The sequence below is a fragment of the Zoogloea dura genome (genome assembly GCF_012927165.1).
Lineage (GTDB): Bacteria > Pseudomonadota > Gammaproteobacteria > Burkholderiales > Rhodocyclaceae > Zoogloea > Zoogloea dura.
The window spans coordinates 1-57,671 of sequence record NZ_JABBGA010000015.1; the positions used below are offsets into that span (position 1 = coordinate 1).

General features: G+C 64.8%; 49 protein-coding genes and 3 pseudogenes (1 of these 52 running past the window's edge). 27 read left to right on the forward strand and 25 right to left on the reverse strand.

Going from position 1 to position 57,671, the window contains the following annotated elements; translation table 11 throughout:
* From dmpG to HHL15_RS16820, 4 genes and pseudogenes are all read left to right on the forward strand, one after another.
* Positions 1-747: 4-hydroxy-2-oxovalerate aldolase (gene dmpG, locus HHL15_RS16805; RefSeq protein ID WP_169146958.1), on the forward strand; the 747-nt coding region annotated here is incomplete at its 5' end.
* Positions 744-1,532, forward strand: coding sequence for a 2-oxo-3-hexenedioate decarboxylase (gene dmpH / locus HHL15_RS16810; protein ID WP_169146959.1), 789 nt, complete (start codon positions 744-746; stop codon positions 1,530-1,532). The genes dmpG and dmpH, both read left to right, overlap by 4 nt.
* 22 nt (positions 1,533-1,554) lie before the next feature.
* Positions 1,555-1,752, forward strand: a pseudogene (locus HHL15_RS16815) (2-hydroxymuconate tautomerase); the annotation flags it as partial.
* Between the two features lie 151 nt (positions 1,753-1,903).
* Positions 1,904-3,061, forward strand: coding sequence for an MFS transporter (locus tag HHL15_RS16820; protein WP_206198829.1), 1,158 nt, complete (start codon positions 1,904-1,906; stop codon positions 3,059-3,061).
* Between the two features lie 10 nt (positions 3,062-3,071).
* On the opposite strand, the gene HHL15_RS16825 is transcribed toward HHL15_RS16820, so the two are convergent.
* From HHL15_RS16825 to HHL15_RS16835, 3 genes are all read right to left on the reverse strand, one after another.
* On the reverse strand, positions 3,072-5,183 hold the full coding sequence (locus HHL15_RS16825) for a TonB-dependent receptor (RefSeq protein ID WP_169146961.1): 2,112 nt from the start codon (positions 5,181-5,183) through the stop codon (positions 3,072-3,074).
* Between the two features lie 71 nt (positions 5,184-5,254).
* Positions 5,255-8,611: a PAS domain S-box protein gene (locus HHL15_RS16830; RefSeq protein WP_169146962.1), complete on the reverse strand. Its 3,357-nt coding sequence runs from the start codon at positions 8,609-8,611 to the stop codon at positions 5,255-5,257.
* Positions 8,612-8,672: 61 nt separating this feature from the next.
* Complete coding sequence (locus HHL15_RS16835; RefSeq protein ID WP_169146963.1) at positions 8,673-10,925, reverse strand: hybrid sensor histidine kinase/response regulator; 2,253 nt, start codon at positions 10,923-10,925, stop codon at positions 8,673-8,675.
* Between the two features lie 488 nt (positions 10,926-11,413).
* Between HHL15_RS16835 and HHL15_RS16840 the strand changes: the two genes are divergently transcribed.
* Positions 11,414-12,655, forward strand: a complete 1,242-nt coding sequence (locus HHL15_RS16840; RefSeq protein WP_169146964.1) for an HD-GYP domain-containing protein — start codon at positions 11,414-11,416, stop codon at positions 12,653-12,655.
* A gap of 42 nt (positions 12,656-12,697) precedes the next feature.
* Here HHL15_RS16840 and HHL15_RS16845 read toward each other — a convergent pair whose 3' ends face one another.
* From HHL15_RS16845 to HHL15_RS16865, 5 genes are all read right to left on the reverse strand, one after another.
* Entirely contained in the window at positions 12,698-14,626 is a 1,929-nt protein-coding gene (locus HHL15_RS16845; RefSeq protein WP_169146965.1) for a sigma-54-dependent Fis family transcriptional regulator, read from the reverse strand.
* Positions 14,627-14,805: 179 nt separating this feature from the next.
* The gene (locus HHL15_RS16850) at positions 14,806-16,269 is read right to left on the reverse strand and encodes a benzaldehyde dehydrogenase (RefSeq protein WP_169146966.1); all 1,464 of its coding nucleotides are present in this window, start codon (positions 16,267-16,269) and stop codon (positions 14,806-14,808) included.
* An 11-nt stretch (positions 16,270-16,280) separates the two neighbouring features.
* Positions 16,281-17,843 carry an FAD-dependent oxidoreductase gene (locus HHL15_RS16855; protein WP_169146967.1) on the reverse strand — a complete coding sequence of 521 codons (1,563 nt, stop codon included), beginning with the start codon at positions 17,841-17,843 and terminating at the stop codon, positions 16,281-16,283.
* Positions 17,844-17,856: 13 nt separating this feature from the next.
* The gene (locus HHL15_RS16860; RefSeq protein ID WP_169146968.1) at positions 17,857-18,465 is read right to left on the reverse strand and encodes a gluconate 2-dehydrogenase subunit 3 family protein; all 609 of its coding nucleotides are present in this window, start codon (positions 18,463-18,465) and stop codon (positions 17,857-17,859) included.
* Positions 18,466-18,508: 43 nt separating this feature from the next.
* Entirely contained in the window at positions 18,509-19,402 is an 894-nt protein-coding gene (locus tag HHL15_RS16865) for a transporter (protein WP_206198830.1), read from the reverse strand.
* A 395-nt stretch (positions 19,403-19,797) separates the two neighbouring features.
* Between HHL15_RS16865 and HHL15_RS16870 the strand changes: the two genes are divergently transcribed.
* From HHL15_RS16870 to HHL15_RS16880, 3 genes are all read left to right on the forward strand, one after another.
* A complete protein-coding gene (locus tag HHL15_RS16870; RefSeq protein WP_235943455.1) occupies positions 19,798-20,679 on the forward strand; it encodes a methyl-accepting chemotaxis protein in 882 nt (293 codons plus the stop codon).
* 189 nt (positions 20,680-20,868) lie between these two features.
* Positions 20,869-21,072, forward strand: a complete 204-nt coding sequence (locus HHL15_RS16875) for a CsbD family protein (RefSeq protein WP_169146970.1) — start codon at positions 20,869-20,871, stop codon at positions 21,070-21,072.
* 46 nt (positions 21,073-21,118) lie between these two features.
* Entirely contained in the window at positions 21,119-21,286 is a 168-nt protein-coding gene (locus tag HHL15_RS16880) for a DUF1328 domain-containing protein (protein ID WP_169146971.1), read from the forward strand.
* A gap of 93 nt (positions 21,287-21,379) precedes the next feature.
* Here the strand turns inward: HHL15_RS16880 and HHL15_RS16885 are convergent, their stop codons facing one another.
* A complete protein-coding gene (locus HHL15_RS16885; protein WP_169146972.1) occupies positions 21,380-23,299 on the reverse strand; it encodes an AsmA family protein in 1,920 nt (639 codons plus the stop codon).
* Between the two features lie 146 nt (positions 23,300-23,445).
* On the opposite strand from HHL15_RS16885, the gene HHL15_RS16890 reads away from it, so the two are divergent.
* Positions 23,446-24,840, forward strand: a complete 1,395-nt coding sequence (locus HHL15_RS16890) for a sensor histidine kinase (protein WP_169146973.1) — start codon at positions 23,446-23,448, stop codon at positions 24,838-24,840.
* A 23-nt stretch (positions 24,841-24,863) separates the two neighbouring features.
* On the opposite strand, the gene HHL15_RS16895 is transcribed toward HHL15_RS16890, so the two are convergent.
* On the reverse strand, positions 24,864-25,499 hold the full coding sequence (locus tag HHL15_RS16895; protein ID WP_169146974.1) for a response regulator: 636 nt from the start codon (positions 25,497-25,499) through the stop codon (positions 24,864-24,866).
* A 330-nt stretch (positions 25,500-25,829) separates the two neighbouring features.
* Between HHL15_RS16895 and HHL15_RS16900 the strand changes: the two genes are divergently transcribed.
* The gene (locus HHL15_RS16900) at positions 25,830-26,150 is read left to right on the forward strand and encodes a hypothetical protein (RefSeq protein ID WP_169146975.1); all 321 of its coding nucleotides are present in this window, start codon (positions 25,830-25,832) and stop codon (positions 26,148-26,150) included.
* A 90-nt stretch (positions 26,151-26,240) separates the two neighbouring features.
* Positions 26,241-26,654 carry a response regulator gene (locus HHL15_RS16905; protein WP_169146976.1) on the forward strand — a complete coding sequence of 138 codons (414 nt, stop codon included), beginning with the start codon at positions 26,241-26,243 and terminating at the stop codon, positions 26,652-26,654.
* Positions 26,655-26,771: 117 nt separating this feature from the next.
* Here HHL15_RS16905 and HHL15_RS16910 read toward each other — a convergent pair whose 3' ends face one another.
* The 7 genes from HHL15_RS16910 to HHL15_RS16940 all read right to left on the reverse strand — a co-directional run bounded on the left by HHL15_RS16910 (position 26,772) and on the right by HHL15_RS16940 (position 32,798).
* On the reverse strand, positions 26,772-27,083 hold the full coding sequence (locus HHL15_RS16910; RefSeq protein WP_169146977.1) for a BON domain-containing protein: 312 nt from the start codon (positions 27,081-27,083) through the stop codon (positions 26,772-26,774).
* A 158-nt stretch (positions 27,084-27,241) separates the two neighbouring features.
* On the reverse strand, positions 27,242-27,766 hold the full coding sequence (locus tag HHL15_RS16915) for a hypothetical protein (protein WP_169146978.1): 525 nt from the start codon (positions 27,764-27,766) through the stop codon (positions 27,242-27,244).
* Positions 27,767-27,794: 28 nt separating this feature from the next.
* Positions 27,795-28,865: an extracellular catalytic domain type 2 short-chain-length polyhydroxyalkanoate depolymerase gene (locus HHL15_RS16920; RefSeq protein WP_169146979.1), complete on the reverse strand. Its 1,071-nt coding sequence runs from the start codon at positions 28,863-28,865 to the stop codon at positions 27,795-27,797.
* Positions 28,866-29,041: 176 nt separating this feature from the next.
* Positions 29,042-30,328: a methyl-accepting chemotaxis protein gene (locus tag HHL15_RS16925; protein ID WP_169146980.1), complete on the reverse strand. Its 1,287-nt coding sequence runs from the start codon at positions 30,326-30,328 to the stop codon at positions 29,042-29,044.
* The gene (locus HHL15_RS16930; protein ID WP_328825059.1) at positions 30,303-30,821 is read right to left on the reverse strand and encodes a PAS domain-containing protein; all 519 of its coding nucleotides are present in this window, start codon (positions 30,819-30,821) and stop codon (positions 30,303-30,305) included. The genes HHL15_RS16925 and HHL15_RS16930 overlap by 26 nt, the downstream gene beginning before the upstream one ends.
* A gap of 128 nt (positions 30,822-30,949) precedes the next feature.
* The gene (locus HHL15_RS16935; protein ID WP_169146981.1) at positions 30,950-31,480 is read right to left on the reverse strand and encodes a cysteine peptidase family C39 domain-containing protein; all 531 of its coding nucleotides are present in this window, start codon (positions 31,478-31,480) and stop codon (positions 30,950-30,952) included.
* A gap of 106 nt (positions 31,481-31,586) precedes the next feature.
* Positions 31,587-32,798: an MFS transporter gene (locus HHL15_RS16940; RefSeq protein ID WP_169146982.1), complete on the reverse strand. Its 1,212-nt coding sequence runs from the start codon at positions 32,796-32,798 to the stop codon at positions 31,587-31,589.
* 172 nt (positions 32,799-32,970) lie between these two features.
* On the opposite strand from HHL15_RS16940, the gene HHL15_RS16945 reads away from it, so the two are divergent.
* On the forward strand, positions 32,971-33,546 hold the full coding sequence (locus HHL15_RS16945; RefSeq protein ID WP_169146983.1) for a hypothetical protein: 576 nt from the start codon (positions 32,971-32,973) through the stop codon (positions 33,544-33,546).
* Between the two features lie 196 nt (positions 33,547-33,742).
* Here the strand turns inward: HHL15_RS16945 and HHL15_RS27020 are convergent, their stop codons facing one another.
* On the reverse strand, positions 33,743-33,889 hold the full coding sequence (locus HHL15_RS27020; RefSeq protein WP_169146984.1) for a hypothetical protein: 147 nt from the start codon (positions 33,887-33,889) through the stop codon (positions 33,743-33,745).
* 158 nt (positions 33,890-34,047) lie between these two features.
* On the opposite strand from HHL15_RS27020, the gene HHL15_RS16955 reads away from it, so the two are divergent.
* The 9 genes from HHL15_RS16955 (at position 34,048) to HHL15_RS16995 (ending at position 42,478) form a co-directional block, all read left to right on the forward strand.
* Positions 34,048-34,809, forward strand: coding sequence for an NYN domain-containing protein (locus tag HHL15_RS16955; RefSeq protein WP_169146985.1), 762 nt, complete (start codon positions 34,048-34,050; stop codon positions 34,807-34,809).
* 289 nt (positions 34,810-35,098) lie between these two features.
* Complete coding sequence (locus HHL15_RS16960) at positions 35,099-35,569, forward strand: DUF6650 family protein (protein ID WP_169146957.1); 471 nt, start codon at positions 35,099-35,101, stop codon at positions 35,567-35,569.
* 967 nt (positions 35,570-36,536) lie between these two features.
* On the forward strand, positions 36,537-36,929 hold the full coding sequence (locus HHL15_RS16965; RefSeq protein WP_169146986.1) for a hypothetical protein: 393 nt from the start codon (positions 36,537-36,539) through the stop codon (positions 36,927-36,929).
* 205 nt (positions 36,930-37,134) lie between these two features.
* Positions 37,135-38,046: a polysaccharide deacetylase family protein gene (locus HHL15_RS16970; RefSeq protein ID WP_169146987.1), complete on the forward strand. Its 912-nt coding sequence runs from the start codon at positions 37,135-37,137 to the stop codon at positions 38,044-38,046.
* A 161-nt stretch (positions 38,047-38,207) separates the two neighbouring features.
* Positions 38,208-38,768, forward strand: coding sequence for a GNAT family N-acetyltransferase (locus tag HHL15_RS16975; RefSeq protein ID WP_169146988.1), 561 nt, complete (start codon positions 38,208-38,210; stop codon positions 38,766-38,768).
* A 315-nt stretch (positions 38,769-39,083) separates the two neighbouring features.
* Positions 39,084-39,839: an SAM-dependent methyltransferase gene (locus HHL15_RS16980; RefSeq protein ID WP_169146989.1), complete on the forward strand. Its 756-nt coding sequence runs from the start codon at positions 39,084-39,086 to the stop codon at positions 39,837-39,839.
* A gap of 190 nt (positions 39,840-40,029) precedes the next feature.
* Positions 40,030-40,383 (forward strand): MerR family transcriptional regulator, encoded by a 354-nt coding sequence (locus HHL15_RS16985; RefSeq protein ID WP_169146990.1) that lies wholly within the window; start codon positions 40,030-40,032, stop codon positions 40,381-40,383.
* Positions 40,384-40,471: 88 nt separating this feature from the next.
* Positions 40,472-40,795 (forward strand): EthD family reductase, encoded by a 324-nt coding sequence (locus tag HHL15_RS16990; RefSeq protein ID WP_169146991.1) that lies wholly within the window; start codon positions 40,472-40,474, stop codon positions 40,793-40,795.
* A gap of 174 nt (positions 40,796-40,969) precedes the next feature.
* Complete coding sequence (locus HHL15_RS16995; protein ID WP_169146992.1) at positions 40,970-42,478, forward strand: sensor histidine kinase; 1,509 nt, start codon at positions 40,970-40,972, stop codon at positions 42,476-42,478.
* A 33-nt stretch (positions 42,479-42,511) separates the two neighbouring features.
* On the opposite strand, the gene HHL15_RS17000 is transcribed toward HHL15_RS16995, so the two are convergent.
* The 3 genes from HHL15_RS17000 to pdxR all read right to left on the reverse strand — a co-directional run bounded on the left by HHL15_RS17000 (position 42,512) and on the right by pdxR (position 45,453).
* A complete protein-coding gene (locus tag HHL15_RS17000) occupies positions 42,512-43,183 on the reverse strand; it encodes a DUF998 domain-containing protein (protein ID WP_206198831.1) in 672 nt (223 codons plus the stop codon).
* Between the two features lie 222 nt (positions 43,184-43,405).
* Positions 43,406-43,864 (reverse strand): PaaI family thioesterase, encoded by a 459-nt coding sequence (locus tag HHL15_RS17005; protein ID WP_206198832.1) that lies wholly within the window; start codon positions 43,862-43,864, stop codon positions 43,406-43,408.
* A 131-nt stretch (positions 43,865-43,995) separates the two neighbouring features.
* Entirely contained in the window at positions 43,996-45,453 is a 1,458-nt protein-coding gene (pdxR, locus tag HHL15_RS17010) for a MocR-like pyridoxine biosynthesis transcription factor PdxR (RefSeq protein WP_169146995.1), read from the reverse strand.
* 94 nt (positions 45,454-45,547) lie between these two features.
* Here pdxR and HHL15_RS17015 point away from each other — a divergent pair, with 94 nt between their 5' ends.
* The 6 genes and pseudogenes from HHL15_RS17015 to mgtA all read left to right on the forward strand — a co-directional run bounded on the left by HHL15_RS17015 (position 45,548) and on the right by mgtA (position 53,405).
* Positions 45,548-46,228, forward strand: coding sequence for a pyridoxamine 5'-phosphate oxidase family protein (locus tag HHL15_RS17015; RefSeq protein ID WP_169146996.1), 681 nt, complete (start codon positions 45,548-45,550; stop codon positions 46,226-46,228).
* Between the two features lie 435 nt (positions 46,229-46,663).
* Positions 46,664-46,870, forward strand: a pseudogene (locus tag HHL15_RS26580) (Mu transposase domain-containing protein); the annotation flags it as partial.
* Positions 46,871-47,101: 231 nt separating this feature from the next.
* Positions 47,102-47,530: an RcnB family protein gene (locus HHL15_RS17020; protein ID WP_169146997.1), complete on the forward strand. Its 429-nt coding sequence runs from the start codon at positions 47,102-47,104 to the stop codon at positions 47,528-47,530.
* 264 nt (positions 47,531-47,794) lie between these two features.
* A pseudogene (locus tag HHL15_RS17025) lies at positions 47,795-50,176 on the forward strand (phosphoketolase family protein); the annotation flags it as partial.
* A 196-nt stretch (positions 50,177-50,372) separates the two neighbouring features.
* On the forward strand, positions 50,373-50,735 hold the full coding sequence (locus HHL15_RS26810) for a collagen-like protein (protein ID WP_169146999.1): 363 nt from the start codon (positions 50,373-50,375) through the stop codon (positions 50,733-50,735).
* Positions 50,736-50,837: 102 nt separating this feature from the next.
* Positions 50,838-53,405, forward strand: a complete 2,568-nt coding sequence (mgtA, locus tag HHL15_RS17035; protein WP_169147000.1) for a magnesium-translocating P-type ATPase — start codon at positions 50,838-50,840, stop codon at positions 53,403-53,405.
* A 41-nt stretch (positions 53,406-53,446) separates the two neighbouring features.
* Here the strand turns inward: mgtA and HHL15_RS17040 are convergent, their stop codons facing one another.
* From HHL15_RS17040 to HHL15_RS17055, 4 genes are all read right to left on the reverse strand, one after another.
* Positions 53,447-54,145, reverse strand: a complete 699-nt coding sequence (locus tag HHL15_RS17040) for a Crp/Fnr family transcriptional regulator (protein WP_169147001.1) — start codon at positions 54,143-54,145, stop codon at positions 53,447-53,449.
* Between the two features lie 271 nt (positions 54,146-54,416).
* Positions 54,417-56,000, reverse strand: coding sequence for a tannase/feruloyl esterase family alpha/beta hydrolase (locus HHL15_RS17045; protein ID WP_169147002.1), 1,584 nt, complete (start codon positions 55,998-56,000; stop codon positions 54,417-54,419).
* 635 nt (positions 56,001-56,635) lie between these two features.
* A complete protein-coding gene (locus tag HHL15_RS17050) occupies positions 56,636-57,472 on the reverse strand; it encodes an SDR family oxidoreductase (protein WP_169147003.1) in 837 nt (278 codons plus the stop codon).
* Positions 57,473-57,613: 141 nt separating this feature from the next.
* Positions 57,614-57,671: the final stretch of a hypothetical protein gene (locus HHL15_RS17055; protein ID WP_169147004.1), read on the reverse strand. The gene runs 281 nt beyond the window's last position; 58 of the gene's 339 nt are visible here — the last part of the coding sequence; its start codon lies beyond the right edge, outside the window; it ends in the stop codon at positions 57,614-57,616.

The following is a 57,671-nucleotide window of genomic DNA, read 5'->3' on the forward strand; positions in this document are numbered from 1 at the left end:
GATCACCTGCGCATGGCCAAGGACCTGGGGGTCAACACCATCCGCGTGGCCACCCACTGCACCGAGGCCGATGTGTCCGAACAGCACATCACCCTGGCCAGGAAGCTCGACATGGACACCGTCGGTTTCCTGATGATGAGCCACATGAACAGCCCCGAAGGGCTGGTCACCCAGGCCAAGCTGATGGAAAGCTACGGCGCCAACTGCATCTACGTCACCGACTCGGCCGGCCACCTGCTGCCCGACGGCGTGAAGGCGCGCCTGAGCGCGGTGCGCGCGGCCCTCAAGCCGGAGACCGAACTGGGCTTCCACGGCCACCACAACCTGGCCATGGGCGTGGCCAACAGCATCGCCGCCATCGAAGTGGGCGCCACGCGCATCGACGCGGCCGCCGCCGGCCTGGGCGCCGGGGCCGGCAACACCCCGATGGAGGTGCTGATCGCCGTGTGCAGCCTGATGGGCATCGAGACCGGGGTGGATGTGGCGAAGATCACCGACGTGGCCGAAGACCTGGTGATCCCGATCATGGACTTCCCGATCCGTATCGACCGCGATGCCCTCACGCTGGGCTACGCCGGCGTGTATGGCTCCTTCCTGCTCTTTGCCAAGCGCGCCTCGGTGAAGTACGGCATCCCGGCCCGCGACATCCTGGTCGAACTGGGCCGCCGCGGCATGGTGGGCGGCCAGGAGGACATGATCGAGGATACGGCCATCACCATGGCACGGGCGCGCGGGGTGGCAGCATGAAGCTCGATGCCAGGACCATTGCCGATCTGGCGGCGCGGCTCGACGACTGCCAGCGCGAGGCCCGCGACACCACCAAGATCACCGACGACCACCCGGATATGGACTGGGACGACGCCTACGCCATCCAGCATGGGATCCTGCACCGCAAGCTGGCCCGCGGCCGTCGCGTGGTGGGCCTCAAGGCAGGCCTCACCTCCCTGGCCAAGATGAAGCAGATGGGCGTGACCAGCCCGGTGTTCGGCTTCATGACCGACGACTACGCCGTGCCCGACTGCGGCGAGGTCCAGGTTGCCGGGCTGATCCACCCCAAGGTGGAGCCGGAGATCGCCTTCGTGCTGAAGAGCGCCCTGCGCGGCCCCGGCTGCCATGTGGGCGCGGTGCTGGCCGCCACCGAATACCTGCTGCCCGGCATCGAAGTCATCGACAGCCGCTACCGCGACTTCAAGTTCGACCTGAAGAGCGTCATCGCCGACAACACCTCGGCCAGCCGCTTCGTGGTCGGCGGCGTACCGACACAGGCCAGCGGGGTGGACCTGTCCACCCTCGGCGTCATCATGGAGAAGAACGGCGAGGCGGTGGCGATGGGCGTGGGGGCGGCGGTGCTCGGCAACCCTGCCTCCGCGGTGGCGATGCTCGCCAACCATCTGGCCAGCCGTGGCGAGGAGATCCCCGCCGGCGCCATCGTGCTGTCCGGCGGCATCACCGAAGCCGTCGCCGTGGCGGCCGGTGACACGGTGACCCTGCGGGTCCACGGCATGGGCTCCACGAGCCTGCGCTTCGTTTGATTCCACACCCACTGAAAGGAGAACAGCCATGCCATTCGCCCAGATCTACATGATCGAAGGCCGCAGCGAAGACCAGAAGCGCGCGGTGATCGAGAAAGTGAGCCAGGCCATCGTCGATTCGACCGGCGCCCCCAAGGACGCGGTCCGCGTCTGGATCCAGGAAGTCCCCAAGACCAACTGGGGCATCGCCGGCCAGACCGCCAAGGACCTGGGGCGCTGACCTGGGCCGACGCCCCCTGGACACCGGTCTGCCGCGTTGAACGCAAACGCGAGGCCGGTGTCACATCCCCCCTGCAGGCCCTGGAGGCCCTGCCCCCGCGGCGCAAGCCGGCCCGCCCGCCCTCCCCCCCACTTCTCCGCGTGCCCCCATCTTGCCCATTCCCATTCCGCTCCTCGTCCTCGCCCTGAGTGCCTTTGCCATCGGCACGACGGAATTCGTCATCATGGGCCTGCTGCCCGAGGTGTCTGCCGACCTGGGTGTTTCGGTGCCCGTGGCCGGCTGGTTGATCACCGCCTACGCGCTGGGCGTCGCCATCGGGGCGCCGCTGATGGCCCTGGCCACCTCGCGCCTGCCCAGGCGGACGGCGCTGATCCTGCTGATGGGCATCTTCATCGCCGGCAACCTGCTGTGTGCGCTGGCGGGTGACTACGCCTTCCTGCTGGTGGCCCGGGTGGTGACCTCCCTGTGCCATGGCGCCTTCTTCGGCATCAGCGCTGTGGCGGCCGCGGGGCTGGTGGCGCCGGAGCGCCGCGCCTCCGCCGTGGCCATGATGTTCACCGGGCTGACCCTGGCCAACGTGCTCGGTGTGCCCCTGGGCACCGCGCTGGGTCAGGCCCTGGGCTGGCGCTCGACCTTCTGGGCCGTCACCCTGATCGGCATCGCCGCCCTTGCCGGCCTGATCCGCGCCCTGCCCCGCGACGCCCACCAGGCGCCGCTGTCGATCCGCCAGGAGCTGGGCGGCCTGCTCAGGCCGGACCTGTGGCTGGCGCTGTCCACCACGGTGCTGTTCTCGGCCTCGATGTTCGCCCTGTTCACCTATGTCGCACCGCTGCTGCGGGACGTCACCGGCGTGTCGCCGCGGGGCGTCACCGGCAACCTGCTGCTGATCGGCATCGGCCTCACCGTCGGCAACGTGCTGGGCGGCCGCTATGGCGACAAGCATCTGCGCGCCACCCTGTCTGCCGCTTTCATGGCCCTGGCCCTGTGCTCGGCAACGCTGGCCTGGACCAGCCACAGCCCCGTGGCCGCCGCGATCAACCTGTTCCTGTGGGCGCTGGCCGCCTTCGCGCTGGTGCCGGCACTGCAGGTGAACGTGGTGAACCATGGGCAGACGGCCCCCAATCTGATCTCCACCCTCAACATCGGCGCCTTCAACGTCGGCAATGCCCTCGGCGCCTGGGCCGGCGGTGTGGTGCTGCTCACCACCGACGACCTGACCCTGATCCCCTTCGCCGCCGCGGCGCTGGCCCTCGTCGGCCTTGCCGCGGTGCGCCTGGCGGCACGCCGGTCGGCCGCCCTCATCACCTGAGCCGGCCTGCTCAGAAGCGAGTGCTCAGGCTCACCCTGAGCGTGCGCGGCTCCGCCGGGTGCGAGTGAATGCCGCTGATGCCGCCGGCGGGCTCGCCCGGCAGGCGGGAGGCGTAGTAGTAGTCGATGTCGCTGGCCTTGCGGTTGAGCAGGTTGAACACATCCAGCGCCAGCCGGGTGTCGGCGCTGATGCGGTAGCCGACGCGGGCATAGGCCAGTGTCGTGCCCTGAGAGCGCACGCTGTTGTCCTCGATCAGCGGGCGCGGCCCGAAGTGGCGCAGCTGGAGCTGGCCGGACCACGGCCCCAGATCCGCTACCGTGGCGCCGGCCGACACCACCTTCTGCACCGCCCCGGGCACATGGCGGCCGGCATTCGGCGCGTCTCCTTGCGCCTGGCGGAAGCGGGCCTGCGACAAGGCGATGTCGGCATCCAGGATCAGCCACGGCGTGGCACGGTAGTGATTGTTGAACTCCACGCCATGCCGCCGCGAGGCGCCGCTGGCCTCGGTCTCGCCGGCATCGCCGACGAATACCAGCTCGGAGGCCATTTCCAGCTGCCACACCGCCACCGAGCTCTGCAGGCCGGGTATCCACTCCGTGCGGAAACCGATCTCGCGGCCCTTGCTGCGCACCAGCGGGATCGCCGGGTCGATGGCCTCGCCGCTCCTGGCCTTCACCCTGGCGGTGATGCCGCGGGCGTCATTGCTGTGGAAGCCCTGGCCCCAGTTGAGGAAGAACTCGCTGCGCGCCCACGGCCCCAGGATCAGCGACAGCCTGGGGCTGTCGATCCAGGCGCTCCGCGCCCCGCTGTTGGCGTCGATGTTGCTGGTGACATCCACGTCCAGGTGGTCGGCGCGCAGGCCGGCGACGCTGCGCAGCCAGGGCAGCCAGCGGGTCTCGTTCCGGGCATAGATGCCTACACTGTCCTGACGCAGCCGGCTCTCCTGCGTCACGCCGGTCCGCTGCCCATCCCTGGCCGTATAGAGCCCGACCGGGCTGAGGCTGTCGCGACGCCATTGCACGCCGAGGGTGGCGTTGCTCTCCAGCCCCGCCAGCCGCCCCTGCCACAGGCGGCTCAGGCTGCCGCCCAGCACCTGGCGGGATTCGGCCTGCTCGAACTGGTCTCCATCGACCGGGTTGTCCAGGTAGTAGGTGAAGTTGGAGAAGAGCTTCAAGCGCGAGCGGATGGCATACGCGCTGGCGGCCCATTCACCGCCCTCCACCACCTTGAGCATCTGCCACGACAGGCTGTAGCGGGCCGTGTCGCCGTGGTCCGACGGATCGATGGCGCCATAACGGCCGATCAGGCCGCTTTCGATGGCCCGCCGCGGCACCTGGTCCGTGCTGTGCCAGTGCGAGGTGTAGGCCATGGCGGTGAGGCTGTGCTGCGTGCCCCCTTCGGCCAGGCTGTAACGCAGCACGCCATTGAAGCGGCGGTAGTTCTCCGGGTTCTGCCAGGGACCGTCGTTACGGGCGCCTTCCAGGGCGTACAACAGGGTGCCGGCGCTCAGCGCCGCAGACTTGGCCAGCAACGCCCGGGTGAACCGGCGTTCGCCGACGGTCAGCGTCGCCAGGCCCTGGGGCAGGCTGTCGACCAGGCTCAGGCGGGCCGAGCCGGCGGAGCTGAAATCCCCGTCTTCCGCCGCGTACAAGCCCTTGCGGTAGTGGACGGACTGGAGCAGCTCGGGGATCAGGAAGTTGAGGTCGGTATAGCCCTGGCCGTGGGCGTGGCTCGGCATGTTCACCGGCATGCCGTCCAGGTGGGCGGCGAAGTCCGTGCCGTGGTCGAGATTGAAGCCGCGCAGGTAGTACTGGTTGGCCTTGCCGTCACCGCTGTGCTGGGAGACGATCACTCCCGGCACGAACTCCAGCACCTCGGCCGGGCGCAAGGTCGGGCGGCTCTGCAGCAGCCTGCGGGTCACCACGCCCTCGCTGGCCGCGTCGCTGGTGCCGACACCGTTCTGGTAGTTGGCGGAGACCACCACGTCGGGAAGCGTGGTCCCGGCAAGGCCCTCCCGCCCCGCGCACAGGCATGTCAGCGCCACGGCCAGCGGACGGAGGCGTGCGTTGAAGGCGGCGGGGGGGAAGTCGGAGGACACGATCCAGGGAATGCAGGAATTCATCCCGGCGCATCATATAAGCCGCTGGAGCAGATCCCCCATACGCGCTTCGACGTATATCCCCGCCCCGCCCTTCATGCCCCTTCCAGGTAACCCAGCAGCTTGGTGTAGAGAAGCTCCGGGACGACCGGCTTGGTGATGAAGTCGTTCATGCCGGCATCCATGCAGCGCTGCCGGTCTTCGGCGAAGGCGTTGGCGGTCATCGCCAGGATGGGTACATGGCGGCAGGCCGCCAGGCTGCGGATCTGGCGGGTGGCATCCAGCCCGTCCATCACCGGCATCTGCATGTCCATCAGGATCAGGTCGAAGCGCTGCTGCCGGGCGAGATCCAGAGCCATCGCGCCATCTTCGGCGGAGGTGACGTGCAGGCCCACGTCGCCCAGGAACAGCATGGCGACTTCGCGGTTGACCGCCTCGTCCTCGACCAGCAGCACCCGCTTGCCGGCGTGCGCCTGCTTGAGGCGGGCTTCGGCCTGGTCGCCTGTCTCGGGCCGCAGCCCCCCGGAGCTTCCGGCCACCTGGCGGAGACTCACCGTGAACCAGAACCTGCTGCCGCGCCCTGCGTGGCTCTCGACGCCGGTGGTGCCGCCCATCTGCTCGGCCAGCTTCTTGGTGATGGCCAGCCCCAGGCCGGTGCCGCCATAGCGGCGGGTGGTGCTGTTGTCGGCCTGCTCGAAGGCGGAGAACAGGCGCGCCATGACGTCCGGGGCGATGCCGATGCCGCTGTCTTCCACCTCGAAGCGCAGCCGCAGGTGCGACCCCATGTCGGCCTCGGGCCGGACGCGCAGGGTCACGTGGCCGCTCTCGGTGAACTTGATCGCGTTGCTCACGTAGTTCAGCAGCGCCTGCTGGATGCGCGTGGCGTCGCCGAACACGCTCTGCGGCAGGGTCGGGCAATCCACCACCAGGTCCAGGCCCTTGGCCCTGGCCCGCTCGAGCAACATGGCGGCGACATTGCGGCAGATGGATTCGACCTGCACCGGCGCATCCTCGAGGGCAAACTTGCCGGCCTCGATCTTCGACAGGTCGAGCACCGCGTCGATGATCTCCATGAGATGCCGGCTGGCGCGGTCGATCCTGTCCAGGCGTTCCTCCTGCTCGGCGTCCAGGCCGCTGCGGCGGATCAGGTAGGTCATGCCGGAGATGGCATTGAGCGGCGTGCGGATCTCGTGGCTCATGTTGGCCAGGAAGGCGCTCTTGGCCACGTTGGCCGCTTCGGCGGCCTCCTTGGCCACCGAGAGTTCGGCGGTGCGTTCCCTCACCAGGCCTTCCAGCTGGTTGCGATGGCGCTCCAGCTCCCTTTCGGCCAGGCGGATCGCTGTGACGTCTTCCTGGATCAGCACCACCTCGCCCACGCATCCGTCCGACAGGCGGGAGGGGTAGATGACGGTCCGCACCAGGAAGGTGTCGCGGCCGGCAGCGCCCGGCGGCAAGTGCTCGCGGTCGTATTCGATGGTGGTGACCGAGCTGCCCTCGCCGGCAAAGGCGCCCCGCACCCTGCGCGTCACGCCGGCCTTGTCGAGCTCCGGATCGTCGAGCACGGAGTGGTCGCCCAGGCTTGCGCCGGACACCCCCCACAGGCTTTCCCAGGCCTTGTTGACGCGCAGGGTGCGGCCATCCAGGCCGACGATCTGGATGGCCAGCGGCGATTCGTCGATGAGGGTGCGGAAGCGGATCTCCGAGTCCTGCAGGCTCATCTCCATGCGCTTGCGCTCGCTGATGTCGGTGTGGATGCCGGTCATGCGCAGCGGGCGGCCGGCAGCATCGCGACTCACGACCTTGCCGACCGACTCGATCCAGACCCAGCCATCGGTGCCGAAACGACGCCGGTAAGCCATGGTCTCCGGCCCGCCTTTGCGCAGGCAGGCCTCGAAGCGCTGCCGCAGCAGTGCCACATCGTCCGGGTGGATGCTGGCGAACCAGCCTTCCATGTCGGTGATGAAGTTGGCCGGATCGGCGCCGATCAGGGCGGGGTAGTTCTCGCTCACCTCCACCTTGCCGGTGAGCAGATCCAGGTCGAACCACCCCTGGTTGGAGGCGGCCAGCGCCAGGCGGGTGTGCTCCTCGCTGGCCCGCAGGGCCTCCAGCGCATGGACCCTGTCGGTCACGTCCTCGAAGACGGTGGCGAAGCGTCGCTGCTCGGTCGAGAACACGGAAATGGAGAAGTGCTTGCCCAGGGGTTCGAAGAAGGGCTGGAAGCGGATCGCCGGCCCGCCCAGGGCCACCTCGGCATAGGCTGCCAGGTAGGGCACCTGCCCATACACCTCGCTGGCCAGGCGGCCGACAACCTTCTCGCGGCCCAGCGACAGGATCGATTCGAAGGCCCGATTGACGTCGATGATCCGGTAATCGACAGGCTTCCCGCTACCGTCGAAGACCAGCTCGTGGAGGGCCACGCCTTCCGTCATCGAGGTATACAGCGAATGGAACTTGACCTCGCTGTTGCGGATCGACTCCACCGCGTTCTTGCGCTCGGTGATGTCATCGTAGATGCCCAGCACGCCGATGATCGCGCCGTCGCGGCTGCGCAGCGGCACCTTCGACGAACGCAGCCAGATCGCCTCGCCGGTCGGGGTGGTCTGCGGCTCTTCGTAGCTGAGCTTGGGCACGCCGGATTCGATCACGGCGCGGTCGTCCTTGCGGTACAGCTCGGCCTCGGCGGCCCAGGCCATCTGGGAATCGTCCCTGCCGATCAGCTCGGCGGGGTCGGCCATGCCGGCGTCCCGCGCAAAGGCCGGATTGCAGCCCAGGTAGCGGGACTCCCTGTCCTTCCAGAAGACCCGGATGGGCGCCGTGTCGATGATGGTCTTGAGCAGGGTCTGCGAGGCCTCGAGGGAGTCCCGGGCCTCTACCAGCGCCTCCTTGTCGCGCCGGTGCTCGGCCAGCTCGCGCATCAGATTCAGGGTGTTGGTGGATAGCGTCGCATAGATCGACAAGATGATGTCGATCAGGGCCCGCGTCGATCCGCCCATCTCGACCTTGGCCTGCAGCTTGGCCTCCTCGAGGGGCAGGCCACCCTGCCTGGCCCTTACCACGCAGGCCATGAAGCGGTCGGACTCGAGGATGTGGGAGGCCAGCCAGCGCGCCAGGAAGCCGAGCAGCTCCTCGGCCAGCAGCGCGTCCGGCGTTTCGCTCAGCGCCGCACGCATACGGCCCACTTCGCCGACAAAGGCGTCGTGGGTGGCCCGGTGCGCGATCTCCAGCGGATCCCCCTGGAAGGAAGCCTCCCAGACCTCGCCTTCGCAGGCAAAGTGATACACGGCGTAGTCGGCCAGTTCATCGAGCAGGCTGTTCAGTCCCAGCTCACCGGCACTGAAGGCGATGCGTGCTGCGAGGGTGTTCAGCAGTTCAACCAGCTTGTGGTGCTGCGCATCGACGAGCTCGAGCCCTGTGTTGAAATTGTCGTTCCACGGAAAGATTTCGATGTCCATCTCGATACACCTGCGCCCCGGGCCACTTCAGCCCCATCAGTACGGCCACCGGAAGTCCGGTTCACCCCGTGCGCGCAGTATCTGCCAGCGCCTGCCCGGCGGCCAGCCACTTCAGCACGGTCGGAAACATCTGGCCCGGTGCCACCGGCTTGGCCACGAAGTCATTCATCCCGGCCTTGATGCAGCGCGCCTGATCCTCGTCGAAGGCATTGGCCGTCATCGCGATGATCGGGATCCGGGCCAGGCCCGGCAGCCGGCGGATCTGCCGGGTCGCCTCGAGGCCGTCCATCCGCGGCATCTGCACGTCCATCAGGATCAGCGCGAAGTGCTCTGGCGCTAGCCCGGACAGCATCGCCACAGCTTCCACGCCATCAGCGGCGATGTCTGTCTGCAGACCCGCCTCGGCAAGATACTCGCAGGCCACCAGTTGATTGATCTCGTCGTCCTCCACCAGCAGCACGCGCCTGCCCGCATGGGCTTCGCGGATGCGCCGCACCGGCTCGGCCAGCGGCGCCGGCCCGGACTCGTCGGCAGCGGCCGCCAGGTGGCCGACCCAGGCCGTGAACCAGAAGACGCTCCCCACGCCCGGCACGCTCCTGACGCCCGTCTCGCCATCCATCAGGGCGGCCAGCCGGCGCGTGATGGCCAGCCCCAGCCCGGTGCCGCCGTAGTCTCTGGCGGTGCTGCTGCCGGCCTGCTCGAAGGGGGCAAACAGGCGCGACTGGGTCTCCGCATCGATGCCGATACCCGTGTCTTCCACCTCGAAGTACAGCTTCAGCCGGTCTTCGCGCTCCTCCACCGGCCGGATCCGCAGGCTGACCGTACCCCGCTGGTTGAACTTGACCGCGTTGCCCGCCAGGTTCAGCAAGGACTGAGTCAGGCGGGTCGCGTCCCCCCAGGCGAATGCAGGCAGCGCCGCCTGCTCCAGCTTCAGCTCCAGCCCCTTGGCCCGCGCGCTTTCCGCCAGCATCGAGACCACGTTGGCCCCCAGGGCCCGCAGCTCGAAGCGCTCCGGACGCAGGGCCAGCTTGCCGGCCTCGATCTTCGACAGATCGAGGATGTCGTTGATGACACCGAGGAGATGCCGGCCCGCCGCGCGCAGCTTGTCGAGCTTGTCCAGGTCCTCCGGCGGCTGCGGCTTGCGCAACAGCAGGTCGGTGAGACCGATGATGGCGTTCAGGGGCGTGCGGATCTCGTGGCTCATGCTGGCCAGGAAATCACTCTTCGCGTGGTTGGCCGCCTCGACCTGGTCGACGCGCAGGCGGAGTTCGCCGTTCAGGACTTCGATGTTCCGCGTGCGCTCGTCGACCAGCTGCTGCAGATGGGCCTGGTGCTGCTCCAGTTCGGCGTTGGCGCCCTTCAGTTGCTCGGCGATCTCGCGGCTCTCCGCGCTCATCTGCGCCGCCAGTTCGAGCGCACGCCGATACATGCTGCCCCAGAACAGCATCAGCACCGACAGGAGCACCAGGCCCGACAGCAGGCACACCCCATAAAAGACGGCCTTGCGCGTCCATTCGGCCAGTACCCGGTCCACCTGGCGCCCGGCCAGCACGATGAAGGGGCTGTCATCGCCCCGGCGGAAACCGAAGACCCGCTCCTTTCCATCGAGGGGAGAAACCGCCCGCAGGCTGCCCTCCTCCCCGCCCCGGGCCAGGATCTCCTGCCGGAAGTGCTCCGCAACACGCAGCCCCTGCTGTCCGGGCAGCGGCGGCACCCGGGCCAGCAGGCGGAAGTCCCGGTCGAAGATGGACAGCACATCGCCCTCCCCGAGGCGCACTCCGGCCATCTTGCGCTGCAATACATCGGCATTGACGGCGGCCTGGATGATGCCCAGGAATTCGCCCTGCGGCCCGCTGAGGCGGCGGCTGACGGTGAACACCCAGTTTTTCGTGATGCGGGCAAAGATCGGCTCCGATACCACCAGGCCCGACTGGGGATTATCCCGGTGCGCCTGGAAATAAGCGCGATCCTGGATATGGGCCGGGAACAGGGTCCCGCTGGCGTCGTACAGGAAATGTCCATCAGGCCCGGCAATGCGCAGGCTCTGGGATTCCGGCAGATACGCCAGGAAACGGGCCAGCAGGGCATTCACCACCTCCGCCCGGGGCGGGTTGCCGCCCTGCAGCTGAGGCTCGACCTGGAAGCGCAATTCCTTGAGCAGCGTGTCGACACGCTCGATGCTGCCATCCAGATTCTCGTCCAGGCTCCTCACCTGGTTGAGCGACTCCATCCCGGCATAGTGGAGGGCCTGCTGCCGCGACTCGACCAGCTCGGCAACCAGTACGGCCGCATACGCCGCGTAAATGACCAGCACGACAAATCCATATCGACGGAAACGCTGCAGGCTCTCCAGCGAAAGCCCGGTCGACATACCTGCCAGGAAACTACGAAATAGAGACTGCATGGCACCCTACCGGCGACCCCTCCGTAAAAGCCCGATCGAGTCCGGCCCGGCAATTGAACAGGCCGGACCTTCACCCGCAATGGGCCGTGGCAGTCCGGTCTGTATGTGATTCTTTCCGCGCAATCTGTATTGCAACGCACATCATGGCCGGCATTCTTGCACACCTGAATCCACCGCAGCGCCCCGCGGGGCTTGATCCACATCAAGCGCAGGCCAATCGGCTTTGTCCTGGCGGCAGGCGCCGTTCAAGGGGATGAAAGGCGTAGTGCCAAGCAGGACTTTGTACATCGCTGCGCAAACAAGCCGCCCGGACACGGTAAAGTGTCACCCGCCGGCAACACGCCGGCAGCAATACATCGACCCACGCCCCCGGTCGAGAACCAGGCATATCGACGCACATGAAAATATCGCTCCAGCGAACCATCGCCGCACTCACCGGTGCGCTCGACTTCGTCGGGATCGACGAGGTCCACCACGGGAAACGCGTCGCCCTGTTTGCCTTCTCCATTGCCAACGAGCTGGCATGGGAGAAGTCGCGCTGCCTCGACATGCTCTACGCCGGCATGCTCCATGACTGCGGCGTCGCGCGTACCGAAGAACACCGCCACCTCACCGACACCCTGGAATGGGACGGCGCCCAGGCCCACTGCGAGCGCGGCGAGACCTACCTGCTGGCCTGCCCGCCCCTGCAGCGCTTCGCCACGACAACCCGCTGGCACCACACGCGCTGGGAAGACCTGGCCGCCGAGCCGCTGACCGCCGCCGAACGCCTGGAGGCCAACCTGATCTTCCTGGCCGACCGCCTGGATGTGCTGCTGGCCCACTACATCACCGCAGACGGCCTGAAGAACGAGATCCTGTGGGAGTATCCGGCGATCATCGAACGCCTGGCCGGCATGTCGGGCTGCCAGTTCAGCCCCGAGCTGATCGGCGCCCTGCAGCGCGCTGCCGGCCGCGAGGAGTTCTGGCTGCAATGCGATCCGCCCTATGTGGATGAAGTTGTCGACGAGCACCTGATGCACGAGACCCCGGTCGAGCTGAGCAGCCAGGAGGCGCTGGCCATCGCCGGCCTGTTCGCCCGCACGGTGGACTCCAAGAGCGTTTACACCCTGGAACACTCCACCCGCGTCGCCCAGCTCACCCGCTACCTGGCGCAGGCCCGCGGGGTGACCGGCGTGGAGCTCGACCTGCTCGAGATCGCCGCCCTGCTGCACGACATCGGCAAGCTGCGGGTCCCCGAGGAGATCATCGACAAGCCGGGCTCGATCAGCATCCAGGAGCGCGCCATCGTGCGGCGCCACAGCTACGACACCGGCCGCATCCTGAAAAAGGTCTTCCCCAACCTGCCGCTGGCCGAGTGGGCCAGCATGCACCACGAAGACCTGATCGGCACCGGCTACCCCAGCCAGCTCCACGCCAAGGACATTCCCTGGCAGGCCCGCCTGATCGCGGTGGCCGACATCTTCCAGGCCATGTCCCAGGACCGCCCCTACCGGCCGCGCCTGGACAGCGGCGCGGTGATGGCCCACCTCGACGAACTGCTGGCGGAAGGCCGCCTCGATGCCGAGCTGGTCGAACTGCTGCGCCGGCACGTGGACAATTGCTACCGGTTGGCGGTGCACGGCGAGCTGCCGGCCTGAACAAGCTGGCAGCAGGAGGGGGAACGGGCCGGAGAGGCGGGCTCAGACCTCGCCGCTGTGGATCCGGCGATACAGGGTGGCGCGGCTGATCCCCAGGCGCTTTGCCGCCAGCCGGACGTTTCCAGCGCATTCATCGAGGGCCCGGCGCATGGCCTCGCGCTCCAGGGAGGCCAGCACCCCGGCCTGGCCGCCGCCCGTCGCGGTGCCCTCGGGCAGTACCGGCACAAGGACCGAACGGGGGAAGTGCCCGGCCCCGATCCGCTCCCCCGCCGGTGCGATCGCGTGGGCATAGATGATGGCGTTCCTGAACTCACGCACATTGCCCGGCCACGGGTAGGCGGCCAGCCGCTCCAGGGCCTCGGGCGAGAAGCTGCGGGCACCGTCCGACAGCCCGGCCAGGATCGAGCACGCCAGCGCCTTCAGGTGGGGCCGCAGCCGCAGGGGTGAGAGGGTCAGCACGAAGGCGTTGATCCGGTAATACAGGTCGCGGCGGAAGCGCCCCTCCCGCACCGCCTGCTCGATGTCCTGGTGGGTGGCGCAGACCAGCTGGAAATCCACGCGCTGCGTCGCGCTGCCGCCGAGGCGGCTGACCTCCTTGCTCTCCAGGACGCGCAGCAGCCGGGCCTGCAGGTGCAGCGGCATGTCGCCGATCTCATCAAGGAACAGGGTGCCGCCGCCAGCCTGCTCGATCCGCCCGGCCGCGCCGCCGCGCCGGGCGCCGGTGAAGGCCCCCTCCTCGTAACCGAAAAGCTCGCTCTCGATCAGGCTCTCGGGGATCGCCGCACAGTTGATCGCCACGAAGGCGGCGTCGCGGCGGGTGCTGCGCTCGTGCAGTGCCCGCGCCACGACATCCTTGCCGGTGCCGGTCTCGCCCAGCACCAGCACCGGCAGCCCGCTGTGCAGCGCCTTGAGTCCTATCTCCAGTTCCTCATTGATGCGCCCGTCGCCAAAGTCGCTGGTGGTGGTGTCAGGCACGCTGGCCGGCTTGAGCCTGACGGCCCTGCCGGCGCCCGCCACGGCCACCGCCGCCGGCGCGGCCAGGCCGGCGCCCTGCCCCTCGCGCGCCCACAACGACGCATACATGCAGATGCCCGAGCGCAGCTGCACGGGAATCGCCCCGCGCGCGCCCTGCAGCAGGGTCAGCGTGGTGCCGAAGCGCCCTTCGAAGAGATCCTCGTACTGCAGCCCGATCTGGTAGGTATCGACCCCCATGAAGCGCCGCGTCGCCTCGTTGGTCGCCAGGATCTCGCCATCGTCGCCAAAGGCCAGGATCAGGTCGGCCGACGGCTCGGTGGAATGCGGCTGCCAGGCCAGCGTCACGATGGCCCGGGCCGGAATGCGCCGGAACAGCTCGTACTCGATGGCATGGGCACAGCGCGTGACCAGGGACAGCGCGCCGAAGTCGGCATGGGACGATCCGCGGGTGATATCGACGGTGCCGATCAGCCCCCCACGTGGGTCGACAATCGGCGCCGCGGCGCAGTGGAACAGCTTGTTGGCACTGAAGAAATGCTCGGGCCCGAAGACCCGCACCGGGCGCCTTTCCTTCAGGGCGCAGGCCATCGCCGAGGTGCCGATGGCCCCCTCCGACAGATCCACGCCGGGGCGGATGGCCTGGCGGATCTCCGGGTGCTGCTGTTCCAGCGCTCCGCCCACCGAGATCGCGTAGCCGCGGCTGTCGGTGAGCAGCACCGCGTAGCCGGCGCCGGCGATGGCTTTCTCCAGGTCGGCGACCGGCCCCGTGCCGGCCTCGAGCAGCATCCGGTTGCGCTGGACGAGCTCGCTGAGCCGCGACCGCCCCACCTGCTCGAACGCGATGGCTTCGCTCTCACTGCGGGCCGCGGCAATACAGCGCGACCACGAGCGGTAGATGGCGGGATCGATCAGGCTGCCATCTTCACGACCATCGTCGAAATAGGCACGGCGCGCGGCAACGATGCGCTCCATGGATGCGGGGGCAAGCAGGCCCATGCGGTGTCTCCTCGGTGGTGCCGATCTCGCCGGCTTTTTATCAATAATACTTGAAAATCGCGAGATTTCTGGATGCGGGAATCCTTGCACCGCCGCCATCGAAAACAAAAAAGGGCTACCTTGCGGTAGCCCAAAGGGACTGCACGGGGAGGCCCGTGCCGGAGAGAACGCTTCAGCCGTCAGAACGGATACTGGATGCCCTTGTGGGAGACGCTGACCCACTGGGTCTGGGTGAACTCCTCGAAATTGGCCGGGCCGCCGAAGCGCCCGCCGTTGCCGGAGGCGCCCATGCCACCGAAAGGAATGTGGAATTCGTTGTTCACGGTCTGGTCGTTGATGTGAACCATCCCTGCGCGAAGCTTCGAAGCCAGCGCGGAGGCCCGCCCCATCGCGCTGCCATGCACGGCGGCGGCCAGGCCGTAGGGCGAGCGCTTGACCAGGGTCACCGCCTCTTCGTCCGTATCGAACACGGTGACGGGCGCCACCGGCCCGAAGATCTCCTCGCTGAAGGCCGGCATGTCGGGCGTCACGTCGGCCAGCACCGTGGCCTCGAAGAACTGCCCCTGGCGCCGTCCACCCGCGACGATGCGGGCGCCCATGGCCACCGAGCGCTGCACGATGTCCTCCACCCGCTCGGCCTGGCGCAGGTTGATCAACGGCCCCAGGTGCACCGGCTCGGTGGCCGGATTGCCCACCACCAGCCGGGAGGCCCGCTCGGCGAGCAGGCCGATGTAGCGCTCGGCAACACCGCGCTGCACCAGGTGCCGGCCGGCCTGCATGCAGATCTGCCCCTGGTGCAGGAAGGCGCCCCAGGCGCCGCAGGACGAGGCCACCTCGAGGTCTGCGTCATCCAGCACGACCAGCGGATTGTTGCCGCCCAGCTCCAGCGCCACCTTCTTGAGCATGCGCCCGCACACCTCGCCGATGCTGCGCCCGACCTGGGTCGAGCCGGTGAAGGAGATCATCTTCACATCGGGGTGGGCGACCAGGTCGGCACCGGTCTGCGGGCCACCGGGCAGCACGTGGAAGACGCCCCTGGGCAGGCCCGCCGCCTCGAACACCTCGGCCAGCAGCAGGCCGCCGCAGACGGCGCTCTGCAGATCCGGCTTGAGGACCACGGCGTTGCCCACGGCCAGGGCCGGCAGCACCGAACGCATGGACAGCAGGATCGGGAAGTTCCACGGCGCGATCACCCCCACCACACCGATCGGCAGGCGCTGGCAGTAGTTCATGCGGCCGGGCATGGCCGAGGGGTACAGCTCGCCGACGGGCTGCATCGGCATGGCCGCGGCCATCTGCGCCTGCTCGTAGACGGCCTGGATCTCCCACTCCGCCTTGGCCGGGATGGAACCGCATTCGCGGATGTTCCAGTGGTTGAATTCCGCGGTCCGCTCGCGGATCAGGCGGGCCACATTGCGCAGCACCTCGGCGCGGCGGTCGAAGGACCAGCCGGCCCATTCGGCCTGGGCCTGGCGGGCGATCTCCACCGAGGCCGCCACATCGGCCGTGCTGGCGGTGGCCAGCATGGCCAGGCTTGCGCCGGTGGCCGCTTCGCGGGCCGGCACGCTCTCGCCATGGCCCGGGAGCCACTCGCCCGTGAACAGCTTGTTGTCCCAGTTACGGCCGGAAGTCGAAGTCATCATGCATTCTCCTGTCAGGCGTGAGCCTGGTTGATCTGATCGCTGATATAGGTGGCCAGGGCGTACACCGTCTCCGACGGGTTGTAGCCGATGGAGGTCGGCAGCAGGCTGGCATCCATGACGTAGAGGTTCTTCACGTCGTGGGTCTCGCCCTGCGGATTGACCACCGTGCGTGTCGGGTCGGCCCCCATGCGGCAGCTGCCCTGGGGATGGAAGGAGGTGTAGCGGTAGCGCGCCGGCTCGTTCCTCAGCCCGTCGATGACCGCGTCGATCTGCTTCGCGCTGTCGATCACGCACTTCTGCGAGGTCGGCACATGCACCCGCCGGGCGCCCGCAGCAAACAGGATGCGGGCATTGGTCTTGAGCCCCGCCTTCATGGCCTCGAAGTCCTGGTCGTCCACCTCGTAGTGGATCTGCTTGGCCCCGTCCTTCCAGCTCACCTCGCCCACGTTCTTGTCGTGGATGAGGGTGATCAGGCGCACGGTGTTGCGGTAGCGGCTCATGTAGGCCATGTAGGGCTTGCCGGTGCCCGGCTCGACCTGGAAGCTCGCCTCCACCGGGTCCTGCACCGCGTTGAGCAGCAGGTAGCCGCCCTCCTCCGGCAAGGTCCAGCGATCCACGTAGAGGGAATGCGTGGCGCCGTGGAAGTCGTCCACATGCTTGTCGAACTCGGCGGTCAGCGACAGCGTCGGGTGGCAGGCGAAGTTCTTGCCCACCTGCCCGCTGGAGTTGGCCAGCCCGCTGCGCAGCAGCAGCACCGGCGTCTGCACCGGGCCGGCGGCCAGGATCACGATGGGCGCATCGACGCGCAGGTCGGCCTTCTTCCTGCCGCTGGCCGGGTCGATCACCTCGGCCAGCACGCCGCTCGCCACGCCCTTGTCGGCGAGCACCTGCACCACCCGGGTGTCGGCATGGAGGGTGGCGCCCTTCTCCACCGCCCACGGCAGGTAGGTGACCAGCATCGACTGCTTGCGGTCGGACACGCAGCCTGCGAAGCAGAAGCCGGTGAGGCCGCAGTTCTTCACGTTGCGCTTGGCCACCCCCGCCGGGATGCCGAGCTTCTTGAGCCCCTTGTTGATGATCTCGGCGCCGGGGCTCGTTTCGTGGCGGGCGTTCTGCTGGATCTGCAGGTTGCGCTCGACCTTGTCGAAATAAGGCGCCATGACGGCCGGGGTGAGATTGGTCAGGCCGTATTCCCGCGCCCACAGGTCGAGGTAGTAATCCGGCGTGCGGAAGCACAGGGCCGCATTGACCACCGTCGAGCCGCCCACGCAGGCGCCCTGCAGGATCGAGATGTCGCCATGGGTGTTGGATTGGCCGCCGTGGTCCTGGTACAGGGTGCCCATGGCGATCGCCATCATCTCGGAGAACTTCTCCGAGGGCACATAGGGCCCGGCCTCCAGGACGATGACCTTCTTTCCCTTCGACGCCAGTTCGTAGGCCGCGATGGCGCCGCCGGCGCCGGAGCCGACGATGACCGCATCGGCCTTGAGCTCGACCCGGCTTGCCGAAATGTCGCTGGCCTGGGTGACCTTGAGGCCGTGGGTGGCCGGCTGAATCGTGATCTTCTTGTCCATGTGTCTCTCCACCTCAAGCCTGGGGCATCGGTGCATTGCCCTGGGACTTCAGGCCCCAGTGCTTGGAAACCGGGCCGTCGTAGCCCAGGGGTGCCCAGGTGGGCGGATTGGCCCAATAGGCCAGGCCCACGAGCTTCTTCAGCCCGACCGCCAGCGCCCGCTGGGGCACTTCGCGGGAATCGGCCCAGGCATCGAGAAAGGCCCGCGCCTGGGCATCGTTCAGCTCGACAAAGCGCTTGTGGAACTGCCCCTGCGGGCCATCGTTGAAGTAGGCGATGCCGCCCTTCAGGCCGGCCAGGATGTGCGGCTCCATGGTCGCCAGCAGGGCCGCATCCAGGGTCTGCAGCACGGGCACGTCCTTCACCGGCAGCAGCTTCGTGCCTTCGGTCACCAGCACCACCTCCACCAGGCGGCGGAACACCGCGTATTCCGCTTCGGACAGATGCGTGATGCCCGGCGGCATGGCGGCCAGGGCATTGACGGGAGAGATCACGCCGCCGGCCAGCGCCAGGCTCGCGGCAATGCTGCTGAACTTCAGGAAATCCCGGCGCCCCAGGCTCTGGATATGGGACATGGCCTGAAGCGCGTCCGGCGCCAGGTCCTTCTGCTTTAGGTTTCTCATTGATATGTGCTCCTGTTGGGTTCTCGGAGGGACCAGCCCTTCATCAGAAGACCTTGACCACCCGCAGATTGAGCCGCGAGGATTCCTTCCAGCCGTTCTCGATGTTCAGGGCCTGCCCGCCCTGCACCTGCAACTGGAGATCCGGCGCAACAAAGGTGGCGAAGGTGGCCAGCAGCCGGTTGTTGTTCATGCGGTCGTGCTGGGCCACACCATTCAGCTTCGTTTCGCCGCCGATGTCGTGGAAATACGAGAGCGCCAGATGGGTCTGCGGTGACACCAGGTAGCGCAGGTGGGCCTGGGCGCTATGGCTGCCGTCCTGCTTCAAGGTCTGCCCGGCATAGTTGTCGTTCTTGCCATACACCGCGGTCTCGAGGATGAAGTCCAGCATGAAGCTGTCGCCCAGCGCCGTCACATAGCCCGCATGGAAGATCCCCTTCCAGCGGTTCTGGCCGATATTGACGCCACCCTTGCGCGCCTCGTAATTGCCGACCGGCACCGAAGCAAAGGCCGACAGGCCGAACCACTGCTTCCTTTCCGGCTGATTGACCAGCCACAGGGTGCCGCCCAACATCGGGTCACCCACCCCGCTGGACGATTCCGACGCAGGCTCCTTGAGCGACACCGACCCGAAGGGCACGATGATCTGCGGGTCGATGACGTAATCGCCGAGCTTGGTGAAATGCACGTAGCGCAGCAGGCCGATATCGGTCTTCAGCTTGAAGGGGCCGGGCACCCGGTCGCCGCCCGAATGGAAGGCATTACGCTCGGTGTGCTGGTAATAGACGATGCCCAGGTCGACACCCGGCGGAAGGGCTGCGTAGTCGCCCGGATCGGTGGCGATCTCCGCCGCGGCGGCCATCCCGGAAAGGGCACAGGGCACGCACATGAGGGCGACCCTGCGCCTGCGCGACGGGGCCTTGCTACTTTTCAGCTTCATGAATTTGTCTCCTGATATTTTTTTGAGTACGCACAGAAACAGCAGGAACAGGGATGGCAAAAAGCATTCCAGCCTCCGCTGCGCGTCGACAAATCCATTAAAACGCTTGGCAATCAGGGCTTTGACGAAAAAACTCAAAACGCATGGGCATCCAATTCTGGTGTCCGCGTTTTCTTTCTGAAACCGGCAGTCTCAATTTGAGACCGGGCAACGCCGGATGCAAGGCTGCGGAGTGCCCGGAACGGGTGACGAACCGTGCCTCAGGATTGCGGATTTCTGGAAGAATCGTCCGGCGGGATGCACACCACGTGCATCGGAAAGCCATCGCGCAATCCAATAACAATAAGACTCCCTATCCCTCCACCTCTCCCCCCCACACACCACGAGATATCGAAATGAACATTGCCATCGCCATGGGCGTCATCGGAGCCCTTGTCGCCGCCGGCCTCCTGTACTGGATCCGCCAGCTGCAAACCCAGGCAAGCGGCGCGGCCCGCCAGCTCACCGACGCCAGGGCACGCGAAGACGCGCTGCAGGACACGATCCGCGAACTGAGGGCGGCCGGCGAACGCAGGCCCGACCCCCGCAAGGAGGCGCCCTCCTGCATCCCGGACCTGCTCGGCCCCCTCGCCAAGGCGCAGGCGCTGTCCGATGACCTCGGCAGCACCGTGGACCAGGCCTTGTCCGACATGGACACCGCCAACACCCTGGCCCGCGCCAGCGGGCAGCGGGTCATGGACGGCTACCAGCTCATGCAGAAGGCCAATGGCGAGATCGCCAGGCTCGGCGGCAGCCTCGACCGCGCCCGGGCGGATCTCGAATTGCTGGCCAGCCAGTCCGCAAAGATCAACAACCTGGTCTCATCGATCACCCAGATCTCCGAGCAGACCAACCTGCTGGCCCTCAACGCCGCCATCGAGGCCGCCCGGGCCGGCGAGGCCGGGCGGGGCTTTGCGGTGGTGGCCGATGAAGTGCGCAAGCTTGCCGAACAGGCGCGCAAGGCCAGCGAGCAGATCGGCCAGATCGCCGGCCAGCTCACCGCCACCTCCAGCGACGCCGCCGGCGCGATGAAGGACACCGACGCGGTCGTCAAATCGGGGCTCGCCGTCGCCTCCAGCGCCCAGGCGGCGATGGAGGAGATCCAGTCCGGCGCCAAGCGGCGCATCGAGGTCATCGGCCAGATCACTGCGGGCATCAACCACCAGAAAACCCTGGGCAGCCAGATCCGCGAAACCCTAGGCCAGATCCAGGGCCTGGCGGCCCGCCAGCAGGCCTGAACCTCCCGCCACTGCAGCCGTGCCCCGGCGCACACGGGGCCGGCGTCAGATCAATCCCACATTTCATTCGGACCAGACCGACTGCCCGGCCGGGCGAGGGCGGATAAATTGAAGCCATGCAGAACACCTGCACGACAGGCCGCTCCCCCGGGAGCCCTGTGCCGACAACCGGCCTCAAGGAGATCCGTCATGAACCGCGACATCATCGAAGGCAACTGGAAGCAACTCAAAGGCAAGCTCAAGGAGCAGTGGGGCAAGCTCACCGACGACGACCTGGACATCATCGAGGGCAAGCGCGAAGTCCTCGCCGGCAGGCTGCAGGAACGCTACGGCGTCACCAAGGACGAGGCCGAGAAGTATGTGAAGGAGTGGGAAAGCAAGCACGACACCTGACCCTGCCCTTCTTTCCACCCGCCCTCCCCTCTGAAGGAGCGAAAAGATGCTGCACTACGCCGTCGTTTTCTTCGTGATCGCCCTGATCGCCGCGGTCTTCGGCTTCGGGGGGATTGCAGCCGGTGCGGTGGAGATAGCGAGGATCCTGTTCTTCGTCTTCCTCATCCTTGCCGTGCTCAGCTTCATCTTCAACGCGCTGCGGGGCAGGCACTGACCCCACACCCGGCGCAACGCAAGGGACAGGCCCTCTCAGGCCCTGTCCCTTGTTGCGTTTACCGGCCGAAGCCGCGGGCCACAGCGCCTCGCCTCAGGGCTTGCCGGCCTTCGCCGCCACCTTGGCGAGCAGTGCCGCGCAGGGGCTGCCCTCCCCGCCGCCCAGTTCGATGAGCGGCAGCAGGGCCAGCGGCGGCGCCAGCAGGCCAAGCCCCAGCGCGGCCGCCACCCGGCCGCCCAGGGGCAACGGCTCCGGCGTCACCGAGGGATTGGCGAAGCTGCCCTCCAGCAACAGCGGGCCGCGCAGCGCCAGGAGGCTGCCGCCCTTCCCCGCCGCGCGCAGGCGCAGCGCCAGGGTCTCGTCCTTCAAGCTGACGCTCCCTTCGCCCACGAGCCGCGTCTTCACGGTGTCGGCGAGCAGGCTCCGGGCTTGCAGCACACCGGCGCGGGCCTGGAAATCCCCCACCACGCAGCGGATGTCCTCCTTCTGGCCCCCCGCCAGCCAGTCGGTGAAGGCGTTGGCCACATCCAGGTTGGCGAGGCGCACCAGGAGGCGGCTGGTGCTGCCTCCGCTCATCGCGAAGGCAAGCTCCCCGTCGGCACTGCCCAGCAGGCCGGCCACCGAGCTGCCGCGCATCTCCAGCCGGGCCTTGCCGCCCAGGGTTCCGGTGGTGAGCTTCTTCGCATCCTCCACGGGCATCAGATCCTGCAGATGCAGGCGCGTCGCCTGCAGGTCGAGGCGCGCCAGTAGCGGCTGGCTGCGGGTATCCAGCTCCAGCCGGCCCTCCACCCGGCCGCGGGCCAGCCCGAGCTTCAGGGGCGACAGGGTCACCCGCCTGTCCTCGATGCGCAGGTGGCCCGAGGCAGCGTCGAGCGGCAGGCCGCTGTTGTTGATCTCCTCCGCCGAGAAGTCCAGATCCACATCGGCCGCGGCGATCTTCTCCAGCCCCAGCGGCCGGGAGGGCAGCACCTTCCCCGGCCGTGGGGCGATCGCCTCGCCGGACTCCTTGCGGGCGCCCAGGAAGCCGGAGAGGTCCGCAATATCCATCCGGCGCGAGCGCAGCGTGCCGCGCATCTGCTGGCGAGGCCGGCTGCGATCGATGGTCAGCGTGCCGCCCACGTCGCTGCGTCCGACCCGCGCGTCGATACCGCTGAAGACCCACTCGCCCGACTGACTGACCAGGCTGGCCGACAAGCGATAAGGCGGGGTGGCCGGCAGCGGCACACCAGTCAAGGGATAGAGCTCGGCCAGGCTCCGCCCGGAGAGGCTGAAACGCACATCCAGCCCGCTGAGGGCCAGCAGATTGCTGACCTGCCCGCTCAAGGCCAGGCGGGTGGCCCCCGCGCTCCCCTTGATCGCAATGGGATAGGGCCGGCCGGGTGGCTCCAGGTCGAGCAGGCTGCCGGCCTGGCCGTCGAACTGCATGGCCTCGCCGCGCCAGCGCCCGGTGCTGCTGAACTTCAGCTGGCCGCTCGCCGCGTCGGTGCTGAAGGACACGCGCAGGTCGGCCTGCCGGGACGGCAGCAGGGCCGCCAGCTCACCATCGATGATGTTCAGGATGGCGATGCGCACGGCCGGCGCCGCAGCGGCCGGCTTGTCGGTGGCGCCGAGCAGCCAATTGCCGCGCCCCTCGCCGTCCTCCTCGAGGCTGATCCGCGGCGTGTCGATCTCCAGCAGCGGCAGCACCAACTGGCCGCGCAGCAGCCGCGACAGATCCACGCTCACCCGGACATGCCGCACGCTGGCCAGCTGCGGGGCCTTGCCCCAGCTGGCGTTGTCCAGCTGCACATCGCTGGCAGACAGCGAAGGCTGCATGCTCCAGGGCCGGACTTCCAGATCCCCGGCGATCCGGAACCCCCGCTCCAGGCGGGCCGACACCAGGCTGTTGATCGGGCCGCGCAGCATGTTCCACTGGAACAGGGCCAGCCCCGCCCCCACCAGCGCGAGGCTCAGGCCGGCCAGCCAGCGCCCGCTGCGACGGGGGGGTTTGTCACCTGGATGTGTATCGTTCATTTCCGCGTTCTCCGTGCTCGGCGCCGGCAGGCGCCCTGGACATGATCGGAACTGTGATATCCGATTGGTGTCGGACGCGGACTAAAGAAGCGTCGGACTGATCTGTCACCCACCCCAGCATCCTTACTCCGGGCACCCGTCTCAAGATGCCAGCAGACATTGCTTCCCGCAGCAATTCCCGTTTCGCCCGGCTGCGAATCCGGCCGTACTGGCGCTACTGGCATTACGTGCTGGTCGCCGTCGGCTGCGTGCTGGTCCTCACCCTGCTGGCGGCCAGCCATACCCACTCGCGCTTCGGCGTGGAGGCGGTGCAGGCCGTGCAGGACAGCAAGGCGCGGGTCGCCCGCCTCGACCAGGTGCTGCTCACCATGGCGGATGCGGAGACCAGCGTGCGCGGCTACCTCCTCACCCGGAGCGATGTCTACCTCGAACCCTACCGCGACAGCGAGCAGCGCATCGGGCCGCTGCTGGCCGACCTGGAGAAGGACTTTGCCCCCGGCGCCCCCGACCGGGACGAATTTGAAGTGCTGAAGGAGCTCATCCACCTCAAGCGCGAACACATGGCGCGGGGCGTCGCCTCCGGCCGCCTGACCGAGCCTATCGCACCGGGCCAGGTGGGGCCGGGCAAAGCCTTCATGGACCAGATCCGCCTGTCCCTCACCATCCTGCGCGAGCACCGCTCCAGCATCGACGACAGGCTGGTCCGCGAATACCTGGCCCGCCTCGACGACATGCAGAACGCCGTCACCGCGCTGGCCCTCGGCGCCCTCGGGCTGATCATCGCCCTGTTCGGTGTCCAGCAGCGGCAGACCGCCCTCCGCGCCCGCATCGCCGAACTGCTGGCCCACGAGAACACCGAGCTCGAGTCCATCGTCGAGCAGCGCACCCGCGACCTGAGCAACCTGGCCAGCTACCTCACCAACGCCCGCGAAGAAGAGCGCGGCCGGCTCGCCCGCGAGCTGCACGACGAGCTGGGCGCCCTCCTCACCGCTGCCAAAATGGACGCCGGCTGGCTGCTGCGCAGCCTCGGGCCGGGCACCACCCAGGACATCCGCGACCGCTTCAAGCGCCTGATCGACACCATCGGCTCGGGCATCGCGGTGAAGCGCCGCATCATCGACGACCTGCGCCCGCCCCTTCTGCAGGGCCTCGGCCTGGTCGAAGCCCTGCGCGCCCTGGCCGACGATTTCAGCCGCGATCTCGAGGTGGAAGCCCTGCTGCCCGACCCCGACCCGGCCCCCGCCGAAGACCAGGCGCTGGCCCTGTTCCGCATCGCCCAGGAGGCCTTCACCAACATCCGCAAGTACGCGCATGCCTCCCATGTGGAGCTGGGCCTGCGCCTGGAGGACGGGGAGCTTCAATTGTGGATCCGCGATGACGGCGCCGGCTTCGACCCCGACTCGCCCATGCTCAACCGCCATGGGCTGGCCGGCATGAAGCACCGTGTGCAGATGTTCGGGGGCAGCCTGGAGGTGATATCCCGGCCCGGCAAGGGCTGCTGCATCGAAGCCCGCATGCCCCTGCAGCCCCAGGCCGCCTGACCAAAGCCATCCCCCCTTCGCCCTCAGGACACCAGCAGGCCATGCTGCAGGGCATAGGTGGCCAGCTCGGCATTGCTGGCCACGTTCAGCTTCTCGAGCAGGCGCGACCTGTAGGTGCTCACCGTCTTCACGCTCAGGTTCAGGATGTCGGCGATGCCCGACACCGACTCCCCCCGCGCCAGCCGCAGGAAGACCTGCATCTCCCGCTCAGACAGGCTCTCGTGCGGCTGCGCCGCCGACACCCCGGCCAGATCATCGGCCAGCAGCTCCGCCGTCCTGCGCGACACATAGCGCCGCCCCTGGGCCACCGTCTGGATGGCCCGCAGCAGCTCGTCCCGGTCGCAGTCCTTGCACAGGTAGCCGTCGGCACCGTGGCGGATCATCGGCAGCGCATAGCGTTCCTCCGGGTAGCCGCTGAGCACCAGCACCTTGAGATCCGGGTGGCGCTGGCGGACCACCCGCAGCACATCCACGCCGCTCTGGCCGGGCAGCGCCAGATCCAGCAGCAGCACATCGCAGGGCTGCTCCCGGAGCTTCTGCAAGGCCTCTTCGCCGGAGGCCGCCTCGAACTCGATGCGGATGCCCAGTTCGTCGACCAGCATCTCCCGGAAGCCGGCGCGCACGATGCCGTGATCATCGACAATGGCCAATCGCAGCATGAATGTCCCTTCCCCTTCCCGTCCGATGAGGCCCATTGTAGCCCTGCCAAAACAACTGCAAAGCTCAAGACCGCCGACGCGCGTGCCAGACGATTCCTACACGCCATATCGCCCTTGTCGGACAGCACAAGGCCGGCTGCCGGCCTAAAGTAACAGGAGAGCATGGCAAGGCCACGCAAAGCCATGGCTGCCCGTCTTTAACCAAGTGCTTACCGCACTTAACGCAGGCCGGCCCCAGACTCGGGCACCTGCAAGCCAACAAGCGGGCGCCGTGCCTGCGTGGTGGGCCACCCGACCGGCTTCCCCTTCATTCATCTCCGGGAGAAGAACATGCCGCACATTTCATACTCGAGCCCCGACCAGCACGCCTGGGCGCAACCCGGCGAATGGGACTGGACCGTCCGGGTCTGCCTGATCGGCAGCCTGCTGCTGGGCGGCAGCATGCTGTTCCCGCAGCTCGACGTGGAGCACACCCCCCGCAGCCTGAGCCCGGCAGGCGCCGCCAGCAGCCTCGTCGCACGCCAGGCCGGCCTGAGCGCCTGCGTGCCCGACGTCGGCGCGGTCTATCGCATGATCGGCCACTCCGCCTGGGACGTGCTGCCGGCCTGCGACGTGGAAGATCCCGTCGGCAGCGCCCGCCTGCGTCCCTGAGCGACACCCTGGCGCGACACCCCGCAACGACATCCACGGCCGCACCCCTCGGGGCGCCCCCAAGCACAAGCCCGCATCGAAGAAACGCTCATGTCAGCAGCAGCACGCACCCCTCTCAAGATAGTTCTCGTCGAGGATTCGGCGCTGCTGCGCGACCTGCTCAGCGGCATGCTCAAGGGCATTGCGGGCATCGAGATCGCCGCGGTTGCCGACAGTGAGAAGGGCGCCATCGAAACCCTCCTGCAGACCCGGCCGGATCTCGCCATCATCGACCTCGAGCTGCGCGGCGGCACCGGCCTCAATGTGCTGGCCGCCACCCATCAGGCGCCCCAGCGCTTTGGCGAACTGCGCACGGTGGTCTTCTCCAATCACGCCCACGCCATCGTCCAGGGGCGCTGCCGGGCGCTCGGAGCGCTGGCCTTCTTCGACAAATCCTTCCAGATGGAAGAGCTCCTCGAATGGATCCAGACCGAGGCCGAGCGCAAGCGCCGCGGCCCGGCCTGAACCCACCCGCAAGCCCCTCGTGAACGCAGAAAGGGCGACCACAACACGGTCGCCCATTTCATTTGACTGACTTGACTGGTGCCCGGAAGGCGGCGGCGCCGCCCTCCGGCCCTGCGCTCAGGGCTTCACGACGATGTCGTTGCTCACCGACCGGACCCCCGCGGTGGCCCGCGCAATCCCTTCGGCATGGCTCTTTTCGGCCGTCGACTTGGCAAAGCCCGACAGCTGCACCACGCCCTTCAGGGTTTCCACATTGATCGCCATCGCACTCACCTTCGGATCCTCGGCAAACTTCGCCTTCACCCGGGTGGTGATTGTGGCGTCATCAACGTATTCGCCCACGGTGGACTGGTCCCGCGTAACGGCACAGCCAACCGCGGTAAACGCCAGCAGACCGGAGAGTGCGAGCGTTACGGCAGTGTTCTTCATTTTCGGCTCCTTGGTTGACCCCTGGTGGTGCGCCGACGCCCGGTTGCGGATCGGCGACGCGTGTCGATGCTGCTGACTCCACTATAGGGATGGCCCCGGCCCCGAACTGTCCGACACGGCCGATTACGCTGTAGGAAGAATCCTGCCGCGCCCTCCGCTCACTCCCCCTCGTTCTCCTTCTGCTCCACCAGGTAGCCGACGCTGATCTGCACGCTCTCGATGAGCTCCATGGTGGCCGTCGCCTGGCTGGTCAGCAGGGCATTGAAGCGGGCATACAGGTCGCTCTCCTGATCCATCAGCTTCGACAGGGTATTCACCTTCCTCACGCTGGCCGCCTCGCTGGCGATGGCCTGCAAGCCTTCCAGCCACTGGGCCTGCTGGGTGGCCAGGCGCTTCATCACGGCGGCCTGGATGGCCATGCTCTCGGTGAGCAGGCTGGCATCCTTCTGCGGCTGCATGGCCAGGCGCATCAGGGCCTGACAGCTCTGCATCTGGCGCGTCACCGACTGGGTGATGAGCTCCTGCCAGGTGTTGAGGCGGCCCAGGGGCACGGTGGGCAGCGTGGCGGGCACGCTGGCGGCGGGAGTGCCGGTCAGTTTGGCCAGCATGCCGGCGTGGACCTGCTGGAGTTCGTGCATCTGGCGGAGGGAATCTTCCGCGATGGTGGCGAGGGCGGTGTACATGGCTGGGCTTTCTCCGAGGGTCGCGGTTTTATTGGCCGCCGAGGCGTTGCAGCATGCGGTGGATGGCCTGGATCTGGATGGCCTGCTTTGAATAATAGTCGGGGTTCTGCGGGTCTTCCGCGGTGTAGCCCCACCAGTCCCAGCAACCCTCGGGGTTCTGGCTGGCGGCGCTGTCGGTGCCCTCGGCCTGGGGGTAGAGGATGATCAGGTCGTTGGCATCGGCCATCTCGTTGTAGCCGGTGGTGGTGTAGTAGCGGTTGCCGTAGGGCGGGCAGTTTTCCAGGTCGGGCTGGCCGTTGACGAAATTGACATAGTTGTAGCCCTGCTTGCAGCCATGCAGCGCAATGTGCACACGGCAGGGCGCGCCCTCCTCCACCGCCTTGGGCACATAGGCGTAGGCAAAGCGGCTCATGCTGGCGCGCGGATCGCCGCCGAAGAACTCGGTCTGGTCAAAGCGGATGATGCGTCCGCTGAGGCGTTCTGCCGGCGGCTTGAGCGGCCCGTAGATGTGCTCGAGGATGACCTGCGACTGCATGAAGCCGCCCTGGTTGATGTAGGGCGGGCGATTGACGCCGAGGGGGTTGTCTTCCGGGTTGTCGGTGATGATGGAGTGCCCGGCCGGCAGCGTGTTCTCGTAGTGGATGGCGCCCGGCGCCACGCCGAGCTTCTCGTAGAACTGGCGGGTGGTGTCCACCACGCTGGAATTGACGACGCTGTCCTCGGTGCCAGTGAAGATATACACCCGGTGGCTCGCCAGGTTCTCGACCGGATCGATCAAGCCCTGGGCCGCTGTGTCCCGCGCCACGCTGGCGAGCTTGTCGGGGTTCGGCGCAGCCTGGGGGATCAGCGGGTTCATGCACACATACAGCGCGTTGATGGTCAGCGCATCTTCGGCAATGGCAGCGGCTGCGCGGTAGGACTCCGCACAGCGGAAGGGCCCGCCGGCAATGATGCCGGCCCCCACGAAGGTGGAGGAATGCGCCAGGTGCATCTGCACCGTCATGAAGGCGCCGGACGACAGGCCGGACACCGAGCTCTGGCCGAGATCGGCCTTGAAGCTGGGCAGGGCGGCGGCAACAGAAGAATCTTCGTTCGACATGACATCTCCCGGACGTAAGCGGTGATCGATGGAAACGCGGAGCGGGACACGGCGGGCGCCACGTCCGGAAAGGGCTGGAGGCCCTTTCACAATACTCACGTTACATCAGGGAGATGACAGAGGAAAGTTTTTTGTTGCAGCGCAAAATGGGTACTGAACCCCTTTTTTGCCGCGCTTTAGCGCATCTGGCGCTCAATGCCGGCAAACAGCCGATCATAGATGCCGACCAGCGCCTCCCTGTCCTTGGTGCCCTTCACCCACTTGCGGGCCTGGGCGATCTGCAGCGCCTCCCGCTCGATCTCGGACAGGCTCTCGATGGCGATCGGCTTGCCGTGCAGGATGGTGGTGGCATCTGCGCGGGCCTTTTGCGCCGTGGCCACCAGGTGCATCGACGCATCCATCGACTCGGCCCCCTGGCCGATGCTGGTGGCCAGCGTCTGCACCTGCGCGGCCGACTCGGCGGAGCGGGCCAGGCCGCTGCTGAACTCGTCGGCCGTGCCACGGGCGCCGACCACCGCCTCGCGCAGCGCGGCGATCTCGGCGGTGGCGGTGGCCATCGACTCTCCGATCGCACTGGTGGCAATGGCGATCTCCTCGGCCGAGCGCTGGGCCTGATCGGCCAGCTTGCTCACCTCCTCGGCCACCACCGCGAAGCCCCGGCCCGCCTCGCCGGCGCGGGCCGCCTCGATCGAGGCGTTGAGGGCCAGCAGGGTGGTCTTCTTGGCCACCGCGTCGATGTGGCCGGTGAGCCGGTGGATCGCCTGGGTCTTGCCGTTGAGGTCGTCGAGCACCGCCACGCCCGCCTCGGCGGCCTTCTCGGCGCCCGACAAGGCGCCCGCCATGCGGTGCGCCGCCTCCGACATGGCGCTGGCCGAATCACCGAAGGTCAGCGCCAGCTCCCGCGAGCGCTGCGAATCACCGCCCACTGCATTGAGTGCCCGGTCGGCATGGGTGATGGCCATCGACAAGCCCTTTTCAGAACGCAGGAAGATGCGCGACAGCAGCGCCTCCCGCGCCACCGACTCCTGGGCGCCCTCCACCTCGTCGAGCAGGGTCTGGATGCGTGCCAGCACCGACCGGAAGCTGCCGTGCAGACCCGCCAGTTGCAAGCGCCGCCCGCTGCGCCCGTCCGACAAGGCCTGCATGCTCCCCAGCAGTTCGCGGAAGGAGGTCTCGGTCTGGTCGAGGGCGGAGTTGAGATTCACACGGATCGATTCGAGGGTCGGATCCGCCAGCCGCTGCGGCAAACGCCCGCCCAGCTGGCCCTTGCTCACCTGCTGCAGCAGGGTATCGAAGCGCTCGAGCTCGCTCGACGCCCCCCGGCCCGGCCACAAGGACAAGACCAGCGCCGGCAGCAATGCGGGCAGCACCGCCCAGGGCGACACAAAGGCCAGCCCCGCCGCCGCCGCGATGAGGGCCGCCACGGCCCATTCGCGCTTAAAGCGAAAAGACGAATTCTTCATAATCCATCTCCAGCTGTCCCAGCGCATCCACCAGCACCTTGGTGCCTGCCGCAATGGCATCCCTCGCCCCCACGGCCCGCTCTGCATCGAGCATGGCCCGGTAGACCCCGCTTATCTTGCCAATGGCTTCCCGGCTCGGGCAGCGGCGCACCGAGGTGTAGCCCTCGATACTGCCGTTGCCGCCAAAGTCCGGAGTGATGTGGGCATAGACCCAATAGAAGGAGCCGTCCTTCGACATGTTCTTGACGTAGGCAAAGAACTCCCGCCCCGCCTGGATGGTGTCCCAGGCCAGCTTGAAGGCCGCCCGCGGCATGTCCGGGTGGCGGATGATGTTGTGCTGCGAGCCCAGCAGTTCGTCCTCGGCATAGCCGGAGAACTCGATGAAGATCGGATTGCAATAAGTGATGATGCCCTTGGGACTGGTCTTGGACACGATGAAATCATCGGTCCGCATCACCCTTTCGGTGTTGGTTGGCTGAATGCCACGCTTCACGGGTCAAGCTCCTGCTGTTGATTACGCGCCCCGGAGGCGCATGTGAACAGCCGCCGGCCATGCACTATCGGCAATACCGGCCAAAGCCTGAGCCGGGCCCCTGCGGGCAGGCGCCCGGGCTCCGATGATCAGGCCGTGAGGACGATGGTGTGCCCCGAAAAAACACCGCCTATCGGGTTGGCCAGGCACACCGCCGCCCGCGTGTTGCGGGTCACCCGATAGGCCGGCAGCGAATCCAGCGCCGGCTCGGACAACCCGTACCACGGGTCCAGGCAGACGAGCGCGCCCTTGCCGCTGCGCGCCACGCACACCACGAAATGCCCTGCCCCGCTGGGCCAGCCTATCCGCGTGATGAATGGAAAGCTGGCGGTCGCCGCAAAGCTCTTGAAACTGGTGATGACACTCGCCGACGCGGCAATGCCGATACGCTGCAGCGCCAGGGCCAGAGCCGAGAACGAGGCCGTGCCCTTGCCCTCGCGGTAGCCGTCGGGCAACAGCTCGGCGATCTGCCTTATCCGCGTCTCGCCATGCGCCGGGCAGGCCTGCAGGAGGATCCGCTCCACCATGTAAACACAGGCCGGCCCGCAGGTGTCATCCCGCTCCTGAAGCCAGATGAACTGCTGGTTGCCATCGCCATCGATATCCGTGAGTTCCGACATGTGCGCCGCCTTTATGGTTGTGGAGTAAGCGTCCGGCCTGCCCGCCGGAAGCAGGTCCGGCTCGCTTCAACATAGACAACCCACCGGCCCGCGCAAGGGAAACACCTCAGCCGGGCGCAGCCTTGTGCAGGCCCTGGTGACGCCGCAACAGACTGGCGAAGACCGCTCCGAGCGGCACCATCAGCAAGGCAGCCAGGCCGAAGAGCAGCGCCGCCCCCCGCGTCTGGTACAGCAGGCCGGCGGCAGACACCCCCAGCGCCTGGCCCAGGAAGAAGCAGGACGCAAACATCGACACCGCCGTGCCGCGCACCTGTGGCGCCATCTGGGTGGCGTGGGTCTGCAGCGTGTTGTGGAACATGTAATAGCCCAGCCCCAGCAAGGCACAGGCCGGCAGCGCCCAGCCCCACGCCGGCCCGAAGGCCACCAGCAGCCAGGCCAGGGCGATCAGGCCGGCGCCGATGGCGGCCAGCCCCAGCTCGCCCAGGCGGCGCACCAGACGCCTGGCAAAGACGATGTAAGACAAGCCGCCCAGGCCGAACATGCCCATCAAGGCCCCCGCCCCCGACATGCTCAGGGCAAAACGGTCATGCAGGTAGAGCGGCACGAAGGCCAGCCCGCCGAAGACGATCATGCCCTCCACAAACACCACCGCCAGGATCACCCTTGCCCACGGCACCGCCAGCAGGCTGCCCACCTGGGCCACCAGGCCACGCTGGCCGCCCGCAGGCGACGCCACGTGGCGGGTGAGCGGATTGCGCCGGGACTCCTGCAGCACGCGCAGGCCGATCACCAGGTAGAGCACGCACACAAAGCCAAAAGCCCAGCGCCAGCCCACCGTATCGGTGAACAAACCGCCAATGAACTGCCCGGCGATCACGCCCGCGATCTGCCCGGCGATGAAACGCGCCAGAGTGTGCTGACGCTCTTCATACGGCACCTTGTCGCCGATCCAGGCCATCGACAAGGGAATGATCCCTGCCGCCGCCACCCCGGTGAGCACCCGTGCCGCCACCAGCAGATCCAGCGAACCGGCCAGCGCCGACCCCAGCGAGCCCAGGGTGCACAACAAAGTGGTCAGCGCGATCAGGCGGTACTTGCCCAGCCGGTCACCCAGCGGCCCGAAAAAGGCCTGCACCAGCCCATAGGCCACCGCAAAGCCCGACACCACGTGGGCCACCTCGGCCGGTGAGGCCGCAAACACCCGCGACAGATCCGGCAGCATGGGGTCGCACAGGCGCGCCGACACCGCACTGGCAAAGGCCGCCGCGGAAAGCAGAAAAATCGGCCGGCCAAGCGGGCTGTCCGGAGAAGAAGTCATCGGGGAGCTTCCAGTATCGAGAACGCGGGCTGCAGTCGACGGCCCCGCGGCAAGAATGGTTCCTCCACCCGCCACGCGTCAAAACAATCTGATCGATTCATCGAGCGCGGGCACCGGCAACACCGCCCACGCCGCAAAAGTGACCCGCTTCACTACCCATGACAGCGTCACCATGCCATGCTCACGCCCTGCCCGCCTGCCGCCAGGCAAACCCGGCAAACCCTGGTGCTACTCCGTCGACGTCGCCATGACCCCCATCAAGTCCACCCTCAACCCCTACACCCAGACCCCGGTCATCAACACCCCGCGCCCCGCCACGCCGGCGCCGGACAACGCCCAGGGCGCCGCGAACCCCCAGCCCGCCGCCGATACACCGCGCATCGAGATCTCGCAGAAAGGCCGGGAGCTCTCCGCCTCGCGCAGCAGCCAGGCCGACAAGGCCAAGTCCAACGACGACATCGACGACAGCGGCCTGCCCGACACCATCAAGGGCATGCTCAAGCAACTGCGCGAGCTGAATGAACAACTGGCCGCCCAGAAGGAACAACTCCAGGCCGCCATGGCCCGGCAGGACCTGCCCGCCGAAGAACGCCAGGCCCGCATGGCCCAGGCCCAGGGCACGATCAGCACCCTCACCGCCGCCCTCTCATCGGTGATGAACTCGCTCAACAAACAGATGAGCGAACAGGACCTCTCCGACGAACAACGGGCCAAGGTCGCCTCGCTGATCGCCAAATACGCGTCCTGAGGCTTGCCCGGGCGGGTGGCACAGACACCCACGCCCGGACTCAAGCCACACACCGGACGCACGAACCGGCATTCCGGCAGCCGTATCTCGAATCCCCAGCCCCAGATGTCAAATCCACGATCCCGGATGTCAGTTCCGGGGCCGTAGATTTGAGTTCTTGAGTGCCGGATTTGAGTTCCGGCATGCCGGATTTGAATTATGGAGGTCCGGATCTCAAATCCAGAGCACCGGATGTCAAATCACGGACCCAGGATTTGAGATACGCGGCCCCGGATTTGACTTCTGACACCCCGGATCTCAAATCCGGAGCACCAGATCTCAAATCCGAGGCGCCGGATGTCAATTCCAGCGCCGAAGAACTGACATCCGCGGTGCAGGATTTGAGTAAACCGACACCGGATCAGAGCTACGCAGCCCAGGATCCCGAATCCGGCCCCGCCTGGCGAAGAAGAAGTGAACCACTTCACTGCCCCTCCCCCGCAGGAGTGCCATGCTCCCGCCATGAGCACCAGCCCCCATCACAGCGACGCCCGTGTGGCAGTGCTTGTCGACTGCGAAAACAGCCAGCCCGACATCCTCGACTACGCCCTCAAGATGGCCGCCCAGTTCGGCCGCGTCGTGCTGCGCAGAGGCTATGGCAACCACACCGCACTGATCGGCAAAAACTGGCAGGACGCCCTCATCCACCAGGCCTTCCCCCCCTGCCTGCAATATCAATACGTCAGCGGCAAAAACACCGCCGACATCGCCCTCGCCCTCGACGCCCTCGAAGCCATGTTCGACCACCGCGCCGACAAGTTCTGCCTCGTCAGCAGCGACTCCGACTTCGCCTACCTGTGCCGCAAACTCAAGGAACGCGGCGCCACCGTCTATGTCGTCGGCGAACAGAAAACCCCCAAAGCCCTGCGCAACGCCAGCGACCAGTTCTTCGAATGGACGCCGGTGCAGGAGGTGAAGGAGGAATGTTCGATGGAGAAACCGGCGAAGGATGCTCCGGAGCCGGTCAAGACTGCCAGCGTAGTCAAGTTGCGCCCGAGATTTGTCATTGATGCGGTAGCGCTGCTGGCCAACAGCACAGCGGATGGCCAAGTCCCGCTGAGCTCGCTGGGAAACTACCTCAAACGAATGGACCCGGGGTTTTCACCAAATCGGTACGGACATTCGGGATTGCTGCATATGTTGCAGACGTATGATTTGTTGAAGCTGAAGAAGGCGGAGAGTGGGCATTACTCGGTGGGGGTGGTGGAGGAACGGGGGGAGTGAGGTGTGTGGGCGTGGGGGGCTGTTTTATGGCGGATATCGGCCAGAAGCGGTCGATCGCCATCCGATCCGGATATCGGTCATCGGGTGGAAAGGTATGCTCCAGTACTTCGTGCCACATGGATCGGACCACCCCTATGCCAACGGCTGGTGCTTTTCCTGTTCTGTTATTTCTTCTGGCGAGTGGTTCCTGTTTCTAAACAGTCACTTGCAGAACATGCTATCCGGCATCCCGATGTTATGCGGCAGAACTGTCGCCCTAAAACAAAGCTAGGCAAATAGGAGACCTCCTGTGCGTTTCAAAGAAATCTTGGCCCGAATTACCGGCGTAAGCAGTCCCATCTTCGGAATTCAGTGGCAACCGACCACTCCACAGGTCAAGGTGGCACGTGATCTTATGCGCGAATTTGAGGATAAACGGGTTTTATATCGGCCGGAGGAAATGGAAGGCGCGCACCATTGCGTCCATTCAGTGATGGATATGCGGCAGAAACTTACTACCTCAATGCAGCACGTAGATACGGATGCTCCGCTTTTCAAGCAACTACAGAAAATACGTCGAGCATGTCGTGATTTCTGCGACGTTGTAGGTTCCCCAAAATTTGATTCAGCCCCCTTCCCGGTGCAGAAGTCTCTTCTTGGCCGCGAGCTGGCAAGGTTTCGGCAAACTGTTGGCGGTTCGGTGGGTGCAATCTCTATTGCATATGGCTTGGACGTTGAAGATGAGCTTGCCTCAATCATCCCGTTCAACAATTTTCCTTAACCCGGCAATCGAGCGGACCTGCGCGAAAAGCCGCGCAGGTCGCTCACTTGCACGTTAGGCGTCTTTCACAAGTCCCTACCGACCCAACTATGCCAATCTATCCGAACAGCAAGATGTCATCTCTTTACTATTCAGACGAACCATCGTCTGAAAACTATCCTTGCGTAGTTAAGCTAGATGAACATGAAATTCTCGTTGAGTATGAAGACGATGGTGTCGTTCAATACCGTGGCAAGAACAACGGGGACGGACATTTCGAGTTGTCATCCACCGATGTAAACGGCAGGGCCTCATTGCACATGTTTCCAAACTCCTCAATCCTTGAGGGCAGTTGGGTCGAAGATAGCTATCGCGGCATGTGGCGAATCCTTTTAAAGTAAGGCGTCCTTATGGCCCAACTATCGCCTAACCATTCCGTCGAGAGGGGCCGCCCACAAGCTGCGCTTGTGGATGCCCTGCGCGGCTTGGCCGCTACGTCGGTCCCTCACGTCAAACGTTAGATTCCTTGGGAGACGTCTTTGCCTCAGAGTTTGTTTCCACAGTGGCTGCACGACATCGGCCTCATAGTCGGCCTTCTGGGATTCCTGATAACGGTCGTCGTTATGTGGGAAGTTAGGGCCATAAAGCGCTCCTTCCGCTCGAAGGCCAGACTCCCCGAAGTCACACGCGCCCTAGAAAAAATCGGGTCAGCCTTAAATGGCGCATTGGAGAACTGGCCGAGCAAACGACATCTCGCAAGAGGCCATTTGAAAGTCGCAGCCTCACTGATTGATGCAACCCTTCCTCTGCTCACAAATCCCGAACGAAAGTCAGCCAAGAGCATGCGGCACAAGCTTACCATTGCAGCGCGACAGTTCGAAGATCAACGCTTTGACAACGCAGCAGAAGTCTGGGATCTCTATTCAGACATTCAGTCGACTATCGCAAGCCTGAATCAGGTCGCTCGCAACATGAAGTGGGAGTAAAGATGCTCGAATCAGAAGACAAGACCACCGCATTGCTAGTGAAGCTCAACCGCCTCACTTCTCTCGACAAGATCGTCTGGCAAGTGACAGATCCGCCGCGCACTCTGGCGAGAGGCACTGACGATGTCATACCGTTCTTTATGTATGCAACCCACAAGGGCAAGCACTTCGGTCTCTTTCAGCAGCGCTACCAGTCTTATGACGGCGAACACGAGCGCTTTTACTGGAGCGAACAAGTAGTTCTCGCGATCCTGGACTACGACGGACGTGTGCTTTGGGAAACAAGTTCCTACTCATCGGCACTTGCGGACTTGTTTGAAACAGCAAGAAGAAAGGTCGCGAACGTTGACGGGCTGATTGAAGACCTCTTGGGCGATGACGAGGAAGAAATCTAACCCTTCCATCGAGACGATGTCATAAGAGCTGCGCCCTTGTGCCGCCTCTCATGTCAAACGTTGAGCGACAGCTTTCCTGAAATCTCAATGGCTGAAGTGGGTCGGAACCTGCCGGACCGTTCATCTGATGTCGCATCCGGCTACTTCAGGCCTTCATACAACGAAACAAGCAGCAGGTTTTCTACACGCAACCTCCATAAATTCAATGCTGACAGTATTTCGCAGGCTTTCATTACTGCCTTTCTTGTTTTTATCTTCTGTGAGCTTTGCCCAGACATTGAGTTTGACATTTGATGATGGGCTGAATCCCGACAAGCAAGCCCAAGCTCAAGTCTGGAATCAGAAAATCATCACCAGTCTCAACGATGCGGGCATAACGGCAATGGTGTTCCCGTCGCTTGCGCGCATCGGCGGCGACCGGGGGATGGACCTCATCATGGATTGGTCCAAGGCAGGTCACGCCGTCGGAAATCACACTGCCACCCACCGAAGTCTTGCATCCGGCCAGCTGACGCTCGCCGAGTTCATTGCAGACGTAGCAGAGGCCGACACGGCGCTGCATCACTTTCCAACCTGGGTCCCCATGCTTCGCTTCCCTTACCTGAAGGAAGGCGACACTTTGGAGAAGCGTGACGGTGTCAGGTCTTGGATGAAGTCAAATGGATACCGACCGGCCCCAGTTTCCATCGACGCCAGCGATTGGTACTACAACCAGATCTATTCCGCGTTTTCAAGTAGCGGCTCACCTGCAAAGGCTGCCCGGGTCAAGTCGGCATACGTCACGCATCTGCTCGACAGGGCGTCTTACTACGATGAACTGGCCAAGCAGGTCCTGGGGCGAAGCCCGCCGCATGTGCTGCTGCTACATACCAATGAAATCAATGCCGCGTCATTGCCGGATATCATTTCATCCTTCCGATTGCGCGGTTGGGCGTTTGTGTCGCCGACGACTGCTTTTGAAGACCCGGTCTACGCTTCATCGCCAGACACATTACCGGCGGGCGAAAGCGTCATCTGGGCAAGCGCGAAAGCCCGTGGCCTTCCCGGACTGCGCTACCCTGCCGAGGATTCGGTCTATGAAGAGCCAAAGCTCCGCTCGGAGGCACTGCTGCCTTAGAGGGGAGGAGCAAGTCGGCATTGCGCTACACATACCGATGAATCGCTGGGCCACTGAGGGTAGGCCGGGAACTGGCACGAGCAGGACGGGTCATGCAATGTCGGGTTACGCCGCGCTAACCCGACCTACACCGACCAGATAATGGAAGAAAGAGGAAGTGCATGCCCAACATTCCAATCAGCCTCCCCGCTACGGAAAGAATCGTAATCCGCTCATTCACATCGGTCGATGCGCAGGCATTCTCGGCGGCGGCGAGGGAGTCTGTGGAAACCGTAAGCCCTTGGATGCCTTGGTGCAGCGCCTCCTTCAGTGAAGATAGCGCCCTTGAATGGTTCGCGGTCTGTGACCGGGAACGAGAGGCTGCGCGCGCCTACGATATGGGTGTGTTTTGCCGGTCGTCCGGTGAGTTTCTGGGTGGGGCGAGCATCAATCAGCTTTCCCCTCATCATCGATACGGCAACATTGGCTACTGGGTGCGCCAATCCAGGCAAGGCCAGGGCATCGCCAAACAGGTCGTCGCCACGTTATGCAGGTTTGGCTTTGGGCAGCTTGCCCTGTTCCGGCTCGAGATAGTCGTCGCCCTTGGCAATGTCGCGAGTGAAGCGGTTGCTATCGCCACCGGTGCAACCCGCGAGTGCGTGGCGCGCAATCGCGTGTTCCTTCACGGACGGCCCGCCGATGCCCACGTTTTTTCGCTTACCCCAGATGACGTGGCTGGCTGACAGGTCAGGCAAGCAAACAGGCAATTTCTGTGCAGCCAAGTAGGTCGGGTTAGCGCAGCGTAACCCGACACTCCCCGAGCACTATCGACGCGCCATCCTTCTCAGCGGCACGGTCTTCTTTCCCATGGTGACGGAGCATCACCGGCCTGACATGATTCAATGTCCTTGAAGGCATCGGACATGAGTGGGTCGGGCCATGCGATGTCGGGTTACGCTGCGCTAACCCGACCTAAGGGGCTCAGGAACTCGACCAGCCATTTCCCCACCACCTCCCCACCCACCACATCACCTTCCCATCACCAGCCAACCCATACCATGGACATCCCACGCATATTCAACATCACAGAAAGCGCACACCGCATCCATAACCCCTTCACCGCCGACAAGTTCGCCACCCTCGGTGAGGCCTTGCGCCTGGAGCCGGGCGAGCGTGTCCTGGATCTGGGCAGCGGCTCGGGTGAGATGCTGTGTACCTGGGCACGCGACTACGGCGTTGTCGGCACAGGTGTCGACATGAGCCAGTTGTTCAGCGCGCAGGCCAGGCGGCGCGCGGAGGAGCTGGGGGTGGCGGATCGTGTGGAGTTCATCCATGGCGATGCGGCGGGCTACGTCTCCGGGGAGAAGGTTGGCGTGGCGGCCTGTGTCGGGGCGACCTGGATTGCCGGAGGTGTCGCCGGCACCATCGAACTCCTGGCGCAGAGCCTGCGCCCCGGGGGCATCATCCTGATCGGTGAGCCTTACTGGCGCCAGCTTCCGCCTACCGAGGAAGTGGCCAGGGGATGCATGGCCGGCTCGATCTCCGACTTTCTTGTGCTGCCGGAACTGATCGCTTCGTTTGGACGCCTGGGCTATGAGCTTGTCGAGATGGTGCTGGCCAACCAGGACGGCTGGGACAGGTACGAGGCGGCCAAATGGCTCACCATGCGCCGCTGGCTCGAGGCCAATCCCGATGATGAGCTGGCCCAGGAGGTGCAATCCATGCTGGCGTCGGAGCCCGTGCGCTACGCGACTTACACGCGCGAATATATGGGTTGGGGCGTGTTCGCGCTGATGCCGCGGCAGCTCAAGTAGGTCGAGGTTCGCGCAGCGTAACCCGACATTCTCTATCTACAATCAATGCGCCATAACCCCCGCGGGTGCTATTGCCACTTTCATGCAAATCGTTGCCAACATGTTTGAGCACAAGCGGGACAGACCATACAATGTCGGGTTACGCTGCGCTAACCCGACCTACGGGGCTGACAGATTGGAGAGGAAGGCGATGTACATCGGAAAGCTGGCCAGGCTGGGCGGGGCGACGCCGCGGGCGATTCGGTTGTATGAATCCAGAGGCCTGATTCCCGCGCCGAGGCGCAAGGGAAAGTACCGGGTGTATTCGGACAAGGATCTGGTGCTCGTGCATATGATCCGGCGTGGCCAGGCCGTCGGGTTTGGCCTGGAGGAGATGAAGTGCCTGATTGAGCACAAGGCGCAGACAGATCAGTTTCCCCTGGACATCGCGAACGACCTCATCCGGGTGAAGCGGGCGCAGCTGCGCGAGGAAATGCAGCGACTGGCCGACCAGGATCGGCAACTGCTGGATCTGCATGAGGAGATAAACCGGACCTTCGGGTAGCAGGCCGGGTTTGCCTGGCGCCGGCGCTTGACCTTGTCCCTTGGGGCAAGGTTTAGCATCGCACGCTCCTTACCGCCCCGAGGCTCTCATGATCAAGGTCACCATCCTGTACCCAAACATCCAGGGCTCACGATTCGACCATTCCTACTACCTCGAGACCCACATGCCGATGTCCATCGGGCTGCTCGGCGCGCATCCTGGCTTCAAGGGGGTATCGGTCGAGCGTGGGCTCGGCGGAGCGGAGCCGGGGTCGCCTCCGGCCTACCTCGCCCTGTGCCACTTTCTGTTCGACTCCGTCGAGGACTTTCTGGCGGCCTTCATGCCCCACGCGGCCCTGCTGCAGGGCGACATGCCGAACTACACGGATATCGAGCCCGTCATCCAGTTCAATGAAGTGCTGATGGCGCGTTAACCCGCGGCAACCCGGCACGGGCCATTCGCCGCGGAAGATGAAGAGCCAGGCCTGCGGGCGGTGCGTGGGTTGCATCGATGAGGAACGGAAGGCGCCGGCACCTGCCCGGGTTGTACGCCCGGCGGCCCCTATGATGAAATAGCCCGTCTCTCATCACCCGGCGAATCCGGCTCCATGATCAAGCTTGATGTTGGGACTGTCGGCTTTTCCGTGGCGATCGTGGCGCTGGCGCTGTGCTTCGTGATTCCGCGCGAGCGTTCGACATGCTCGGGAGATCTGGCGAAGGCGGGCGAGGCGCGCTTCTGGTTCTTCGTGCTGAGCTGCGCCTGCTATGGCTCGGGCCTGCTCGCCATCATCCACCGCGGGATGATCCCTGCCGGGTGGGCGGTGCTGGGTGGCAACTTCCTGGTGATTCTGGCGGCGGTGGCCCTGCATGCGGCGATCAGCACGATCGTGGGGCGCCCGCTCATGCCCAGGCTCTACGGCCTGCTGCTGGCGGCTTATCTCCTGTTCCAGTCCTACTACCTGTTTGTCGAGGACGACATCAATACGCGGATCGCCGTGATCGCGCTGGTGCGCGTGCCGCTGTTTGCGCATCTGGCCTACTGCCTGCATCGGGCCCGACAAACCCGGCCCTCCCTCGGGCTGGCGCTGATGGAGGGGGTCTTGCTGGTGTGGGTGTTCCTGCTCCTGCACCGCGCGATCGTTGCCTTGCTGCACCTGGACCACGTGGTGACCTTTGTGAGCCACACCGGCTTCCAGTCGATCTACGTTGCCGCGCCCGGGCTTGGCTACATCCTGCTGGTGCTCGCGCTGTACCGCATCGATACCGAGGCGATGCTGGGCGACCTGACCAGCAGCAACCGCGAGCTGCTCAAACACCAGCATCACCTGGAAGAGATCGTCGACGAGCGCACGCACGCCCTGAGCCGGGCCAAGGATGCGGCGGAGACGGCCAATATTGCGAAGAGCGCCTTCGTGAGCAACATGAGCCACGAGATGCGCACCCCGCTGCACCAGATCGCCGGGCTGGCCCAGCTGATCAAGCGCGACCCGCTGACGGAGAAGCAATCGGAGCGCATGAACAAGCTGGAGGGCGCCTGCGGCAACCTGACGCGGATGGTAGACGCGGTGCTCGAATTCTCGCGGCTGGAAGCCGGGAAATTCGATTTCCCCGAGGCGCCGCTGGATCTCGACGCCCTCGTCCGCGATACGGCGGCAGCCGTCGAATCCCTGGCCCTGGCAAAGCAGCTGGTCCTGGTCATCGATGTCGGCCCCCTGCCGGCCGGCCTGCGGGGCGATGCGGAGCACATCCGCACGGCGCTGCTCAACTACCTGATGAACGCGATCCGCTTCACCCAGCAAGGCCGGGTCTCGGTCCGCGTCCGGGTGATGGAGGAGAACCCGGCGGATGCCCTGGTCCGCTTCGACGTGGAAGACACGGGCATCGGCATCGCCTCCGAAGACCAGGACCGCCTGTTCCGGCTCTTCGAGCAGGTCGACAACTCATCCACCCGGCAATACGGCGGCGTCGGCGCCGGGCTGGCCCTGACCCGCAAGATCGCGCAGCTGATGGGCGGCGATGCCGGCTGCAGCAGCCGGCTGGGTGAAGGGAGTGATTTCTGGTTTGTCGTCCGGCTGGCGAGAGCGCGCGGCCAACAAACGGCAGATCACGCGGAGTGACGAACCCTTGGTCCGGCTTGCCTGGTGCACCAGTCAACGCATTCGCAGCCGCCATGCAGTTATATACACCCACAGCGTCAGCACTCCCGAGGCGAGTCGTTCGTAAAGGCCGGTGTAGGCATGCGTGGCTTCGCTCTCCAACATCAGTACCAGAAAGATCAGGCCGGCAGATCCGGATACAAGGGAGTAGGCACTGAGCGGCCGTAGCCTTGGTGCGCGGCGAAAAAGAAGGGTGCCGAGCAGCGCGGCGGCGGCAAGCGCCAGAAAGGCACAGGTCGCCGACAGGCTGTGCAGCCGCTGGCTGAGGACTTCCGGTGCGGCACAGCCCGGTTCGCAGGAGAAGACTCCCGCGCCGATGCGGCCGATGCCGTCCACCGCAATGAGCACGGCAACGAGCAACGTCAGCCGGGGACGCGCGCTGCTACGGGCCAGCGTGGCGTGAAATGCCGCCGCATAGCCGACGATCAGCACTCCGCTGGCAACGAAACCACCAAAGCGCATGAGCGTCCCGGTTGAGCTGCCGCGTTCGCCGAGTTCGCTGATGTACTGGCTGACATGGTCGAAGCCCGGACGCAGTTCGCCGGCAAGAATGATCACCGCCGCCCAGAGGACGGGAGCGGCAAGGCCGCAGAGAAGGCCGGCGCCGCGCCACTGCCGTGCCGCCCGGGCTTCGTCCGGAATCTCCTGCCAGGAAACGCGTTTCACCGTCTGCCCCTCCTGCATTGGCCAGCCGAGTAGGTCGGGTTAGCGCAGCGTAACCCGACATCCCCTATCTACAATCAACATGCCATACCCCCCGGTGGAGCTATGGTTGCTTTCATGCAAATCGTTGCCGACGTGTTTGAGCACGAGCGGAACAGATCAGGCGGTGTCGGGTTACGCTGCGCCAACCCGACCTACGGGACTGTCCTGGGCCTCGCCCTGGGTCTATTTCTCGGTCCTGCCGTGCATGACCATGATGGTCTGCTGCATCAGCGCGCACAGCGACTCCTTGCCATCCTTCACCGCGAAGACCTCTGCCCGGGTCACGATCAGCGTCCGCCCGGAGCGGACGACTTCGCCGCGAGCGATGAGCTTCTCGCCGTCGGCGGGCGCCATCAGGTTCATCTTGTACTCGACGGTCAGTACCGACGCGCTGGGGGGCACCATGGTCATTGCGGCATAGCCGGCGGCGGAGTCGGCGATCATGCCGACCACACCCCCATGCACGAAGCCATGCTGCTGCTCCACGCCGTGCCAGTGAGGCAGGTGGATCTCGGTGCGGCCGTGCTCAACAAGCGGCAGCGTCGCCTGGATGAGGTGCATGGCGTTCTGCCGGTCAAAGCTCTCGCGAACGCGATCAGCAAAATGGGGATCAGATGCGTGTGCCACGCCTGGAGGCTCCATGGAAGAGGTGTCCCGTCATTAGACTTCATGAATCAGAGCCGTACAAATCAGGATGTCTGCAAATTTCTGCCCGAGCACCGTCGGCTGGACTGGAAGCACAAGAGCGCAGGCCGACTCAGCGTCGTCATCGCTCAACGGCACGCAGGCGATGCCTGCACCGCCTTCACCAACCTCTGCACACACTCCACGATCATCCCCTCCTCCAGATTTCCGTAACCCAGCACCAGCCCGTTGCAGGTCACCGGGGCCCGTGTGTAGTGGGCCAGCGCGCGCAGGCCCAGCCCCAGCGCGGCGGCATGGGTGGCGACGTCGGTGTCGCGTATCCCTTGGGGCAGCCACATCACCAGGTGCAGGCCGGCGTCGCCGCCCGAGAGCTCCAGGGACGGGCCGAAGGCTTCTCTCAGGGCGCTGCGCAGGGCGAGCTGCCGCGCGGCGTAGCGTGCGCGCATGCGGCGCAGGTGGGTGGTGTAGTGGCCGCGCTGGATGAAGTCGGCGAGGGCGCGCTGTTCGATCCCCTGCCCGGCGCGTGTGGCCTGGCTGGTGGCGCGGGCGAAATCGGCGGCAATGGCGTGGGGCAGCACGAGGTAGCCGAGGCGCAGGCCGGGATACAGCGTCTTGCTGAAGGTGCCGGCGTAGACGACCGGCGCGTCGGCCTGCAGGCCGAACAAGGCGGGGGGCGCCGGGCCGGCGCGGCGGAATTCGCTGTCGTAGTCATCCTCGATGATCCAGGCGCCAGCCCGGCGGGCCCGCTCGATCAGCGCGAGACGCCGTGGCAGGGACATGACGCGGCCGGTGGGGTACTGGTGCGAGGGGGTGATCATGATCAGCCGCGGCGGGTGCTCGCGCCAGTCGCCCTCGCCGGGGGCCAGCCCTTCGGCATCGACCGGCACATCGTGCACGCGCAGCCCTGCCAGGTCGAATGCGACGCGGGCGGCGAAATAGCCGGGGTTCTCGGCCCAGATGGTGTCGCCGTGGTCCCCCAGCAGCCGGGCGCAGAGGTCCAGGGCCGCCTGTGTTCCGCTCGTGATGACGACCTGCGAGGCGTCCACCGCCAGGCCGCGCACGGTGGTGAGGTAGCCGGCCACCGCCTCGCGCAATGCCGGGTCGCCACCGCGGGCGGCATAGCCGAGCTGGCGCCAGCCGGCATCGAGCCAGGCGCGCTCCAGGCAGGCGCGCCAGCTGCGGAAGGGAAAGGCGCCGTAGTCCGGCGTGCCGGGCGCAAACGGCAGCACCGCCGCTTCGCGCGCGGGCTCCGGCTGCAATGCGGCAGCGGCACGCTGGGAGAGGTGCAAGGGCGCTGCCGGCGTATCCCGGCTGCCGGCTGGCGCGGCCGCCCGCCCGGGCAGCGACGCCACCCGCGTGCCCTGGCGATCAGCCAGCAGGCAGCCCTCGGCGAGCAGCTGCTCATAGGCAAACAGCACCGTGTTGCGGGCGATCTTCAGCGACGACGCCAGGCTCCGGCTGGCGGGGAGGCGCGTGCCGGAGGCGAGACGGCCAGACAGGATGGCATCGCGCAGGCGGTGATAGAGCACGCGTTGCCGCGGCATGGTCTCGGGCAAAGGCGGGGCGAGCAGCCAGTCAAGCTCCATCGTGGCTCCATGGACAGTTCATTTCGTGGAGCTACGAAAGCTACCATGCGCGCCCTAGAGTTCTGCCATCGAGACCCTCTGGAGCCCTGCCATCATGCCCGCCACTGCCGCCCCTTCAGCCCGCACCCGTGTCCGCCGCAAGCCCGAGCGCGCGCGCTACGACGCCGAAGCGGTCAACGCCATCGTCGACGCGGCGGTGATCTGCAACGTCGCGTTTCAGCTCGACGGCGCGGTGCATGCCATCCCCACTATTCATTGGCGGGAGGGCGAACACCTTTACATCCACGGCGCCAAGGCCTCGCGCATGCTCAAGGCGCTGATCGACGCGGAGGCCTGCATCACGATCGCCCTTGCCGATGGCCTGGTGCTGGCCCGCTCGGCCATGCACCACTCGATGAACTACCGCTCGGTGGTGGTCTATGGGCGCTTTGAGCTGCTCACCGACCCGCTTGAAAAGCAGCGCAGCCTGCAAGCCCTCATCGACGGCCTGTACCCCGGCCGCTGGGACACGCTGCGCCCAATCTCCGACAAGGAGCTGAACGCCACCAGCGTGCTGCGGATTCCGCTCACCGAGGCATCGGCCAAGGTGCGCGACAGCGGGGTGAAGGATGATGAAGAGGATCTGGCCTGGCCCGCCTGGGCCGGCGTCATCCCCCTGGGCACGGAGCTCGGCACGCCACGCGCCGAGGCAGACAGCGTGGTGAGCACGGTGCCACCCACTCGCTTTGGCAGCCCGCGCGACGGGCACGGCGGCCACCGGCGAGCCCCCCGCTGACCGCCACAGGGTGTCAGCCAGACGTCTGGCGATCGCTGCCAGACCTCTCGCAGCGGCAGCCAGGCATCACCCAGCTCCTGCCACTCCCGACGCCTGGCAGGAAGTCCGATGGATAGCGATGGATAGCGATCTCAAGACAAAGTACCGGGATTCGAGGCTATACGAGTACGCCGAAGGTCGGGCGAAAAAGCCCATTCATTACCTGCTTCTGATCAGCGCAAGCACGCTGTCCGACGCCGGCTTCTCCAGCAATCGCGCCCTGGTCTTCGACGTGGGCTACGAACTGTGGCCCGGCCTGATCGCCTCCTTCATGGCCGGCACACCGCCCAGGGCGCGATCAAGGCCGACATCCAGCTCAATCCAAGCATCGTCAGCGCAGGCCTGGGCTGGAGGTGCTGAAGCCACTTACGGGGTGAGCGGAGGCAATCTCACTGCTCGGTGCCGTGCGAGTTGGTGGGCCAAGCGGTCAGTCAGCATCTCTATCCAGAACGGATCGACATCCTGGCGCAGGATGCCCGCATCGCCAGTCGACCCCGCAACTTCAGTCGGCAGCAAACACGCTACGACTGACAGCGCTACATTCTGCTGATTGAAAGCAAGCCGGGAGCCTTGAGAAACGGTGCGCCATTTGACGACATGCCGGGGCGGCACAGACGTGCTGAGTTGCTTGCGTGGATCGGATCCTCCTGGGGAAAAGCACGCGATCAGATAACGCTAGAAAGATCCCCCGACACCGTCCGTTCGGTGTCGAACACAGAACGCCCATCAGGCAAGCAGACGGCCTGGGTACGGTCCCGCACCGACAGCCCTGCCCACGCCGTCTAGCGTGAAACGGTTTTCCCGACACCGCTTCACAACGCCAAGGAGCCCACCATGAAAGCCCATCCAGCCCTAGCCCTCCTGCTGGCGATCGCCCTGCTTCCGGGGACGGCCGCTTTCGCCCGGGGGCATGAACGCCCACATCAGCATGACCGCTATGAACAGTCGCAACGCGGCCATCCCGGCCAGGGGCGAGCCGACGCAGGGCGCAGGAATCAGCACCGCGAACGGAGTTACGATCAGCAGCGCGAGCGGGACTACGGCGAGGAAGGCCGGGGCCGGGGGGCCGGCCCGAACCATAACTTCTATCGGGGCGATCGCCTCGACCGCGAATACCGCCACAACAACTACGTGGTGAACAACTGGCGCAGTCATCGCCTGAGCCCGCCGCCGCGGGGCTACCACTGGGTGCAGACCGGCGGCGACTACGTTCTGGTGGCCATCGCTACCGGCGTCATCCTGCAAATCCTGCTCAGCCACTGATTCCCCCGGCACGGTGAGCACCGCCGTACAGAACCCACTCTCCCTTTCACCTGGCCTTGGCCAGGGAGGGTGCCGGCTTCCCCTTGCGGTGCTCCCAAACCCCATCAGCCCGATTGGGCTGATGCCCTGGGCACTGGCCGGCACCACCTTTTCCGAGGTCACGGCAGTGCCCCTCCCCAAGCTCGCCGATGACAGTTCCACCACCGCCCGGATCCGTCGGTACCGCCACTTGCGTGGCGCGTCCGGGCCTCAACGGCAAACACGACCATGACCACGATCAGCCCCGATCTTCTGCGCCGGATGCACGCCTGGTGGCGGGCCGCCAACTATCTTTCGGTCGGGCAAATATACCTGCGCGCCAATCCGCTGCTCGAAGCGCCGCTCAGCCTGGCCCACATCAAGCCGCGCCTGCTCGGGCACTGGGGCACAACGCCTGGCCTCAACTTCATCTACGTGCACCTGAACCGGCTGATCCGCGAGCAAGACCTGAACATGATCAACATCATCGGCCCGGGCCACGGCGGGCCGGGCCTCGTGGCGAGCACATATCTGGAAGGCACGTACAGCGAAACCTATCCCCACATCAGCCAGGACCGGGGCGGCATGCAGGCCCTGTTCCGACAGTTCTCATGGCCCTACGGCATCCCCAGCCACGTCGCGCCGGAAACCCCCGGCTCGATCCACGAGGGTGGCGAACTGGGCTATTCCCTTGCCCACGCCTATGGCGCAGCCTTCGACAACCCGGACCTGATCGTGGCCTGCATTGTCGGTGACGGCGAAGCCGAAACCGGCGCGCTGGCAACCAGCTGGCACTCGAACAAGTTTCTCAACCCGGTGCGGGACGGCGCGGTGCTCCCCATCCTCCACCTCAACGGCTACAAGATCGCCAACCCCACGGTGCTGGCGCGCATCGACCGTGGCGAGCTGGCCGAACTGTTCCGAGGCTACGGCTACGAACCCCATTTCGTCATCGGCGACGACCCGATGACGATGCACGCACTGATGGCCACGACGCTCGACACCGTCCTCGCCGGCATCCGGTCGATCCAGGCCGCCGCCCGCGCTCCGGATGCGCCCCGGCCGCCGCCCCGCCCCCGCTGGCCGATGATCGTGCTGCAAACCCCCAAGGGCTGGACCGGCCCGAAGACCGTCGACGGCCTGCCGGTGGAAGGCACGTGGCGCGCCCACCAGGTGCCCATTGCCGACTTCAAGGCACCCGAACACATCCGCCAACTGGAAGACTGGATGCGCAGCTACGCGCCGGGCGAGCTGTTCGACACCACCGGGCGCCTCCATCCGGAATTCGCCAGCCTCGCCCCCACCGGCGATCGCCGCATGGGCGCCAATCCCCACGCCAACGGCGGCGCGCTGCTGGTGCCGCTCCTGATGCCCGAGTTCCGCGACTTTGCCGTTGCCGTGCTCACGCCGGGCAGTGTCCGGGCCGAGGCCACCCGCGTGATGGGTCACTTCCTCGCCGAGGTGATGCGACGCAATCTGCCCAACGCCAACTTCCGCCTCTTCGGCCCCGACGAAACGGCCTCCAACCGGCTTGGCGCAGTCATCAACGTGACCGGCAAGGCCTGGATGGCCGACATCGAGGCCGCGGACGACCATCTTTCGGCGGATGGCCGGGTCATGGAAGTGCTCAGCGAACATCTCTGCGAAGGCTGGCTCGAGGGCTACCTGCTTACCGGTCGCCACGGCCTGTTCTCGTGCTATGAAGCCTTCATCCACATCGTCGACTCGATGTTCAACCAGCACGCCAAGTGGCTCAAGGTGTGCCGCGAGATTCCGTGGCGAAAGCCGGTGGCGTCCCTCAACTACCTGCTCACCTCCCACGTATGGCGGCAGGACCACAACGGCTTCTCGCACCAGGATCCGGGCTTCATCGACCACGTGGCCAACAAGAGCCCCGAGGTGGTGCGCATCTACCTCGCCCCCGACGCCAACTGCCTGCTGGCGATCACCGATCACTGCCTGAAGAGCCGCAATTACATCAACCTGATCATTGCCGGCAAGCAATCGGAATGGCAGTGGCTCGACATCGAGTCGGCGACCGACCACTGCACCGCGGGGGCCGGCATCTGGCCATGGGCCAGCAACGACGGCGGAGATCCGGACGTGGTGATGGCCTGCGCGGGCGACGTGCCGACCCTGGAAACCCTGGCCGCCGTCACCCTTCTCCACGACTACGTGCCGGACATCCGTATCCGCCTCGTCAACGTGGTGGACCTGATGACCCTGCAGCCGCCCGCCGAACATCCCCACGGCCTCAGCGACGACGCCTTCGATGCCCTGTTCACCCGCGACAAGCCCATCGTCTTCGCCTATCACGGCTATCCGTGGCTGATCCACCGCCTCACCTACCGGCGCCACAACCACGCCAACCTGCATGTGCGCGGCTACAAGGAAGAAGGCTCCACCACCACGCCCTTCGACATGGTGGTGCTCAACAACATGGACCGCTATCAACTCGCCCTCGACGCCATCCGCCGCATCCCGCGCTTGCGCAACCGGGTGGACGAAGCCAGCGAACGCTACCGTCAGACCATCGCCCGGCACCGTGCCTGGGTCAGCGAGCACGGCGAAGACATGCCGGAAATCCGCGACTGGCACTGGACCGGGCTGCAGGCCGGGCTACGCTGAGCCAACCCGACCTGCAGGACCGAGCGACATTGATCAACAAGGCGGCGGCGCCCCCACACGCCTTCCGGGCCGATGCGCTATGTGAGCTATCGAACGGAAGGGCAGGCATCAGTACCGTACCCTGCAGCTTCACGCCCCCATCGTTACAAGCCCGTCCGGGCGAGCGACGTTCTTCACTCCAGCCCGAGGAAATCTCATGAACTATTCGATGGCCTTATCCGCAGCACTGATGGCGATGTCCTTGAGCGCCTGTGACAAACCGAAGGTGGAGACACCACCGCCGACCGTGGTCGCCGTTCCCGTACCCGTGCCGGTTCCGGGGCCAGCAGGGCCAACCGGAGCAACGGGCGATGCCGGTGCCAAGGGAACAACCGGCTCCGCCGGCGCCCCGGGCTACACCGGGGCCACCGGCGATACCGGTGCGGCAGGCAACACCGGAGCGACCGGTGACACCGGAGCGCCAGGCAACACCGGGGCCACCGGCGACACCGGCCAGACCGGAAAAACCGGCAAAACCGGCGGCGACACGGTGATCGTCGTCCCGGAAACCAAGCGCTGAGCCTCCCCGCCCCGCGCGAAGGTGGCGTAAGCGGACACGCTGACGCTGACTTCGCGCGGCAGATCGTCCGGGACGGTGAGGACGCGTGCTGGAGACCCCGAAATGGCATCGGAAACACCGTCACGAGCCTGGTGGCTCGACCCGCCCGAAGGAGCCGCCGGGTCCGGTTCTCCGACAACCGGTCTGTCGAGTGCCGAAGCCCGTGCCCGACTAGCCCGATTTGGCCCCAACCTGTTCCGCGATCACCAGGAAAAGCCCTTGTGGCGGCAGTTCCTGTCCCGTTTCCAGAATCCCCTGGTCGTGCTGCTGCTGGTGGCCAGTGCGGTTTCTGCCATGACCGGCGAACTGACCAATTTCATCATCATCTCGGTCATGGTGCTGTTCAGCGTCACGCTGGATTTTGTCCAGGAGCACCGGGCGGGCAAGGCGGCGGCCAGCCTGCGTCAGTCGGTTTCGGTGCAGGCGACGGTGATCCGCGACGGCAAGCAGATCGATGTCGCCGTCACCGAGGTCGTGCCGGGCGATCTTGTCGTCCTCTCCGCCGGAAGCATGATCCCTGCCGATGGCCGGGTGATCGACGCGAACGACTTCTTCGTCAAGCAGGCTTTATTGACCGGCGAACCTTACCCCGTGGAAAAACGGCCGGGCGAACTGGCAGCGGGCACCGTCGACATCCAGGATGCCGCCAACGCGGTGTTCATGGGCACCACCGTGATCAGCGGCAGCGCCCGGATTGAGGTTGTCAGAACCGGGGTCGGCACCGCCATCGGTGCCATCGCCGACACCCTGACCCGGGCACCGCCGGCAACCGCCTTCGAGATCGGCACGCACCGTTTCGGCATGCTGATCATGCGCCTGACGATCCTGCTGGTGCTGTTCGTGCTGCTCGTCAACGCCTTCATGCACAAGCCATGGCTCGAGTCCTTCCTGTTTGCCGTGGCGCTCGCCGTGGGCCTGACGCCTGAACTGCTGCCCATGGTGGTTTCGGTCACGCTGGCCCGCGGCGCGCAACTCATGGCCAGGAAAAAGGTGATCGTCAAACGCCTGGCGGCGATCCAGAACCTGGGGTCGATGGACGTGCTGTGCACCGACAAGACCGGCACGCTGACCGAGGCGAAGATCCGGCTGGAGAAACACACCGATCCACAAGGCGGGCCGAGCGAACGGGTGCTCGAACTGGCCTATCTCAACAGCTTCTTCGAAACCGGCCTGAAGAGCCCCCTCGACGAGGCGATCCTCGCCCACCAGGAAATCGATGTGAGCGCCTGGAAGAAGATCGACGAAGTCCCCTTCGATTTCGAGCGGCGGCGCGTCTCGGTGCTGCTCGACAAGGGCAATGGCCGCCTCCTGGTCATCAAGGGCGCCCCGGACGAGATCATCGGCCTGTGCAAGCACTACGAAGAACAGGGCAATGTCGCCCAGATCCCGCTGGACAGGGCGGCCCTCGACAAGATCCACGCAGTGCAGGCCGATCTCGAGAAAGAGGGCTTCCGCGTCCTCGGCATCGCCTGGCGCGAGGCGTCCGCCACCCATTCCCACGCGACGGTCGGCGATGAAACGGAACTGGTCTTCGCAGGCTTCGCGGCGTTTCTCGACCCCCCAAAAGAAAGCGCCGGCGCCGCGCTTGCGGCCCTGACGGACAGCGGAATCAGCGTAAAGATCGTTACCGGCGACAGTGAACTGGTGACCCGGCACGTGTGCGGACAACTCAATATCCCGGTCACCGGCATCCTCACCGGCAAGGAAATGGCCGTGATGGACGACACCGCCCTGCGCGCCAGGGTGGAAAAGGCCAACCTGTTCTGCCGCGTCAACCCGGCGCAGAAAGAGCGCGTCATCCTCGCCCTCAAGGCCCGCGGGCATGTGGTCGGCTACCTGGGCGACGGCATCAACGACGCGCCCTCGCTACACGCGGCGGATGTGGGCCTGTCGGTGGATTCTGCGGTCGATGTGGCCAAGGAGGCCGCCGACATGATCCTGCTGGATCACGATCTGCACGTGCTCTACGACGGGGTGATGGAAGGCCGGCGCACCTTCGGCAACATCATGAAGTACATCATGATGGGCACCAGTTCCAACTTCGGAAACATGTTCAGCATGGCCGGCGCAGCCCTGTTCCTGCCCTTCCTGCCGATGCTCCCCACCCAGATCCTGCTCAACAACGTGCTCTACGACATGTCCGAGGTGCCGATTCCGCTGGACCAGGTGGACCCCGAGGAACTGCGCAAGCCCCGCGTGATGGACATCGGCTTCATCCGCAATTTCATGCTGGTGATCGGCCCCATCAGTTCAGCCTTCGACTTCCTGATCTTCTACGTCATGCTCCACGTGCTGAACGCGGACGCCAGGCTCTTTCAGACCGGCTGGTTCATCGAGTCGCTGTGTACTCAGGTGCTGGTGATCTTCGTCATCCGCACCCGCGGCAATCCATTCAAAAGCCGCCCCCATGCAGCCTTGGTGGCAACGTCACTGGGCATCGCAACGCTCGGCGCCCTGCTGCCATTTACACCGCTGGGCGCCTACTTCGGCTTCGTCCAGCCGCCGGCACAGTTCTACTTCATCCTTGGCGGCATGGCCCTGGCTTATCTCGTGGTCGTCGAAATCGCCAAGAGGGGGTTTTACCGGTGGTACGTAAGCGCCCGACCATCCCATCTTCTCCCAACCCCTTAGCTCGCTAAACATCGTGTCCACTAGCCCATAGAAGTGGACACTTACTTCTCGCGCTCTCGGTATTCAGATAACAAACTCAACTCCTTCACAACAACCCCACCGTAAACCGCTGCAATCAACCCTTCGGTCTCCAGTATTTTGAGCGCAGACCCTACCGACTGACGCGACATGCCAATTAATTCACCAAGCTCTGAATGTGAAAGTTGAATAAAATTACTCATATCCGGGTAGAGAACCGGATTGTAGAGAGTCGCTATCGAACGTGCAACTCTTGCTGTCGGATCATTGAGCCGGTCAATATCCACCATCTTTATGAATTGCGCCAGTCGCTCGTTTAGCCTCTCGATAATGATGCGATTGAACTCAATACTGGTGTCAAGAAGATGCCTAAATGTTGGACCAGGCATGAATATCACTCGACTGTCGCGCATCGCTACAATATCGTACTGCCTTTCTATTCTCTTAAGCACAGAACCTTCTCCTACCCATCCACCAGTCGGAACACCAGTTAGCATTACAACCCTGCCAGTACGATGAACAGTGATAATTTTTAGAAGGCCTTCTGCGACCCCGATCCACGCTGAAGCCACACCCCCAATTCGAGCGACAGCTTCACCTTCAAAGTAATGACACTCATATGAACTTAAAAGCACCTGCTCCTGCGACGTTCGGGGAAGCGCCTTGAACCAGGTGGTTTCCTCTAGAATTGACTGAAGAGATTTCGGTGATTTTTTAATCATTGAAGTGCATTAATAATGCTTGAGGCTGCTGGACATGTCGCGCAACGAATACCAGGACCATCCGCTTTAAATGACGCAAAGCCTCGTACACGATCGAATCAAGGACCTTGCAATTCCAACGCACTTGAGCGCAATCAAGCCTACAGGTGGATGCACCGTTTGACGCATCCACCGGTAGGCCACTTGGGGTACCGGGCAGTGATTCGCACTGATGAAAGGAGTGCCGCCAGCCCCTACACTGACGGCACCTGCAAGTACGATATTTGACTTCTCAACTGCCAGCAGGCGTAGTGCAACTATAATTGGCGGCCTTGGTCGCGGCATTAACATCATTCGACGGGCCGGTATATCTCGGATACTGAGGATAAACACAAATCGGTCGACTCAGAGCTTCACTACCGTCCGGATTGCGCTTTGTTGCAACAAGCGCCCCGGGACCGGCCCCCTCAGAAACCCATTTATCCAGTGCCGTTACAAGATCAACGGAGTCTGCACCAACGCCGCCATTACAGTGATTCACGCCAGGAGCAAGATAGAAGCGCATAAACTTGTCGGCATCAGCCTGTCCGCCCATTGCATCTTTGACACGCATGTAGTGCGAGACAGTTTGCTTGTAGCTCAGCGCCGCATCGGAAGTACCATGCCACAAGATCAACTTCGCCCCCGAATTTGCGAATGGAGCTAGATTTGAATTTGTTGCATCATTCAATCCGGCCAATCCGCGCAATGCGGATGGATTCGAATCAATATCATAAGCAAGCGAATTTGCGGCTCCGCCTACAGCAAGGTAGTTCTTAATTGTAGTATCCTGAAACAGGAACTGAAGTGAATTACCTCCATCACCCGTTGCCCCCGTGAGCCACAATGCCCATCCCCCCGCATCGTCCTCGTTGCCTGTCAATGCCCAGCCAGCATGGGTATATGCTCCTCCGCCAAAGCTTGAAGCTTGGGTCCAAGCGCTCACCACTGCAAGTTGTGCATCAGACAGACATGAAGCGCCCTCTCCACCATTAGGACAGCGCAAAGACATCGGATCAAAGTGGCATCCCTCCGGATCGGAAACGATTCCGTCGATGACTCCATCGGCACCATCACATGAGGATCTGACTGCCTTTGCAAGAAGCGCAACCTTGTCTGCTGGCATTGCCCCACCAGCAGCGGAGACGGCCTTTGCATTTCTATTGAACGCACCTGCGATCTGTCCTGTCCAGTTGTGCGCAGGAGCCCGAGCGATAACACCATCAAAAAGGAGTGGATCTCGCTGAACGGCCATAAGCCCCTCTCGTCCGCCGTTCGAACACCCCTCAAAGTAAGATCGTTCAGGACCTTTACCCATGGCAACCGAAATCATCTCCTTCGCCGTCTGCGCTGTGGTCGGCACAGACCCTGATCCAAACAACGCCGCCAGAGATGGGTCAGCGGCGAACGACGCATCAACAGCGCTGCCGCGATGGCCACCATTACTCATGACCAGCACATAGCCTTTTGATATATTCCCAGGACTTAGAACCGATTGCCATACGGCAGGATCATTAATCGCACCATCGTACCCGCCCCCTCCGATGTAGAGCATCTTCCCATTCCAGTTATCAGGGATTTCCAATTCCACATCTAGAGTCGGGGCAATGGTTGCAGACACCCTGCAATATCTGGGAATTGAATTATTGGCCTCGACAATCGTTGCAGAGGAAACAACAGCAGCTCCAATCTTCTTTCCACTCAGGTTCGCGCAGGCTTGCGCTGCTGAGACAATAGCGGGAGCTGACGATGAGCCTCCCCCGCCGCCACATGCAGACAACAGAGAAGCCGAAATAAAAGGAATAGCCAGCGACACCCTCGATAATGATTTTTGCATAGCCCTGAGTCTCCCCACTGTTGTGGTTTCAAAACTTGGTGAACGAAGCAAAGCAACACCTTGCGCTCGGATTCTATGGCTGCATGGCAAGTAACAATGTCGAAACGCCGACAGTTCGGCGACTTTTATGAAGCGATCTTCGCTTCCCTCTGATGAATTGCCCTGGGTTTCTTGGACACCCTGTAGCCCCACTGCTGAAGTAGATCGCAGAAGTTCATGAAAACAAGGAAGTCACAGCAAGGTTTCACTTGAGGGTTCAAGACCGAGACGGTCCGTCAGGATGATGGGCATCCGGTCGCTGAGGTGACGGACCGACCGGGCGTGAGCTGCCACAGTCCGTATACGTGGATCAAACGCTACCGTGCTCCACCAACGTAGCGGGCCCCACAGGACCGCGAGAGCAAGGAGATCTGCCGCCTCAGGGTGGAGCTGCTCCGGGTGACAGCGGAGCAGGTCATCCACAGTGTGATCGAGCGGGCTATCGGCTGGCACCAACAATCACCTACGCGATGTGGTCGATTCGCGCTCATTCACGAAGTTTTTGTCAAAATGTCTGCGCCAGCCCATAGCCTCACTTTCTGGCCAGAACTGAAAGCGGTGAAAAGCTCTTCCCTTTTAGCTTCATAGAGCCAGGATCAGCACAGCGCATGTGAGTGGTCCCGAGCGTAAGTTCCCAGTGATCGGGGTGCCTTACCAGTCAGAATCTGCACATGATCCGTGACAGCCTCAGCCCATCCTTCCCTCACCGTGTAGAAGATTGCTGCCATAAAGCGAGCGTAGTCATTGGACACTCCACTGCTGATGAGCATCCCGATGAATGCCTTGTCGTCGATAGGCGTGTAGACTACGGGCTTGTCGATTGCCTCCGACAACAGTTGGGCTGCCTGTCCATAGCTGATCGCCTCGGGTCCTGTCAGATTGAATGCCTCGCCATCAAAGCGTTCGGTCGTTAGGGCAGCTGCCGCGCAGTCTGCAATATCGCGCACGTCAATAAAGCTAGACTTTCCATCGGCCGCAGGCAGCGTGATCTGGCCATGCTTGATCCCCGCCCTCCAGAAAGTATGAAAGTTGTCCGAGAACCAGTTCGGACGCAGGATTACATAAGGCGTGCCGGAGTTTTGCAAAGCGATCTCGACCTGGCGGTAGGGGGTTGAATCGTCAACCTCCGCGCCGAACGCACTCTGGAACACCACTTTCACGTGACGCTGGGCTGCGGCCTGGATCACGGGCAAGAGCAACTCCTTCTGATTGACGTATCCGGTGGGCAACATGACGTAGGCGCGATCAACTCCTTCGAAAGCTGCAGAAAATGTGTCGGGCCGGGCGTAATCAAAAATCACGCCTTCTGCGCCCGCAATTGGCTTACCTGTACGGGAAGCAGCCTTAACCTGCTCGCCTTTGCTCAGCAAGGCTTGCACGAGGGGTTGACCAACATTGCCGGTGGCGCCGAGAACAAGAATCTTGTGGAACATGAAAATAACTCCTTTTGGCATCAGAACAAAACCAGATATAAAATTTCCGGGCTTCACGCACGTGGAAGTATGTTGTGCCAATCTGCCTGCACCGGGCACGCGGTCGGAGCAAATGTCCCACACGGCATGCCCGCATTCAACTCACTCTGGGTGACCAACGATCATCGATTGGGCGTGACGATGTGGGTCAATCTCGACG

Coding starts and splice junctions, on each gene's coding strand:
- dmpH (WP_169146959.1), top strand. CDS start 744: ATGAAGCTCGATGCCAGGACCATTGCCGATCTGGCGGCGCGGCTCGAC.
- HHL15_RS16825 (WP_169146961.1), bottom strand. CDS start 5,183: ATGAATTCCTGCATTCCCTGGATCGTGTCCTCCGACTTCCCCCCCGCC.
- HHL15_RS16830 (WP_169146962.1), bottom strand. CDS start 8,611: ATGGACATCGAAATCTTTCCGTGGAACGACAATTTCAACACAGGGCTC.
- HHL15_RS16840 (WP_169146964.1), top strand. CDS start 11,414: ATGAAAATATCGCTCCAGCGAACCATCGCCGCACTCACCGGTGCGCTC.
- HHL15_RS16845 (WP_169146965.1), bottom strand. CDS start 14,626: ATGGGCCTGCTTGCCCCCGCATCCATGGAGCGCATCGTTGCCGCGCGC.
- HHL15_RS16850 (WP_169146966.1), bottom strand. CDS start 16,269: ATGATGACTTCGACTTCCGGCCGTAACTGGGACAACAAGCTGTTCACG.
- HHL15_RS16855 (WP_169146967.1), bottom strand. CDS start 17,843: ATGGACAAGAAGATCACGATTCAGCCGGCCACCCACGGCCTCAAGGTC.
- HHL15_RS16860 (WP_169146968.1), bottom strand. CDS start 18,465: ATGAGAAACCTAAAGCAGAAGGACCTGGCGCCGGACGCGCTTCAGGCC.
- HHL15_RS16865 (WP_206198830.1), bottom strand. CDS start 19,402: ATGAAGCTGAAAAGTAGCAAGGCCCCGTCGCGCAGGCGCAGGGTCGCC.
- HHL15_RS16870 (WP_235943455.1), top strand. CDS start 19,798: ATGAACATTGCCATCGCCATGGGCGTCATCGGAGCCCTTGTCGCCGCC.
- HHL15_RS16875 (WP_169146970.1), top strand. CDS start 20,869: ATGAACCGCGACATCATCGAAGGCAACTGGAAGCAACTCAAAGGCAAG.
- HHL15_RS16880 (WP_169146971.1), top strand. CDS start 21,119: ATGCTGCACTACGCCGTCGTTTTCTTCGTGATCGCCCTGATCGCCGCG.
- HHL15_RS16885 (WP_169146972.1), bottom strand. CDS start 23,299: ATGAACGATACACATCCAGGTGACAAACCCCCCCGTCGCAGCGGGCGC.
- HHL15_RS16890 (WP_169146973.1), top strand. CDS start 23,446: ATGCCAGCAGACATTGCTTCCCGCAGCAATTCCCGTTTCGCCCGGCTG.
- HHL15_RS16895 (WP_169146974.1), bottom strand. CDS start 25,499: ATGCTGCGATTGGCCATTGTCGATGATCACGGCATCGTGCGCGCCGGC.
- HHL15_RS16900 (WP_169146975.1), top strand. CDS start 25,830: ATGCCGCACATTTCATACTCGAGCCCCGACCAGCACGCCTGGGCGCAA.
- HHL15_RS16905 (WP_169146976.1), top strand. CDS start 26,241: ATGTCAGCAGCAGCACGCACCCCTCTCAAGATAGTTCTCGTCGAGGAT.
- HHL15_RS16910 (WP_169146977.1), bottom strand. CDS start 27,083: ATGAAGAACACTGCCGTAACGCTCGCACTCTCCGGTCTGCTGGCGTTT.
- HHL15_RS16915 (WP_169146978.1), bottom strand. CDS start 27,766: ATGTACACCGCCCTCGCCACCATCGCGGAAGATTCCCTCCGCCAGATG.
- HHL15_RS16920 (WP_169146979.1), bottom strand. CDS start 28,865: ATGTCGAACGAAGATTCTTCTGTTGCCGCCGCCCTGCCCAGCTTCAAG.
- HHL15_RS16925 (WP_169146980.1), bottom strand. CDS start 30,328: ATGAAGAATTCGTCTTTTCGCTTTAAGCGCGAATGGGCCGTGGCGGCC.
- HHL15_RS16935 (WP_169146981.1), bottom strand. CDS start 31,480: ATGTCGGAACTCACGGATATCGATGGCGATGGCAACCAGCAGTTCATC.
- HHL15_RS16940 (WP_169146982.1), bottom strand. CDS start 32,798: ATGACTTCTTCTCCGGACAGCCCGCTTGGCCGGCCGATTTTTCTGCTT.
- HHL15_RS16945 (WP_169146983.1), top strand. CDS start 32,971: ATGCCATGCTCACGCCCTGCCCGCCTGCCGCCAGGCAAACCCGGCAAA.
- HHL15_RS16955 (WP_169146985.1), top strand. CDS start 34,048: ATGAGCACCAGCCCCCATCACAGCGACGCCCGTGTGGCAGTGCTTGTC.
- HHL15_RS16965 (WP_169146986.1), top strand. CDS start 36,537: ATGCTCGAATCAGAAGACAAGACCACCGCATTGCTAGTGAAGCTCAAC.
- HHL15_RS16970 (WP_169146987.1), top strand. CDS start 37,135: ATGCTGACAGTATTTCGCAGGCTTTCATTACTGCCTTTCTTGTTTTTA.
- HHL15_RS16975 (WP_169146988.1), top strand. CDS start 38,208: ATGCCCAACATTCCAATCAGCCTCCCCGCTACGGAAAGAATCGTAATC.
- HHL15_RS16980 (WP_169146989.1), top strand. CDS start 39,084: ATGGACATCCCACGCATATTCAACATCACAGAAAGCGCACACCGCATC.
- HHL15_RS16985 (WP_169146990.1), top strand. CDS start 40,030: ATGTACATCGGAAAGCTGGCCAGGCTGGGCGGGGCGACGCCGCGGGCG.
- HHL15_RS16990 (WP_169146991.1), top strand. CDS start 40,472: ATGATCAAGGTCACCATCCTGTACCCAAACATCCAGGGCTCACGATTC.
- HHL15_RS16995 (WP_169146992.1), top strand. CDS start 40,970: ATGATCAAGCTTGATGTTGGGACTGTCGGCTTTTCCGTGGCGATCGTG.
- HHL15_RS17005 (WP_206198832.1), bottom strand. CDS start 43,864: ATGGAGCCTCCAGGCGTGGCACACGCATCTGATCCCCATTTTGCTGAT.
- pdxR (WP_169146995.1), bottom strand. CDS start 45,453: ATGGAGCTTGACTGGCTGCTCGCCCCGCCTTTGCCCGAGACCATGCCG.
- HHL15_RS17015 (WP_169146996.1), top strand. CDS start 45,548: ATGCCCGCCACTGCCGCCCCTTCAGCCCGCACCCGTGTCCGCCGCAAG.
- HHL15_RS17020 (WP_169146997.1), top strand. CDS start 47,102: ATGAAAGCCCATCCAGCCCTAGCCCTCCTGCTGGCGATCGCCCTGCTT.
- HHL15_RS26810 (WP_169146999.1), top strand. CDS start 50,373: ATGAACTATTCGATGGCCTTATCCGCAGCACTGATGGCGATGTCCTTG.
- mgtA (WP_169147000.1), top strand. CDS start 50,838: ATGGCATCGGAAACACCGTCACGAGCCTGGTGGCTCGACCCGCCCGAA.
- HHL15_RS17040 (WP_169147001.1), bottom strand. CDS start 54,145: ATGATTAAAAAATCACCGAAATCTCTTCAGTCAATTCTAGAGGAAACC.
- HHL15_RS17045 (WP_169147002.1), bottom strand. CDS start 56,000: ATGCAAAAATCATTATCGAGGGTGTCGCTGGCTATTCCTTTTATTTCG.
- HHL15_RS17050 (WP_169147003.1), bottom strand. CDS start 57,472: ATGTTCCACAAGATTCTTGTTCTCGGCGCCACCGGCAATGTTGGTCAA.